This is a genomic window from Chlamydiales bacterium, from assembly GCA_031292375.1.
GTDB lineage: Bacteria > Chlamydiota > Chlamydiia > Chlamydiales > VFKH01 > JARLHF01.
In genome coordinates this window covers 1-57,671 of sequence record JARLHF010000021.1, presented here as the reverse complement: position 1 = coordinate 57,671, position 57,671 = coordinate 1, and the positions used below count along the sequence as shown (strand labels likewise).

General features: G+C 38.2%; 46 protein-coding genes (1 of these 46 running past the window's edge). 18 read left to right on the top strand and 28 right to left on the bottom strand.

Annotated features, from left to right (window positions below):
• On the top strand, positions 1 to 1,974 hold the 3' portion of the coding sequence (locus P4L16_03545) for a lantibiotic dehydratase (GenBank protein MDR3624199.1). It extends 1,038 nt beyond the left edge of the window; 1,974 of the gene's 3,012 nt are visible here — the last part of the coding sequence; its start codon lies off the left edge, out of view; the stop codon is at positions 1,972 to 1,974.
• A 9-nt stretch (positions 1,975 to 1,983) separates the two neighbouring features.
• Here P4L16_03545 and P4L16_03540 read toward each other — a convergent pair whose 3' ends face one another.
• The 9 genes from P4L16_03540 to rnc form a co-directional block, all read right to left on the bottom strand.
• Entirely contained in the window at positions 1,984 to 3,846 is a 1,863-nt protein-coding gene (locus P4L16_03540; protein MDR3624198.1) for an AAA family ATPase, read from the bottom strand.
• An 80-nt stretch (positions 3,847 to 3,926) separates the two neighbouring features.
• Positions 3,927 to 5,705, bottom strand: coding sequence for an ATP-binding cassette domain-containing protein (locus P4L16_03535; protein MDR3624197.1), 1,779 nt, complete (start codon positions 5,703 to 5,705; stop codon positions 3,927 to 3,929).
• A gap of 9 nt (positions 5,706 to 5,714) precedes the next feature.
• On the bottom strand, positions 5,715 to 6,800 hold the full coding sequence (locus P4L16_03530; protein MDR3624196.1) for a DUF3419 family protein: 1,086 nt from the start codon (positions 6,798 to 6,800) through the stop codon (positions 5,715 to 5,717).
• A 12-nt stretch (positions 6,801 to 6,812) separates the two neighbouring features.
• Positions 6,813 to 7,550 (bottom strand): hypothetical protein, encoded by a 738-nt coding sequence (locus P4L16_03525; GenBank protein ID MDR3624195.1) that lies wholly within the window; start codon positions 7,548 to 7,550, stop codon positions 6,813 to 6,815.
• 77 nt (positions 7,551 to 7,627) lie between these two features.
• Complete coding sequence (locus tag P4L16_03520) at positions 7,628 to 8,350, bottom strand: hypothetical protein (GenBank protein ID MDR3624194.1); 723 nt, start codon at positions 8,348 to 8,350, stop codon at positions 7,628 to 7,630.
• A gap of 126 nt (positions 8,351 to 8,476) precedes the next feature.
• Complete coding sequence (locus P4L16_03515; GenBank protein ID MDR3624193.1) at positions 8,477 to 9,142, bottom strand: uroporphyrinogen-III synthase; 666 nt, start codon at positions 9,140 to 9,142, stop codon at positions 8,477 to 8,479.
• Entirely contained in the window at positions 9,143 to 9,808 is a 666-nt protein-coding gene (gene hemC, locus P4L16_03510; protein ID MDR3624192.1) for a hydroxymethylbilane synthase, read from the bottom strand.
• A complete protein-coding gene (gene radA, locus P4L16_03505) occupies positions 9,789 to 11,162 on the bottom strand; it encodes a DNA repair protein RadA (GenBank protein MDR3624191.1) in 1,374 nt (457 codons plus the stop codon). The genes hemC and radA overlap by 20 nt, the downstream gene beginning before the upstream one ends.
• Entirely contained in the window at positions 11,159 to 11,884 is a 726-nt protein-coding gene (rnc, locus tag P4L16_03500; GenBank protein MDR3624190.1) for a ribonuclease III, read from the bottom strand. The genes radA and rnc overlap by 4 nt, the downstream gene beginning before the upstream one ends.
• Positions 11,885 to 11,962: 78 nt before the next feature.
• Here rnc and P4L16_03495 point away from each other — a divergent pair, with 78 nt between their 5' ends.
• Entirely contained in the window at positions 11,963 to 12,682 is a 720-nt protein-coding gene (locus P4L16_03495; GenBank protein ID MDR3624189.1) for a hypothetical protein, read from the top strand.
• On the opposite strand, the gene P4L16_03490 is transcribed toward P4L16_03495, so the two are convergent.
• The 4 genes from P4L16_03490 to hemE all read right to left on the bottom strand — a co-directional run bounded on the left by P4L16_03490 (position 12,679) and on the right by hemE (position 17,445).
• Positions 12,679 to 14,070, bottom strand: coding sequence for a Fic family protein (locus P4L16_03490; GenBank protein MDR3624188.1), 1,392 nt, complete (start codon positions 14,068 to 14,070; stop codon positions 12,679 to 12,681). The two genes, P4L16_03495 and P4L16_03490, sit on opposite strands and share 4 nt — an antisense overlap.
• Positions 14,071 to 14,196: 126 nt before the next feature.
• Entirely contained in the window at positions 14,197 to 15,105 is a 909-nt protein-coding gene (locus tag P4L16_03485) for an ABC transporter substrate-binding protein (protein MDR3624187.1), read from the bottom strand.
• A gap of 8 nt (positions 15,106 to 15,113) precedes the next feature.
• Positions 15,114 to 16,424, bottom strand: coding sequence for a protoporphyrinogen oxidase (gene hemG, locus P4L16_03480; GenBank protein MDR3624186.1), 1,311 nt, complete (start codon positions 16,422 to 16,424; stop codon positions 15,114 to 15,116).
• Positions 16,417 to 17,445 carry a uroporphyrinogen decarboxylase gene (gene hemE / locus P4L16_03475; protein MDR3624185.1) on the bottom strand — a complete coding sequence of 343 codons (1,029 nt, stop codon included), beginning with the start codon at positions 17,443 to 17,445 and terminating at the stop codon, positions 16,417 to 16,419. Before hemE ends, hemG begins: the two co-directional genes overlap by 8 nt.
• A gap of 109 nt (positions 17,446 to 17,554) precedes the next feature.
• Between hemE and P4L16_03470 the strand changes: the two genes are divergently transcribed.
• Genes P4L16_03470 through P4L16_03460 form a run of 3 tightly spaced genes read left to right on the top strand, consistent with a single transcriptional unit; the run spans position 17,555 to position 23,408 of the window.
• On the top strand, positions 17,555 to 18,799 hold the full coding sequence (locus tag P4L16_03470) for an efflux RND transporter periplasmic adaptor subunit (GenBank protein ID MDR3624184.1): 1,245 nt from the start codon (positions 17,555 to 17,557) through the stop codon (positions 18,797 to 18,799).
• The gene (locus P4L16_03465; protein ID MDR3624183.1) at positions 18,799 to 21,936 is read left to right on the top strand and encodes a multidrug efflux RND transporter permease subunit; all 3,138 of its coding nucleotides are present in this window, start codon (positions 18,799 to 18,801) and stop codon (positions 21,934 to 21,936) included. Before P4L16_03470 ends, P4L16_03465 begins: the two co-directional genes overlap by 1 nt.
• Positions 21,933 to 23,408 (top strand): efflux transporter outer membrane subunit, encoded by a 1,476-nt coding sequence (locus tag P4L16_03460; GenBank protein ID MDR3624182.1) that lies wholly within the window; start codon positions 21,933 to 21,935, stop codon positions 23,406 to 23,408. The genes P4L16_03465 and P4L16_03460 overlap by 4 nt, the downstream gene beginning before the upstream one ends.
• 133 nt (positions 23,409 to 23,541) lie before the next feature.
• Here the strand turns inward: P4L16_03460 and P4L16_03455 are convergent, their stop codons facing one another.
• The 5 genes from P4L16_03455 to kdpA all read right to left on the bottom strand — a co-directional run bounded on the left by P4L16_03455 (position 23,542) and on the right by kdpA (position 31,924).
• Positions 23,542 to 24,786, bottom strand: coding sequence for a condensation domain-containing protein (locus P4L16_03455; GenBank protein ID MDR3624181.1), 1,245 nt, complete (start codon positions 24,784 to 24,786; stop codon positions 23,542 to 23,544).
• Positions 24,787 to 24,953: 167 nt separating this feature from the next.
• The gene (locus P4L16_03450) at positions 24,954 to 27,560 is read right to left on the bottom strand and encodes an ATP-binding protein (protein MDR3624180.1); all 2,607 of its coding nucleotides are present in this window, start codon (positions 27,558 to 27,560) and stop codon (positions 24,954 to 24,956) included.
• Position 27,561: 1 nt separating this feature from the next.
• Positions 27,562 to 28,137 (bottom strand): potassium-transporting ATPase subunit KdpC, encoded by a 576-nt coding sequence (gene kdpC, locus P4L16_03445; protein MDR3624179.1) that lies wholly within the window; start codon positions 28,135 to 28,137, stop codon positions 27,562 to 27,564.
• Complete coding sequence (gene kdpB, locus P4L16_03440) at positions 28,134 to 30,251, bottom strand: potassium-transporting ATPase subunit KdpB (GenBank protein ID MDR3624178.1); 2,118 nt, start codon at positions 30,249 to 30,251, stop codon at positions 28,134 to 28,136. The genes kdpC and kdpB overlap by 4 nt, the downstream gene beginning before the upstream one ends.
• Entirely contained in the window at positions 30,248 to 31,924 is a 1,677-nt protein-coding gene (kdpA, locus tag P4L16_03435; GenBank protein MDR3624177.1) for a potassium-transporting ATPase subunit KdpA, read from the bottom strand. Before kdpA ends, kdpB begins: the two co-directional genes overlap by 4 nt.
• A gap of 132 nt (positions 31,925 to 32,056) precedes the next feature.
• Between kdpA and P4L16_03430 the strand changes: the two genes are divergently transcribed.
• On the top strand, positions 32,057 to 33,298 hold the full coding sequence (locus tag P4L16_03430; protein ID MDR3624176.1) for an AAA family ATPase: 1,242 nt from the start codon (positions 32,057 to 32,059) through the stop codon (positions 33,296 to 33,298).
• A gap of 178 nt (positions 33,299 to 33,476) precedes the next feature.
• On the opposite strand, the gene P4L16_03425 is transcribed toward P4L16_03430, so the two are convergent.
• Genes P4L16_03425 through P4L16_03400 form a run of 6 tightly spaced genes read right to left on the bottom strand, consistent with a single transcriptional unit; the run spans position 33,477 to position 37,540 of the window.
• Complete coding sequence (locus tag P4L16_03425; GenBank protein ID MDR3624175.1) at positions 33,477 to 34,472, bottom strand: hypothetical protein; 996 nt, start codon at positions 34,470 to 34,472, stop codon at positions 33,477 to 33,479.
• Positions 34,472 to 35,104 carry a DUF1494 domain-containing protein gene (locus P4L16_03420; GenBank protein ID MDR3624174.1) on the bottom strand — a complete coding sequence of 211 codons (633 nt, stop codon included), beginning with the start codon at positions 35,102 to 35,104 and terminating at the stop codon, positions 34,472 to 34,474. Before P4L16_03420 ends, P4L16_03425 begins: the two co-directional genes overlap by 1 nt.
• On the bottom strand, positions 35,091 to 35,513 hold the full coding sequence (locus tag P4L16_03415; GenBank protein MDR3624173.1) for a hypothetical protein: 423 nt from the start codon (positions 35,511 to 35,513) through the stop codon (positions 35,091 to 35,093). Before P4L16_03415 ends, P4L16_03420 begins: the two co-directional genes overlap by 14 nt.
• A 19-nt stretch (positions 35,514 to 35,532) precedes the next feature.
• Entirely contained in the window at positions 35,533 to 36,000 is a 468-nt protein-coding gene (locus P4L16_03410) for a hypothetical protein (protein MDR3624172.1), read from the bottom strand.
• Positions 36,000 to 36,353: a type II secretion system protein gene (locus tag P4L16_03405; protein ID MDR3624171.1), complete on the bottom strand. Its 354-nt coding sequence runs from the start codon at positions 36,351 to 36,353 to the stop codon at positions 36,000 to 36,002. Before P4L16_03405 ends, P4L16_03410 begins: the two co-directional genes overlap by 1 nt.
• A gap of 2 nt (positions 36,354 to 36,355) precedes the next feature.
• The gene (locus P4L16_03400) at positions 36,356 to 37,540 is read right to left on the bottom strand and encodes a type II secretion system F family protein (protein ID MDR3624170.1); all 1,185 of its coding nucleotides are present in this window, start codon (positions 37,538 to 37,540) and stop codon (positions 36,356 to 36,358) included.
• A gap of 562 nt (positions 37,541 to 38,102) precedes the next feature.
• Here P4L16_03400 and P4L16_03395 point away from each other — a divergent pair.
• The 3 genes from P4L16_03395 to mfd all read left to right on the top strand — a co-directional run bounded on the left by P4L16_03395 (position 38,103) and on the right by mfd (position 44,592).
• Positions 38,103 to 38,447: a hypothetical protein gene (locus P4L16_03395; GenBank protein ID MDR3624169.1), complete on the top strand. Its 345-nt coding sequence runs from the start codon at positions 38,103 to 38,105 to the stop codon at positions 38,445 to 38,447.
• 232 nt (positions 38,448 to 38,679) lie between these two features.
• Entirely contained in the window at positions 38,680 to 41,319 is a 2,640-nt protein-coding gene (alaS, locus tag P4L16_03390) for an alanine--tRNA ligase (GenBank protein ID MDR3624168.1), read from the top strand.
• 6 nt (positions 41,320 to 41,325) lie between these two features.
• On the top strand, positions 41,326 to 44,592 hold the full coding sequence (gene mfd, locus P4L16_03385) for a transcription-repair coupling factor (GenBank protein MDR3624167.1): 3,267 nt from the start codon (positions 41,326 to 41,328) through the stop codon (positions 44,590 to 44,592).
• Here mfd and P4L16_03380 read toward each other — a convergent pair.
• Entirely contained in the window at positions 44,589 to 44,972 is a 384-nt protein-coding gene (locus tag P4L16_03380) for a hypothetical protein (protein ID MDR3624166.1), read from the bottom strand. The two genes, mfd and P4L16_03380, sit on opposite strands and share 4 nt — an antisense overlap.
• Before the next feature lie 70 nt (positions 44,973 to 45,042).
• Positions 45,043 to 45,861, bottom strand: coding sequence for an AMP nucleosidase (locus P4L16_03375; protein ID MDR3624165.1), 819 nt, complete (start codon positions 45,859 to 45,861; stop codon positions 45,043 to 45,045).
• Positions 45,862 to 46,043: 182 nt separating this feature from the next.
• Here P4L16_03375 and efp point away from each other — a divergent pair, with 182 nt between their 5' ends.
• The 3 genes from efp to P4L16_03360 are packed head-to-tail and all read left to right on the top strand — an operon-like array spanning position 46,044 to position 48,250.
• Entirely contained in the window at positions 46,044 to 46,619 is a 576-nt protein-coding gene (gene efp, locus P4L16_03370; protein MDR3624164.1) for an elongation factor P, read from the top strand.
• A 1-nt stretch (position 46,620) separates the two neighbouring features.
• Complete coding sequence (gene epmA / locus P4L16_03365) at positions 46,621 to 47,565, top strand: EF-P lysine aminoacylase EpmA (GenBank protein MDR3624163.1); 945 nt, start codon at positions 46,621 to 46,623, stop codon at positions 47,563 to 47,565.
• A gap of 4 nt (positions 47,566 to 47,569) precedes the next feature.
• A complete protein-coding gene (locus tag P4L16_03360) occupies positions 47,570 to 48,250 on the top strand; it encodes an HAD family phosphatase (protein MDR3624162.1) in 681 nt (226 codons plus the stop codon).
• Positions 48,251 to 48,305: 55 nt separating this feature from the next.
• Here the strand turns inward: P4L16_03360 and P4L16_03355 are convergent, their stop codons facing one another.
• A complete protein-coding gene (locus tag P4L16_03355; GenBank protein MDR3624161.1) occupies positions 48,306 to 48,557 on the bottom strand; it encodes a hypothetical protein in 252 nt (83 codons plus the stop codon).
• Between the two features lie 295 nt (positions 48,558 to 48,852).
• Between P4L16_03355 and P4L16_03350 the strand changes: the two genes are divergently transcribed.
• The 6 genes from P4L16_03350 to P4L16_03325 all read left to right on the top strand — a co-directional run bounded on the left by P4L16_03350 (position 48,853) and on the right by P4L16_03325 (position 57,237).
• Positions 48,853 to 54,234, top strand: coding sequence for an RHS repeat-associated core domain-containing protein (locus P4L16_03350; GenBank protein ID MDR3624160.1), 5,382 nt, complete (start codon positions 48,853 to 48,855; stop codon positions 54,232 to 54,234).
• A gap of 7 nt (positions 54,235 to 54,241) precedes the next feature.
• Positions 54,242 to 54,715 (top strand): hypothetical protein, encoded by a 474-nt coding sequence (locus P4L16_03345; protein ID MDR3624159.1) that lies wholly within the window; start codon positions 54,242 to 54,244, stop codon positions 54,713 to 54,715.
• A gap of 152 nt (positions 54,716 to 54,867) precedes the next feature.
• Positions 54,868 to 55,059, top strand: a complete 192-nt coding sequence (locus tag P4L16_03340) for a hypothetical protein (GenBank protein MDR3624158.1) — start codon at positions 54,868 to 54,870, stop codon at positions 55,057 to 55,059.
• A gap of 43 nt (positions 55,060 to 55,102) precedes the next feature.
• Positions 55,103 to 55,381: a hypothetical protein gene (locus tag P4L16_03335; protein ID MDR3624157.1), complete on the top strand. Its 279-nt coding sequence runs from the start codon at positions 55,103 to 55,105 to the stop codon at positions 55,379 to 55,381.
• A 68-nt stretch (positions 55,382 to 55,449) separates the two neighbouring features.
• Entirely contained in the window at positions 55,450 to 55,665 is a 216-nt protein-coding gene (locus P4L16_03330; GenBank protein ID MDR3624156.1) for a hypothetical protein, read from the top strand.
• Between the two features lie 99 nt (positions 55,666 to 55,764).
• Positions 55,765 to 57,237, top strand: coding sequence for a hypothetical protein (locus P4L16_03325; GenBank protein MDR3624155.1), 1,473 nt, complete (start codon positions 55,765 to 55,767; stop codon positions 57,235 to 57,237).
• A gap of 97 nt (positions 57,238 to 57,334) precedes the next feature.
• Here P4L16_03325 and P4L16_03320 read toward each other — a convergent pair.
• On the bottom strand, positions 57,335 to 57,671 hold a 337-nt coding region (locus tag P4L16_03320; protein ID MDR3624154.1), incomplete at its 5' end, for a transposase.

Genomic DNA, 57,671 nt, shown 5'->3' with positions numbered 1-57,671 from the left:
TGGGGGATGTTTCGCATCATCCCTTTACTTGATTTAATAGATGAACATGCAGGCCTTGGCTTTCCAGAAAGTTATGAATCAAAGGAAATAGAGCAAGATAAACAATATATAAGCGAAGAGTGGCAACAATTTTTAGCATGGAAGTGGATGCTCTCTGTACAGGGCCACGAGAATGAAATTGTAATAACAGATAATGATATCGAAAAATTTGGAATCACTGTAACAAAAGAAAAGGCGCCCTCTTCTTTAGATGTCTATTGTGAAGTTATTGCTTCATCACCACAAGATATAGACCAAGGAAACTATTTAGTTGTTTTACAACCCACTGTAGCAGGTGGAGATGGGATGGCTACATTTGGCCGCTTTCTTCATCTCTTCAATGAAAATGACTTACAAGCCATACAAGATATATTGCATACTGAAGAAGCTCATGAACAAGATCAAATTTTTGTCGAAGGCTCTTACTTTCCAAGTAACGCACGCAGTGCAAACGTGGCTATTCACCCTAATCTTAGAAAGCTGAATATCAACCTTGGATACGGCAATACTCCTCAAACAATTTCTTTAGAAGATATTTATGTAGGTGCAACAGACCAGCATCTATTCCTTACTCTAAAAAATGGTCAAAGACTCAATGTTGTATCCATGAACGTTTTAAACCCTCAACTAGGTCCAAAACTCATTCGTTTCCTAAGAGAAATTTCAAAAGACCAATACCATCTGTTGCATCCTTTTCCTTGGGGAAATCTTCAAAATATGGCTTATTTACCCCGTGTAAGGTATCAAAAGACTGTTCTTCTACCTGCAAAATGGCACCTCACTTTATCATTACTTGAAGCTACCGAAAAAGACTCTATACAGACGCTTTGCAAAAAAATTGACCATTGGGCAGATAAGCAAAAAGTACCCGTAACTCTTTTCTTAATGTTTGCAGACCATCGTATTTTACTAAATCGAAAGCACGACTTTCATCTTCAAGAAGTTGCTCGCCATCTAAAAACAAGAAAAGAAATTATCTTGATGGAAAATGTTGGAGAAGTTGGATGGATAAGCAGTACGCTTGGAACATACCGATCTGAGCTTGTAATTCCTATCCTTAAAAATGCAAAATATTGCTCATCGAAACCATACAATATCCCTTTTCAAACAATCTCCCACTCTGAAAGGTGGAAAGCACCCGGATCAGAATGGACTTACACAAAATTGTATCTTAAAGAATCTGGAAAAGATGCTCTTTTAAAAAAACACTTCCCTCCTTTAATACAAGAATTAATGCCTTATCTGCACTGTTGGTTCTTTGTGCAATATAACGATAAGGAAGGTCCTCACCTTCGTCTTCGCCTTAGATATAAGGAAAATAACCACTCTACCTTCACCTTATCATCCTGGGCTGAAAAGCTCATGGAAAGCGGAGCCATTAAGGAATATTCTTTCCACCCTTATGAAAGGGAGATAGAACGGTATGGTGGGGTTTCTGCAATAAATGCAGCTGAAGAGCTATTTCATGCTGATTCTGAAGTTGCATTGTATATGCTGCATCATAAAACAACTCTTCCAAACTATGTTATAGCCTCTCTTAGTCTACTAGACTTACTTCAAAACTTTAAAATTTCTATTTCCGAACAAATCCAGCTATTTGAGAGCATGCAACTAAACAAAAAAGAACTCGAAGGATTTAGATCTTGGAAATCCACTTTGCTATCTTACGCAAAACAAATACTAGAAAAAAAGCCTGAAGTGGAAGAGGTGAATCTGCTCATGCACATATTTGCAAGAAGACATGCAGCGCAAAAAAAATATCTATCCTGTCTAAAAGAAATTCCCTCCTTAAACGCAGCGATTATAAGCATATTACACATGCATTGTAACCGCTTTTTAGGAATTAATAACAAGCTAGAACAAAAGAGCTATCTGTTCGCTTCCCATGTTCTGCAAATCTTACATAACTCATGTTCTGCAAAAACTTCAAAATAGGCTTCAAACTTATTCTTCAGGTTCTCCATCAGATTCTTCAGCCTCTTCAGGCTTTTTTGTTGCTTCTCTAATTTCCGCTACTATCTCAGTAAGCAAATTCTGATCAAGCAGAGGAATATTATGTTCCTCTGCAAGCCTCTGCTGCTCTGCTTGAAGATGGGGTAAGCGATAATTAAGAGAAAAAAGAAGCATTTTTTCTTTAGCTTCATCTGGGCCTGCAAAACATCCTCTACGTGCACGAGCTAGCTGAACAGCTGCTGCCAAAGAAACATTTTCTTGCTTAGCTTTATACAGCTCTTCTGAAACTCTTCGATATTCATCAAGTCCCCTATTTGCAGTTACAACTTCCCCTTGTATACGCCGGATCTCTACTTCTTTCTCCTCAATTGCTCGAATATTCTCTAACTTTTGATCATGCAAAAGCTTATATCTTAACTCTTCTAACTTCAAAAACATTGCAGGTAATTGCTCTCCTACAGGCCCTTCTTGCTGCTTAAGCTTAATTCTTGAAATAGCTGACGATAACACACGCTTTGCAACCTCTGGCTGTTTGTATTGGGAAAATTCTTCAACCAATGCTGCACTTTGCTCAAAAACATGATTTAAAAGTTCAGCTGTCACATGAACATCTGGATACTGACGACGTACCATCTCATTGAGAGTAAGTATCACCTGTTCTTTTGTCAGCGAATCTACACGAATTACATAAAAGCGTCGAGCACGCGCAGGATCACTCGCAATAAACTGCTGATATTCCGTATCTGTGGTCGCTCCCATAAAATAGGGAACACCCCCTGTTCCTATATTTGTATCTAAAACAGATTTTAATACCTCCGCAGATCGATCACCTCTCAATAAAGAATGAATTTCATCCAGAGCTAAAATAATATTTTTGCGATAAGGACGTATTTGCCTTAAAACACGCTCAAAGACATCAATAGTGCCTCCCATATTATCATTGGCAGACACCAAAAGAGCTGCAGAGCCTCCCAACACTTGCTTTCCTTTCATGAGAGGCTTAAAAGCATCTGGTATTTTTCCAAGTGCAATACGCCTTGCTACTTCTGTTAAAATAACTGTTTTACCAACTCCTGCAGGTCCTACCAAAAGAGGATGTTGTCTTACAGCACTACTTGTTGACTGCCAACACAAAAAAATCCTTTCAATAATATCGTCTCGTCCCAGTAAAGGCTCTATTCTTCCATCGAGAGCTTGTTGTGTATAATTTGTCAAAGGACGAATAACAGTAGGTAAAGGACGAAAGCGATCATAAACTTTCAAGGCAGTATATGAGAGTGTCATAAATCCAATTAAACTAAACAATACAACAGCTGGCAACCAATGAAAATTTGGAAAAGCATCTGCAATCACATCGCTTAAAAGCCCATCCGTAAACGTAGAAATAAACAATATCAAAATAATAAAACCTGCATAAACTTGCAGTGTTTGCATCGCTTCATAAGCACTATTGGGCAAATGATCAGCGGTAAACTGCTGAAGGGAATACCTTAGAGATTCAATTCTACCTACATCAGGAGGATCTAAAACAAGGTTTGGAGGAGGGTTAGATAAAAAAGACTGAATATGGGCAAGTTCTGCTATAAGATTGTTATGAAGGGCTTCAGTCCACCCCTCTCTATTGCGCTTAACAGCAGCTTTTATATCTTCTAAAGGAATTCTTTTTAACGCCCTTACAATTTCAATGGCATGCCCATCTACCAACCTAGTTAAGGTATCATGCACATTTTCAATAATCGCAATAGCATTTGCATCTTCAATATCAGCAGCAGGGGGAACACCTACTGCTGAATTAATTGAACCACCTCCAGAACTACTAGATCCTATACTCTGATAACTAGTCGAATATACCATAACAAAACCACCTTCTTATTGTTTTCCAGAAGGTTGTATACCTTTACGAGATTTTTTTCAATTCTTATTTAAATCTTTATTTAAAGCGCATGCTCGCTTTGCTGCTGCCTACTCCACATTCTACTGTAAAGCCCATTTTTTTGTAACAGCTGTATATGCCCTCCCTGTTCAATAATTTGACCATCTTCAAGCACAATGATTTTATCAGCATGAACAACGGAACAAAGACGATGTGCAATAATCAGCGTTGTTGAGTTCGCTGACATTTTACATATGTTTTGTTGAATTTCTCGCTCCGTACCAGAGTCAAGTGAAGATGTAGCTTCATCAAAAATATAAAGAGAGGGCTTTTTAAGTAGAAGTCTTGCTATAGCAATCCTCTGCTTTTCACCCCCTGATAATTTAATTCCTCGCTCTCCCACAACTGTATCATATTTTTTTGGCAATAACTGAATTAAAGGGTCCAACTGCGCCAGTGTAGCAGCATGATATATATCCTCTCTAGATGCCTCTAAGTTACCATACCTAATGTTGTGATATAGCGTATCATTAAGCAAAATAGTATCTTGGGGAACAATGCCAATTTGTTTGCGAAAAGAGCCTTGCAATTCACGAATATCAAAACCATCAAGTCGAACACAACCAGAAGTCACATCATACAATCGAAAGATAAGCTTAGCTATAGTAGATTTACCCGATCCACTTGATCCAACAATTGCAAGAGTGGTCCCTGAAGGCAGTACAAACGAAATATTTTTAAGGACCATGCGCTCTGAGGCATATCCAAATGATACTTGATCAAAAACCAGCTCTGGTTTTTTGAAAATTATCGTATGAGGTGCACTCCTATCTACTATTTCTGGCTTAGTATTCAGCAGAGTTGTAACAGAAACCATGTCTTGAATGCCTTTACGCACCTGATAAACAATATAATTGATATTACTAAGCGGCATAATGCATTGTAAGAGATAAGAATTAATTAAAAGAAATGATCCAAGGCTAATCGTACCCAAATGAACTTCATGACCAGTAAATAGCGTGGCACATAAAAGCCCCATACCTATCATAAACATTTGACCTAATTGAAGATAAGAATCTCGCATCCATCGTTTTACTGCCATCTGCTCTTGAGTATGTAAAAGCTGATTTATTTGAGAGCTCTCATACATTTCGTGTGCGAAATATTTCACTGTTTCAATATTTAATAAACTATCAACAATACGCGCTGTTGCTTGAGCACAAGTTTCATTATGCTGCATCTGCAGTTTTGTAACTTTAGCCAAAGAGAGATAATTCAACCATAAATACCCTAAGATACCACCACAAATTGCAAGACCATACAAAAAACCAAACAAAACGCTCACTATAACTAAAACAAGCATAAGTTCAAGAAGCACCGGTAATAAAAAAAGCAAAATACCCCAAAATATACTATCAAAGCCATTTTGGGCCTTTTCAATAGAACTTGTAAGCGCTCCTGTTTGCCTTTCAGCATGAAACCGTGCTGATAATGACAGCAAAGTTTCAACAATTGACATAGAAAGAGATCTCTTTCCACGCTCTAAAATTTTATACATAGCCAACATACGCAGTTGATTCATCATTTGACTCATCATCCAACCAGTCCCATAAGCACACAACAATATCCCAAGAATCAAAAAAGACTCTTGATGTGTATAAGAAAAATGATCGATAATCATCTTGAAGATATAGGGAATGGTAATAGATATTCCTACAGCAACAACCACAAGAAGTAATGCGCCTATTAATCGACGCCTCATCGTCCATACGTGTGGAAATATCCATGAAAGCACATGTAACACAGATGAGAGCTCCTGCGTGGTATCAGCTTTAGTCATAGATTGGACTTAGCTGTTGATGTGACCAATGGTGAATTGGTACACGCAACAATGATCTTCCCTCTCAAGCATCTTTTCAAGTTCTAGGTCCCTTTGAAAGACGTTCTCTAATGTTAGAGGGATCTTTTGAGAAGACATAAACTGCCGGATGGAAAATCTTGCTCCTTTTCTTGCTGTACGCTGAATTGCCTGTAATAATCTTCTAAAATCACTTTCATTGATGTAGGAGGCAACATCTGAAAGTGAATAACAGTCAAAACTATTGTCAGGGGCCTCTTCTAAAAAATCAATGATGTTATGCGTATGGATAGAGAGGCGATCAAGCCGCGTCTTTATAAGTAAGGCTGATTCTTTAAGCATGCAAGGAGGAAAAGCTTCTCTGCCTACCTCTCCTTTAAAAAGAAGGGATAACACAGAGCTATTTTTTGCTGGAAAATTCATTAGATATTGATACATTCTCTTATGAAGGTACGTGCCAATGGAATTTACAGAAGAATCTACATTAAAGAACAAAGCAGGATCTTTCAGAACAAAGCGTGTAAACCAAGGGTTCAACATAACCTCGTAAAACCGTCTCCAGGCCCTTGTATCCCAATGCCTTTGAACAAATTCTTTCTGCTCTTCCAAATTTTCCATCTCAAAGAGCTTACGGATTTTTTTGCCTCTAAACATCTGAATCAAGCGAGCCAAGCGCTTAAACCAAACCTCTAACTTCCCTTGATAAATGATCCCTTTCTCAAGCATCTTCTTGTTCTTTTCCCAAAAAGTGCGTACATCTGTTTCTAATGAGGCGAGCACTTTTTGTCTTAAAAGGTCCATTTCAGCACCTCTACCACCGAACAAAAATGTGATGTAATCCTCGTATTCTAGCTCTTGAAGACCTGCGCACTTAAGCTTTAATAAATAGTTCTGTATCTTATTTATATCAACAGACACAACTTGTGCGCATTCTGGAAAGAGTAGATTTAACGGTCTATCACCACTTGCAGTAATACAGACGACACGATCTGTCTTCTGTATTTTTAATGCCTTATACTCAGAATTCCAATCTTCATTACCAAAACTATAACTCAAACGTGAAAAAAAATCTTTCATTACCAACTCATACTAAATGTCATATCGTCTACCATCTTCAGAACGAGGAATATATTTGATGAGAATATCCACAAAATCGCTCCATCTACCATCTTGAATGGGTTGAAAAATAAGTGAAACATCAATACCTACTCTACTTGCAAAATCTTGAATATAATCTAAAGGCATATTACAAAGCCTGTTTTCATCAGAAAGGCTGTCTCTGATCCCTGCAAAAAAATCTTTCCAAACCCAGCCCCTTGTTTTAATCACATGCAAGCCCACCTTCAACCTCTCATCAGTAAATAGTGCCATAAGAAATTTAAGAGGGTGAATATGATCTATTCTATCACCAGCCCTTTCTAGAGCACTTTTACTACGCCATATTTTTGTTAAAGTCGCATTTGCAAGAGTAGTCACGATAAACGTAATATCATTTTTTTCTGCAACGGAGACTTCCTGATTATAATCTCGTTGAACATCCACAGGATGCTGCTGGACCATTACACTTTTACTATTTGCAACAAAATCCACTCCAACAATTCTCTCTCTGTTAGAGTCCCACCTGCCTACTAAAATAAAGGGCTCATCTACTTCTTTTGAAAGTTCTGCTAAACTCTCAATTTTTTCTAATACATCACCGATTGTCTCTTCAGCATTTACCTCAAACGATAATTCTTCTACAGTAATGTCAATTTCTGACACATTTTCTGCTACCAACGATGAAAAAACAAAGATTCCTAAAAAAAGCATAAGAGAATGAAATTTCATAATACCACCCAAATTATCAAGCTCCAGCTATTAAAAGGGCTTTCTAATAAAAAGTCGACAAAATTTAGAGGATTCTCTTAAAACCAGTAATTACAAAGCAAGCGCAAGCCATAAACTCTAAACTTTGTATCTATGAAATCAAATGGGTAATTCTCTCTGCCCCCATAATGACGAAACTGAAAAAATGGCACACAAGAGAGTGTAAACACCTTTTTATGTTGGGATAATTGATAGACGATAGGAAGTTCTAGTGCATATTGCATTTCATTTTCTATAATGAATAGACTATCATCTTCATCAGGATCACCCGTTACCTCGCAGCGCCCTTCTAACATCCATTTCATTAAGACGTTTAAACCAATAGAAAATCTCTTAGACATTTTAACTTCCGATAAGAAACCAAAAGAAAAATATGTAATCTTATCTTTAAATTGAAGAATAAGAACAGAGGGAGGCAAATAACTATTCACTTGCTCCAGGTATCCATAACCAATAAAAGGGGTAAACAGAGAAGAGTATCTACAATTATCCTTAATCGTAAATCCCAAACGAGCTTCTATTTCTTCATCTGTAAAATTTGAAGCCAAATCTTTTCCAAGAGCACTTTTTCCATTTATTCTTCCATTGGCATAAGTTCCTATTAGGCCCCAATAAAAAGAATTTGGCTTAATGCGCTCATATGTCCCATAAACTCCTATCAATGTGCCTGACTGCCAAGCACCGCCCTCCTTCATACGCTTTAAATAATAGCCTTCTGGACCAATACAAATTTTTTGAGTAGGGCACTGAAAAGCAAACATCCCTGTTTGCAGAGCACACAAAACCAACAAAAAAACTAGAACTTTACAGAACTTTAACAAAAAAAATTCCTAGCGCTTAATCAAATGAAAGGATCCGATATGGATAACATTTATACACAAACAAGTTCAAGAATTGTTTTTTGAACTTGTTTGTGTATATGCATCTTTTGCTGAAACCGCTTCTAGATAGAGCTTTGTAATTGGACCTATTGCAAGAAGTGAAATATTTTTTGGAAATACTTTGAAAATTTTTAAAAATGCATCTACCGTAGATGGACTTGTAAAAACAATCTCTTCAAATTCATCCAAAGAGGGGAGTTCTTTAGGGAACAACAATTCTGTATCATAAATAGGTTGTGAAAAATGCTGAATCCCTCTTTCCTTTAAAAATTCTCTTATAACCACTCTTGCGCAAGATGAATGCAAATAAAGAACATTGTCATTGCTTAAACATTCTTGCAAAAGCTCAATAACACCTTCTGCCGTTTCTTTTTTAGCTACAATCCCATTAAAACCATATTCAAAAAGCGCATTCTGTGTTGCCATACCAATACAAATAAGTTTTTTTTCATGTAAAAGTTCTAGTAGCTGTCTATCTGCTAAAGCATTACATAGTATTTTAACAACATTTTGACTCGTAAAAATAACCAAGCTAAATTGAGAAAAATGCTCCCACATCTGCTTATAACAGGTATCATTTAGGTTTTTTTCAACAACTTGAATGAGTGGCAGATGGTATACAGGCTTTCCATAGCGAGCAGGATCTAACCCAAGATACAAAACTCTCTTCATTTAGGAAGCCAGACTAGAAAACATAGCTCTCATTTCACTATCATCTTCTCTTACAACAACTGCAAGCCTGCCTTGTAAAGGCACTGTACTACCTAAAAGCTTTATACAATTTATGTTTGATAACAGCCCTAAACGGATCAATGCCGCTGTTGCAACAACAACACCGTCCACTTCTTTTGTGTTTAACTTTTGCAAACGCACATCAATTGCACCCCGAATATCCACAAAAGATAGGTCTTGTCTTAGTTTTCGAACCATTTCTTCTCTTCTTAAAGAAGATGTTGCAATAATTGCACCAGCTCGTAATGAAAAAAAATCCTCTCCCTCTCGCAGTACCAGGCTATCTGAAGAGTCTACACCCTTAGTAAGGCATGCAATAATAAGACCTTTTGGTAGAGGATCTGGAAGATCTTTTGCAGAATGTATACTAATTCTACATCCGCCTTGAAGCTGTAGCTGATCAATCTCTCTGGTAAAAAAATCTGTTTTTTCAAGTGTTCTCAGCGTTGTTGTTTGATCCATGTCACCCATTGTCTTCAACCAGATAGGTGTAAAAACAATAGAGGGGTAAAAAACTCTAATCTCTTCATACACTTCTCTAAATTGAGTCCTAGAAAGCTTTGAGTCTCTAGCACCTACAATAATATTAAGAGGGAAGCAACACATCGATAGCCTCTTCAACGAATTCAACACCCTTTAAAACCAATTTTTTATGAAATTCTTCAGAAATTCCAGCTAAGTTACGCTTTGGAATTAAACATCTGGTAAAACCCATGTGAATGGCTTCTTTTAAGCGCATCTCTATGCGAGAAACAGATCTTACTTCACCTCCAAGACCTACTTCACCTACAACTATCACTTCTGGATGAACTGCTTTGTTAATAAGAGAAGATGCAATAGCAAGAAGCACGCCTAAATCAAGTGCTGGTTCAATAATACGAATACCTCCTGCAATGGAGACAAACACATCTCTTTGATGAAGAGGGTAGCCAACTCGTTTTTCCAATACTGCCAAAAGTAGCGCCATTCGATTTTGATCAAGGCCTGCAGAGCGTCTAGAGGGTGATGTAAAGACTGTATGACTTACAAGTGCTTGCACTTCAATAAGGATGGGCCGCGATCCTTCAATAGTGGGGACAATAACAGAGCCAGAGCTGCCTCGTTTACGCTCTTCTAAAAAAATCTCCGAAGGATTGTGCACTTCTGTAAGCCCTTTTGTGCCCATTTGAAAAACTGCAATATCATCTGTTGGACCAAAGCGATTTTTAACAACACGCATCATGCGAAATTGATTTTGCTTATCACCCTCAAAATATAAAACTGTGTCCACAAGATGCTCAAGGATCCTGGGCCCTGCAATTTCTCCTGACTTTGTAACATGTCCAATCAAAAATGTAGAAATGCCTCTACCTTTAGCAAGGTGCATAAGCTCTGCAGTGCACTCTCGAACCTGTGATACAGAACCTGGTGCCGAGGGAATCTCTGGCTTATAGATAATTTGAATGGAGTCAATAATTAAAATGCTTGGATTTAAAGCATCCACCTGGGCCTGAATAAGGGAATAATTGGTCTCAGAAAGAAGTAATAAGTTATCACTGTCTATTCCTAAACGCCTAGCTCTCATTGAAGTTTGAGAGACCGATTCTTCTCCACAAACATAAAGAACTAAATGCCCCTGCTTTGCCAGCAACGAGGCCACTTGTAATAAAATAGTTGATTTCCCAATACCAGGCTCACCACCAACTAATGTTAAAGAGCCAACAACAATGCCGCCGCCAAGTAATCGATCAAATTCGATAAACTCTGTTTGAAAGCGCGGCTTTTCTACTAGACTAACTTCCTTTAAACGAACAGGACGAGAGGTTTCTTGCGCCTTGTCGCAAAAGCGCTTTGTCTTAAGAGAGACTTCAATTTCTTCCTGAAGAGTATTCCATTGGCTACACTGAGGACATTGCCCAGACCATTTATACTGATTGTGACCGCACTCAGCGCATGACCACACTATCTTTTGTTTTGTCATACAAACTCTTGAAAAGCCAAAATTTTATGAAGAGCATCGCTTGCAGCTTCTTGCTGCGCCTCTTTTTTCGAAGCCCCCGTTCCACTTCCCACTTCTTCTTCATTAATATGAACAGACACATGAAAAACTTTGCTATGATCAGGTCCCGTCTCACTTACAACTCTGTATACGGGAGTCTGCTGGAATTTTTTCTGGCTATAATCTTGCAATTCTGCCTTCCAGTTACGAAGAGGCATAGTCAAAATACGGTCCATCTCATTTTGAAAATGACCAAACAAAAATTTACTTGCAGCTCCAATACCACCATCTAAATAAATTGCACCAATTAGGGCTTCGAAAAGGTCGGCTAATATAGATTCTCGTCCTCTACCATCATTCATTCTTTCTCCCTTACCAAGGAGCAAAAAACTCTCAACATTTAATTGATTGATAAACAAAACACAACAAGCCCCCTCTACTAGGCGAGACCTAAGATACGATAAATCTCCTTCTGTATTCAGAGGAAGAGAGCTGTAAAGGTAATCTGCTACCAATAGTCCCAATACAGAGTCGCCCAAAAATTCCAAGCGCTCGTTATGCTCCCTAGTCATATCTTTATTTTCATTTACAAAGGAGCGATGAATAAAAGAAAGTGCCAGCAAATTTTTGTCTTTAAAGACATAGCCTAGCTTTTCTTCAATCTCAGGAGCCTTTTCAATAAGTTTTTCGACTGAATTTACCATGAAAGACAGTGTACAGAAGAGTTGCTTTTTGTGGCAAGCTTCTCTATAATCACTTTCCACTAAATGTGAGGAAAAAAAATGAAGTGGACTATCACAACTCAACACAAAGATTTTTTTGAATCGCATTCTTTCATTGCATTTGAAGAATTTCTCTCCAAAGAACAAGTAGAACTTGCAGCGGACCTCGTAAAAGAATTTCTATGTAACCATTTCCATATCCCAAAAGACACCTTCTTTACACTCACACCAGAAGATGTTTTCCTTGCAAGCAGAGATCTTTCTAGAAATATGCCCATTTTGCGCAAAATAATTTGTAATAAGCAACTAGGAAGCATTGCAGCAGAGCTCATGCTAAAAAAGCATGTACGACTAGGCTTTGATCAAATTATTTCTACCACACAACTTCCCTATCAAGGAAAAAATGAATTCTTCTCAAAGCTCTTGAATAAAGAGCATCGCCTACCCGAAATAAGTTCTATACAAGGCATACTTGGAGGAGCTCTCATTTTACTCTCAGAAAATACACCCTCTTTCTTTGAAGAAGAACAAGAACTCTTTTCTAGCAAAAGTCTGTTTCCTAAAAGACCAGGGGACATCGTCTTTTTTAACCAATACTTCCCCCTCTCTTTCAACCTTTTCTATGGACAAAAAGAAGCCCTTTACCTTTTAGTCACCTTTACTGAAACCAACGCTGTCTACATCCACAACGAAAAAGACCCACATACACATGCCCTAAAGTCAATTGGATATGTGTTTGGAGACCGCTTTCAAGAAAAATACCACCCCACACTTGCCTAACGCCATGTCTTTAACCATACATCATACTCTAATGGCTTCAACCGAAACCTTGCAATATTCCCTTTATGCAAACTCATCAGTTCAATTTCAATTATTTCAATAAATTTTGCCTGATCATTAGGTACAACGCATTCAGAAGCTTTTTTCCTAATAAATGTTATTGCTGCTAACTTATCCATGCATCCACAAATAATTTCTCTTACCGTTGTGATAATAAGATCACGGTAGCGCAAACGAAAAGGATCTGGCTCTCCAAGTTCTTGACGCGTTGCTGAATAAAGAGAACTGGAACGCTCATAAGCCCACACAAACACTTCACGCAACAATTCAATACGATTTAATTCATATACACCAAGAAGACCACTGACATACTCATCTTCAGGCACATCCACAAATGATAAGGGACATAAGTTTTCACGAATTAGAGGAATATTCGCAGCAAGCCTCGAAACCCTCTTATTAACATCCAAGAAAGGTTGTAAATAAGGTAATTGAACCATCACAAAAAATGATTGTTCAAATGGATCTGTAATAGCATTAGCAGTATCCAAAATCTGTTGAAAATACTCGCTAATCAATTGTGGAATCGCCAGAGGCTGGTACACCGATTTGGCTATGCCTACTGGTTGGGAGCGCAAAGCACCACAAGCTCGCTGATCACGTAGTAAATTATCTGACAAGAGCGCATGCAGGTTAAAAATAATAAAGCTATTAAACTTCATCTGATCAGCCAATTCCACTATAAACTCAATAGCGGCTTTATGATTCAAGATCATTTGAGCTTCCAGACTATCTTTACCCTCTGAAACCTCTCCTAGTTCCAGCAATCGCTCTGTTTCAAGAAGCGAATAAGTATTTCCTTCCAATCGACTTGAATTCCATGATAGATCTATCAATAGACGGTTTAAAATTTGCTTGGCATAAGTTCCTGCTGGACGTTTACCATTTGGTGATTTTCCTATTTTAAATAGATAATTTCGCATACTTTCAGAAAGATAATATGTTTCATTAGGACGATATTTATCGAGAAATTCTCGGTTATAACCAACTGGATGGCGCGCTTGAATAACCCTGCGAACGTTTGTTCGAATGGACAAAGCCGTTGATGATAGGGGTATCAATATTTCTGTTTGCCTATCAGCTAAACTTTCATCTTTTACTGATATAATAGCTTCTGCAACGGGCAAGTGATACCGTCTAGAACGAGCTTTTCCCGAGATATTTAAGCGTCCTTCCATTACCAAAAGGGTTAAATACCGCTGCAAAGAACGCTTGGCCATAGTAGGCATCAATACCTGCAAAATATCCCCTAAAGAAGCTCCTTGAGAAAACCGTTCTACTATTTGCAAAATAGCATCAAGGATTTTATTAGAAATTTGTTTTGCCAATCTTCCTCCGGTATAATGTCGCGATTCTACTAAATTGTGACATTATAGAGGTTTTAATGTCGCGATTCTTCTTATTTTAACTCATCTTTCGCAAGAGCCTATTTTAAAGTTTTTACGTAATATGAGTTATTTTAAGTGCCACTTAGCAAGAAGAGCATCATACTTACCATTTTCTTGTAACTTCTGAAGACCCTCATTGAATCTCTTGATCAATTTTGGTTCCTGATCGATCAAAGTAATTAAGCGAAGACCTATGTTATTCAAAGGTTTTCCGGCAACTTTCAACTGACCATAATAAATGTCCCTTACATATCCATAAGCAGGCAAAGCAGGCATTAAGACAGCATTGATATTTTGGGCTACTACCAAATCTTCTAAAGCCGCTGGAATACTATTATAAGTTCTTATGATAATGGCTGGATTTTGCTCTAAGAGCGTTATTGAGGAAGATCCTGCAAGAATACCTACTTCTTGACCAGACAAGTCTCCTATGGAAACAACATCTGCATCAATAGGAACTACTAATACAGGACCTAGCGACAAGTAAGGGGAGGAAAATGAATAAATTTGATTGTATCCAACAACGGGCGGAATAGAGCCTAAAATAGCATCCCAATTACCAGCAGATAAGCCATATTCCAAAGAACTTGAGCTAGTAAGATAAAGAGTAACAGACAATCCCTCCTCCTCAGCTATAGCACGAACAAGATCGTCTGAAAATCCGAGTACACCTGGCTCCTTACCCATTAAAGTCATAGGATACCAAGAGGGATCCCTTGCTATGCGGTATGTGCCCTCCTCTAAATCAGGAGATGTGCACGCACAAAAACCTAAAATACAGATAAGTAACAGACATCTTGCATAATTAGCTTTGCTTGGAAAAATTGAAATTTTTTGAGTAGATTTATTGATAAGTTTTGAGAGCATATGTGAATATATGGTTGAAAAATTTAACGATAAAGATGTCAAAAAAACAATTCTTGAACTTGTTTGTGTATAATTACGCAAGAAGTTTAATAGCAATACTTTCATCATACATTAATCTATAACTGATGAGCAATGTTTTCAGCTACCTTTTTAGCTCTAACAATGCAGTCATTTATAGAAACACCATAAAATGCATTACCAAGAATATGAATATTAGGGGAGAGTTTCAAAAGAGACTCTTCTATTTTTTTAACACGATCGAGGTGACCAAGTGTATATTGAGGGATGCGCGCTTTTCTTACAAAAGATGCAACAGAAGGCTCAAAAACATTAAGGTGTCTCTGCAAACTTATCAAAGCATGTCCTAAAGGATCGTCTAAACCACCTTTTAACATTACAGTGAGTCTTGTTTCATCTTTTAACATATTTTGCTCTGGAAAAACAGATGACTCAAAGATGACCCCCATTATCTTTTCTTTTTCCTTTGATGGCACAAGGTAACCAAAACCACTCCTTGTTAATACCTTTTTATTATAACAAAGACTAACAACGTCTATAGATTGATAAGGTATGTTTTTCAATTCAGAGCCAAGCTTCTGTGAATGAAAAGAAATATGATCAGCAAAAACATCAGCAGGTAGTGTACTACAAAGAATATCTGCAGAAAAAGAGCCCTCATTTGTAGAAACAGTAATTAATTCATCAAAAAATGTGAAACCATTACAAGAGCAATTTGTTTTTATATCCTCCCCAAGAAACTTTTCAAGTGCTTTTGGAAGCATTTGCATTCCGTTTTTAAAAGAATAAATATCACTTTTGACAGAAGATTTAAGCATGCCCTTCACAAGCGATCCATACTCTTGTTCAAATCTCACAAAATTTGGAAAGCACGCGTTCATAGAAAGCTCATGCATATCTCCTGCATAGACACCACTTACTAAGGCATCTACAAATATCTCTGTAACCTGGCGGCCAAAATGACGCGTAAAAAACGAGGCTATCGATTCCTCCTGAAACTCTTTTCTAACTTTATACATAACTTCTTTTACCAAAGAAGGAGCAAGGACCTTAAAAAATGAAGAGAAAAGAAATTCAAATAAAGAGCGCGGAACAGCTCTTAACTTACCACTTTCAAACAAAAAACGTACTTTAGCACATTTTGAAGCAGGTAATAATTGATCTACAAGAGAAAGCTCTTTGACAAGTGAGAAAACTTCCTGAACAGCAGATGCACGAAAACTTCTAGGCCCCTTCTCGATTAAAAAATCATGCTGCTCTGTCTGCATCCAACCACCAACAACAGCTTCTTTTTCAAGAAGAGTGACCTTTACACTATTACCTAAGAACTTTTTTAAAAAATAACCCAAAGAAAGCCCTGAAATACCAGCTCCAAGAATAACAATATGAGGAGGTGCTCTTTTAGGCATTGAGCTCTAACCCCTTCTCTTTCACATAGCGGACTAAAAATTTAACATTTTCAACTGGTGCATCAGGAGTAATTCCATGCCCCAAATTAAAAATAAAGCCAGGATCCTTTTTCATTGCATGGAGAATGCCATCCACTTCTCTCTGTATTGTTTTTTGAGAACCATATAAGCAAAACGGGTCTAAATTCCCCTGTAGAGCAATGTTTTTTATGCGCTTTCTTATATCACCTAAATGCGATCCGCAATCAATACTAATTGCAGCAGGCTTAAGATCCGCCATATCACTTGCCCAAAGAGAAGATCCCTTGCAAAATAAGATTAAAGGAATATTTTGACACACCCTTGAATCCACCACCTTTTTCATAAAAGCCAGCGAATACTTTTTAAATGCATCATAACTTAAAATGTAACTCCACGAATCAAACAGTTGCAGTGCTTGTACACCATGAGCGCACTGCATATCCAAAAATTGGATAATCGCATGACTTAATTTATCGAGTAAGCACAAGAAACTTTCAGGATCACTATACAACCATGTTTTTGTTTTTTTAAAATCCTTGCTAGTTCCTCCTTCAATCAAATAACTTGCGATTGTAAAGGGAGCGCCAGCAAAACCAATCAGAGGAACTTTTAGTTGTGGTATGATCTGTTTTATTGCTTGTGCTACATAAGAAAGAGAACTTGTAACATCTTTTTGCACAAAATTCTGCACATCTTCTCTGGTAATTGGGTTTTTAATCACAGGGCCCACATGCTCTACAAAGTCATATTCTATACCAAAAGCATCCAAAATCACTAAAATATCAGAAAAAAGTATCGCCGCATCCACGCCTATCAAATCAACGGGTTGCAATGTAATTTCAGTAATCCATTTTGGATCTCTGAATAACTCAAGCAATTTTCTGTCTTTCTTAAGGGAGCGGTATTCTGGTAGATAACGACCCGCTTGACGCATAAGCCAAATAGGTGGCCTGGACAAATTACGAGAATAAAGAGCATCTAGCAAAAGAGAATTCATCATACACACCTAAGAATACATTTATGAGAGATTACAATTTTCTATTGTTTTTTTAAAAGAAATGATTAATAACTCATCTTTTAGAAAAAATAATTGGTTTTAGGTAATCTGCATGAGACAACTGATGCGTCCTCTATTTATTGCTCTCTTATTCATTGGAAGCATCACCTCCTCTTGTAAAAGTGATACACACGAAGAAACAAGATCACCAACTTCCGTTACAGCCTTTGAAGTCCAGCCAGCAACGATTCCTGCCGTTTTTAATTATGTGGGCTTTGCAGAAAGTACACACCTTGTAGAAATACGTGCTCGTGTGGAGGGCTATCTTGACAAAATCGCTTATACAGAAGGCTCTTTTGTTGAAAATGGCCAGCTATTATTTCAATTAGATCCAAAACCCTTTATTGCAGCCCTTGACAATGCTAAAGGACTCCTTGCTAAGGCAAAAGCTATTTTGTGGAATGCCAATACGACTGTAAATCGTTTGAAGCCACTTTTTGCACAAGATGCTATTAGCAAACGAGACCTTGACAATGCTATTGCAAGCCAACTTGCAGCCCAAGCAGAAGTGGATTCTGCAAATGCTCAAGTCGTAGAAGCAGAATTGAAGCTTGGGTATACAACCATTGCAACACCTGTAACTGGCCTTTCTGGAAAATCACATTTTCGAGAAGGCGCCCTGATTACCTTAGGACCAGATTCTAGCATGCTGACTACAGTATCTGTCATTGACCCCATATGGATTTATTTTAGTGTTTCAGAAACAGATATTTTGACAACAAGAATGCAAGCATCCAAAGGTATCATCAAACTGCCCAAAGACAATAACTTTGATGTAAGACTTATTCTTGGTAATGACTTTGTCTATCCAGAACTTGGCAAAGTAGATTTTACCTCCCCAACGCTAAACCAAAGCACAGGCACGCTTGAAGCAAGAGCTGTCTTTGCTAACCCCCTAGCAATATTAAAACCAGGTCAATTTGTGAAAGTGCAGGTCCTTGGCACTGTAAGACCAGATGCCATTATCATCCCTCAACAAGCAGTTCAACAAGGGCAAAAAGGAATGTATGTCTATATCATTGACAAAGACAATAAAGCCGAGATGGTCGAAATTGATCCTGGAGAGTGGTTTGAAAACTACTGGATCATTAAATCTGGGCTTAAGCCAGGTGATCTAGTCGTCTCAGATGGCGTCAATAAGGTATATCCAGGATTACCTGTTACTATTACAAAACAAATAAAGTATATCCCTCAAGAAGAGCCAAAACTTATGCAAGGTATCGATCAAACTACAAATAAAGCTCTTGGACCAATCACGACTGGTACTACTACAGAAACTCAGCAAAAAGGATCTTGATGCTGTCTCATTTTTTTATTGACAGACCTATATTCGCATCCGTTCTATCCATTATCATTACATTCATGGGGATAGCTTCCCTCTATATGCTTCCAGTCGAGCAATACCCCAATATTACACCTCCTCAAATACAAGTAACTACAAGTTACACAGGAGCTGATGCTTTAAGTGTTGCCAATACAGTTGCATCTCCTATTGAACAGCAAGTTAACGGCGTCGAAAATATGATTTACATGAACTCACAAAGTTCATCTAACGGCGATATGGCCCTCAGCGTATTTTTTGAAATTGGTAGTGACCCCGATATGGCCCTTGTTAATACACAAAACAGAGTTAATCTAGCACTTCCTCAACTACCAGAAACAGTACAAAGATATGGTGTTACAGTACAAAAGCAATCTACCAGTATTCTCATGATCATCGCCATGCAATCACCCGACGGCAGGTACGATCCTATTTTTACAAGTAACTATGCAACTATCAACGTAATTACAGAACTTTTGAGAGTACCTGGCATTAGTAACGTCCAAAACATTGGCGCAAGAGACTACTCTATACGTGTGTGGATCAACCCAGATAAGCTTGCCCAACTTCACTTAACAATTTCTGATATTACCGACGCCATTCAGGAGCAAAACCATCAATACCCCATTGGCCAAATTGGTCAAGCTCCAACAAAAGATAATGTTGTTCTTACAATACCAGTAACGGCTCTTGGCCGTCTCAGTACTCCCGAAGAATACGATAACATTATTATTAGAGCCAATTCCGATGGTTCTATGGTTTTACTTAAAGACGTTGCCTACACAGTTCTTGGAGCGCAGCTTTACAATCAAGCTGGCGAATTAAACGGAAAGGCCGTTACAACCCTTGCCGTCTACCAACAAATTGGCGCCAATGCTCTTGATGTTGCAGAGGGTGTAAAAGCTTCTATGACAAAACTTTCTAAAAGCTTTCCTTCTGGCATTGAATACTCCATACCCTACGACTCAACTCTCTACATTAAAGCATCGATCAAAGACGTATTCAGAACGATTTTGGAAGCTGCAGTTCTTGTAGTTCTCATCGTATTTGTTTTCTTACAAAAATTAAGAGCCACACTCATTCCTGTTCTTGCCCTTATCATATCCATTATTGGTACGTTTTCTGGCATGCTTTTACTAGGATTTTCTGTAAATACGCTCACACTATTTGGAATGGTGCTAGCTATTGGTATAGTGGTAGATGATGCGATCGTCGTCGTCGAAAATATTGAACGCAATATGCGCGATTTAGGACTTGATGCAATCACTGCTGCAAAAAAAGCTATGGATGAAGTTACAGGACCTGTCATTGCCATCGTATTCGTATTATGCGCAGTATTTTTACCCGTAGCTTTTATGGGAGGCATTGCGGGGCAACTTTATAAGCAATTTGCTATCACAATTGCTATATCCGTCGTTATATCTGGGTTTGTAGCTCTTACACTAAGCCCTGCAATTGCAGCTATCGTCCTTAAAAGTCATGCAAAAGAGCCAAAATTTGGTATATGGTTTAATAAAGGTCTTGATTATGTAACAAACGGGTATGGCCACGTTGCCACATGGCTTATTCATAGAAGAGTCATAGGCCTTATTATCTTTGGAGCCATCTGTACAGCTTTAGTTGTTCTATTTAAAATAACACCCTCTAGTTTTGTTCCAGAAGAAGATCAAGGTTATATCATCGCTATGTCCGTGCTTCCAGATGCAGCTACCGTAGATCGTACAATAAAAATTGATGACCTCATGTATGACATGGCAAAGGATAATCCAGCCATCGAAAACTTTGTTTCTCTAAACGGCTTTAGCGTCCTTGATAACTTAAGTAGAACAAATATTGGAACAAACTACATTGTTTTAAAAGATTGGGATAAACGCACAAAATCCTCAGAACTTGCAAGTAATGTCCTAAAAGAACTTACAAAAAAATACTTTTCTATAGAAGGTGCTCAAATACTCCCCTTCAACCCCCCTTCCATACCAGGCCTTGGAACCGTAGGAGGCTTTCAATTTTGGATTGAAAATAGAGGAGATGGAGGCATAGAGCTACTACAAAAAGTTACTCAAGATTTTCTTGCAAAAGCAAAAATGCGAAAAGAACTTACAGGGCTTACCTCAAGTATGCAAATAGACAATATGCAACTCTACATCGACTTAGATAGATTCAAAGCAAGATCTCTTGGAGTCAGCATTGAACAAGTGTATGAAACACTGCAAGTATTGCTCGGTTCTTTATACGTCAATCAATTTAATAAATTTGGACGCGTATTTAAAGTTATGGCTCAAGCGGAACCTGCCTACAGAAGTGATATAAAAAATATTGGAGAAATGTATGTCAGGGGGAAAAATGGGGATATGATCCCATTAAAATCCATTGTCTCTGTAGTTTATAGCAAAGGTCCATCTTTAGTAAATCGTTTCAATAGCTATCTAGCATCAAAAATCAATGGAGGAGCAGCTCCTGGATATAGTTCTGGTGATGCTTTAAAGGCAATGGAAGAGATTGCTAAGGAAGTTTTACCAACCGGTATTGATTACGCTTGGGATGGACAAGCATTTCAAGAGGAACAATCTGGAGGTGCATCTTCTATCGTTCTTCTTGCAGGCCTTGCCATGGTGTTTTTAATCTTATCTGCTCTCTATGAAAGATGGTCTCTTCCTTTTGCCATCATCTTGGCAGTACCCTTTGGAATTTTTGGAGCATTTATTGCCATATGGATTAAAGGTATGTCCAACGATGTATACTTTCAGGTAGGCCTTGTTACACTTATTGCCCTGTCAGCAAAAAATGCTATCTTGATTGTGGAATTTGCTGTCCTCAAGCAAAAATCAGGCCTATCCATCATCGATGCGGCAATTGGTGCTGCAAAGCTTCGCTTTAGAGCCATTATGATGACTTCTTTGACCTTTGTTTTTGGTGTTGTGCCTCTAGTACTCAGCACAGGAGCTGGAGCTGCAAGCCGCCATTCTGTAGGTGTTGGCGTTATGGGAGGCATGTTGTCTGCAACATTCCTTGCTATATTTTTTGTGCCTCTCTTCTATAGATTAATTATTGAGTTTGTAACAAGAAAAGAAAAAACAGAGCCTGTAAAGACAAAAGAAGGGGTAAAGCCGTGAAAAGGTTACTCTACCTTCTAGCTTTTTTCTTTCTTTTACAATCTTGTTCTCTCAACCCCCCCTACAATAGACCAAGCCATACTTCGCCTCCTAATTGGCGCTTTGCAGCAGACAATACAAGCACAGCAAATAATTTTCGTTGGTGGAAACAGTTTCAAGACCCCATTCTTGACGCACTTATTTGTGAAGCACTTCGTTACAATTATGATATTAAAATAGCTGCTGCTACAGTATGTGCTTTTTATGCACGCCTTGGCATTGCCGCGTCTGCGCAATACCCTCAAGTTAATGGGAATATTGTTGTTGGAAGACAACAAACAGCAACAGCTCTTGTTCCTTCACTTCCTGGACAAGCAAGAATTTACAACGTATATGAAGGACTTTTAAACTTCTCCTTTGATCTTGACTTATGGGGGCAACTTCAAAGCTTGACAGAAAATGCTCTATACACATATTTAAGTACCATTGAAGCAAGAAGGTCCATTGTTTTAACTGTTGTTAGCGGTGTTGCTGCAGGATACCTTCTTTTGAGACAATTCGATGAGCAGCTAAAAATTTCAAATGACACATTAAAATCTAGAATAGAATCTCTAAGACTTGCAAAAGCTCGTTTCGAGGGAGGGCAAACCTCTCTTATGGAGGTAAGGCAAGCTGAATCAGAAGTTGACGATGCAAAAGTGCAAGTCATTCAATTTGAATTACAAATTTCTCTCCAGGAGGATTTAATTAGCGTGCTCATTGGAGCCAATCCAAGTCCCATCTTAAGAGGGCGCTCTCTTGAAACATTGCCCATCCCTCCACATATTCCAGCGGGCCTTCCCTCATTTCTATTATGTCAAAGACCAGATATTATTGGTGCAGAAGAACTAATCATTGCGGCCAATGCTAGAATTGGAGCTGCAAGAGCCCAGTTTCTTCCCAATATTAGTTTAACTGGCCTATATGGCACTGAGAGCACATCACTAAAGAGCTTGTTTACAAATCCTGCTGAGACTTGGAACTACAGTTTAAATGCCCTTCAGCCAATCTTTACGGGAGGCCTTCTCATATCGCAAGTAGAGCTTTCCAATGCTCAAAAATGTGAATCCATTAACAGCTATATCAAAACGATTATTACAGCATTCCAAGAGGTTTCTGATGCTCTTATCTCTCATCAAAAAGCCCTAGAACTTGCAGTAGTGCAAAAACATAATGTAGAAGTTTTAAAAGATTACCTAAGACTTGCAACAATTCAATATAACAATGGAGAAACAGATTACCTTACCTTCCTAGACGCAGAAAGGAAGCTCTTTAATGTAGAGCTAGATTATGCCACAGCCCAAGGAGACTGCTTAATTTCTGTTGTAGAGCTCTATAAGGCCCTTGGCGGTGGATGGGTTATCGATGCTGATAACATTTCCCAACTAACACCTCCTTGCAAGACAGAATGCCGCCCCTCACCCACACTCATATTTGAACACGTTATTTACTAGCATCAGCTCGATTTTCAACTATCTGTTAATCAATAGACTTCTTGCGTAATTACATTTGCTTGTTAAAATTGTCTCAAGCATATAGTTAAGTGGGAATTAATCTGGCAATAGAACGTATAAACAATTTTTTAACTTAATTGGGTATAGATAAAATTTCTTGCATGTGTGCTAATATTTGGTTTGCAGTTACCTCTTCAACCAATTCCTGCAAAAACCATAAGGTAAGCATTGTCTTCCCTTTAAAGGTATGGGCGCCTAAAACAAAATTATTTGCTTCCTCAAAAAAAGGTCTAACATCAGCAACAAAAAAAAGTTGATCTAAAACCAACCCTGTGTAATCTCCTGTAAAATTTAGAACTCCAAGATTAGTAACTGCAATCACGTTAGAAGGTTTTAGAGCTCTTTTCCACACCTCTTGTGCTGACATTTCCACAGAAGATCTTTCTGCCATTACTTTAAGTGGATATATTGCTTCTCCAGAATCTAACTTACTGTGAACATCGTCGTGAATGGCTCTAGCAATACTCGCAAGATCATCTTCTAGAGCAACTTCTACTTCCGTAATCATCCCTGCACGTAAAAGCTTCATGACTTCATTAGGTACAGGTGGTGTAAAAAAACGGCGATAATTAATCACAGTTAACGCTTGAAAATTTTCAAAATCGGGCTTTACAACTCTACGTACGGCCAATAACAAAGCTGCAAAAAGAGTCGCATGAACCTTAACTCCTTGTTCTTTTGACCAAACAAGAATCTTTTTTGTTATCGTCATGTCCAGCTCATATTTGACAAAATCCATCTGAAAATCACGCTCTATTCTTACAGGAACAGCTTTATCTATCTCCACTTCTTTTGTACATAAGGAAAATAGTGATTCTACAGGCGGTATAACATCATCAAATAAAGTATAAGCAGGAGAAGTCCCTTGCAATAAATTAGCAAAAATTCCAAACAAATGGTTCATAGCAGGCATTGCACATATACCATCAGCAATGACATGGTGAAAAGTCACATGCATTTCTCCCTCTTCATCTCCTTTTAATAGGCATGCACGCCATAATGGTTGGTCTTCTTGGGTAAATCGATCTCTTAGCTCAATTTGAACCTCTCTTTTCCATTGATTTTCTCCATCATACAAACCTTCTCGGAAAGGCAGTTCAAAAGTTTCTAAATGGATAAAATGATACACAGAATCAACCACTTTCAATGCAACTCGTAGTAGCGGATGCTGATATGACCAATGCTCCAATCCTGCTTTAACAATAGATGTCGTTAGTCTTCCTCTATAATGTGCAATGACAGAAAAATTAAGATTACTTCGAGATCCCAAATCCACCTTACATTCGGCAACTTCCAAAAAATTCAATGCTATAGCCACGCCATCTCCTAAAAACATGTGTTGAATGGCGAGCAGTATAAAACAATTAGACTTATTAAAGTACCGTAATAAATACGGTACTTTAATAGGTCTAGCTATGATCATCCTACAGCAAGTTCTCCCTTGAATAAGAGACCTTCTTTGGCTTTCATCAATGACTGATTTTGTTATAAAGGCAGAAAAAAAGTGATTTTAGCGCCTTTACTGGGACGATTTTCTGCTATAAGGTAGCCATCATGAATCTTAGCAATTGCCTTTGCAATAGACAAGCCAAGTCCTACGCCCTTAGAAGCTCTTCCTGGGATACGATAAAACTTCTCGAAGATCGTGTCTAGCTGGTCTTCTGGTATTCCAATCCCCTCATCAAGTACAGAAAGCGTAATAAAACTTCCTCTTTTTTTTGCATGCACCTCAATAATTGAATCGGAACACTCAATTGCATTGATGATCAAGTTGTAGAGCAATAGCCGTATAAATGAAAAGTCAAACTGCACCAGGGGTAAGTTTTCTTCTATCTCAAGCTTCATATATCGATCGCTATATACTTCCTGGATATTACCTATAGAGGCCTTTACAAGTTTTTCTATACTGTTTTTTTTCTTATTAAAAACAGCAATGCCCCTACTTAAATCGTTCATTACAGCCATATTGTCTAAAATCTTAGTAAGGTCTACAGAGAATCTTTCAATCTTGTGAATCTGTTGAATACCAATCTCTTTTTTATGTACTTTTAATTCTTTTACAGCACTCTGTATACCAAGTAAAGGCTCTTTAAAGCTTTGAGAAATCAATTTAAGAATTGTTTGGTGTATTTTTTCAATCTCATTCACATGCTCCATTTGACGGATCTGCTCCTCTGCACATTCTCGCTCCAGATAGATAGCAAACTGTTTACAAACAGTATATAAAAAGTTTTTCTCTTCTATATCGATCTTCTTTTTACTATTAGAATGAAAAGCAAGCACGCCCATAATATCACTAAACCCTATCAAAGGAAGATAAAGGTTCTTTGCAAGTGGTAATGTAGATGTAGAGACTCCAGCCTCCCTTTTACTCTTAAACACCCAATAAACTGATCCTTGTTCTTTTTTGTCTTTAGCTAAAGATGTTTCCTTAAATTCAAGTAAGTTTTTCTTTTTAGTTATAATTTCGATATGGCCATCTAAGATCCTTTCTAAATGCGTTTTTATGATCTCTTTAATATACTTTGAGCTAGGAGCACTTGCGATCTCTTTAAAAATCTGATAGAGAATAGATAACCTCTCTTCCCTCCTTGCAAGCATAATCCTCTGCATCCTAAATCGATCCATTACAATGCCAACAACCAATCCTGTTAGCACATATAAAAAAAACAAAACACGATCTTCTCGTGCACTAGTCATTAAGCTATCTGCTGAAGGGATAAAGAAAGTATCCCAAAGTAGCGCATAAAGAATGGATGCAAAAAGGATTGCCCACCATCTAAACCTTAACGAAAGGGCTACCACCCCAAGAAGAAATATAAATCCTGCAATTTTATATCCTATGTAGGGCAAGAAAAATAGATTAACTCCTGTGAGGGCCAACATAAAGCATAATACAAAAAGATAGGTGGTCCATGTCTTAAAAAATGAAAGAAAAGATATCTTTTTATTAGGCTCTATTTTTTGATGTTCATGATGAATCACGTGCACATCTATATCACCACATCTTTTGGTTAATTTATCTAACAGAAAAAACCTTTGAAAGGGATTAAAAATAGAGCGCTTAGTAGAGCGCCCAAGAATAATTTGTGTTATATTTTTTTGTCTTGCAATGCGCTCTATGCCCGCTGCAATATCAGAATCATATGTTGTAATGACTTCTGCACCAAGTTCTCTTGCAAGAGACAAATTTTTCTCTAATGTTGTAGTTTCATTTTCATCCAAACTTTTACCATCATCCACGTGAATAGCAATCCACAAGGCATCTAAGCTAAAGGCCAGGCGCTTTGCTGTCCTAATAAGCCTTTGTGAAAATACACTTGCACTAACAGCTACCATCAAATATTCTCGCACCTTCCACGTTTTTCTAGTTGTTATGTTATCCTTCATTTCATGCAAATCATGATCTACCTTACCAGCAGAAAAGCGTAAAACTACTTCTCTTAAGGCTGTTAGCCGATCTTCTTGAAAAAAATGAGCTGTTGCAAGCTCTTGCTGCTCACCCAAATAAACTTTACCCTCTCTCAAGCGTTGAAGCAGATCTTTTGGAGTGATATCAATTACCTCAATAGATGAAGCTGTCTCTATAATGGAATCTGGAACTGTTTCTCTGACAGGAATACCAGATACCCTCTCAACAATTTCTTTCAGGCTTTCAATATGCTGCACATTCAATGTTGTATAGACATCAATCCCATTTTCCAAAATTTCTAAAACATCTTGCCACCTTTTAGGATGCCTAGAAAGGGGTGTATTGCTATGTGCAAGCTCATCGATGATGACAAGTGATGGCTTTAATAGTAAAATCTGATCTATATCTAATTCCCCCACCTGCAAATTCTTATACGTTATTTGCTTTCTTGAAAGGACTTTTAAGCCTTCTAATAATGCGGCCGTCTCGCACCTTCCATGTGTTTCAACAATACCTACTACAAGATCTACGCCCCCTTTCTTTTGCTTTTGAGCAGACTCTAGCATCGAATATGTTTTACCCACTCCTGCAGCCATGCCTAAAAATATCTTTAAATTACCTTTAGAAGCCTTAAAAGATTCTAAAAATTCATTAGGATTTGGTCTGTCATCATCTTCCATCTCATTTATCTCCACTTAAGGCATCTAAAACCAGGTTCAACTGTAAAACATTGACTATAGGCTCTCCAATAAATCCAAATCTTGGCTCTATTTTAAGTTGATTAATCTGATTTACAAGTATATCTCGATTTTTTATACCCCTTGCTTTTGCTATATGATCTACCTGAAAAAAAGCTGTTTCTAACGAAATATGGGGGTCTAATCCACTTCCAGAAGTAAAGAGAAGCTCAACTGGAATTATGCTTTCATCTGTTATGGCATATTTTTTAAAAATAGCCTTCTTACGTGTATCTACAGATTCTTTTAATACCTTACTTGTAGGCCCCAAGTTACTAGCTCCAGATGGTATTGGATTATAATCCACAAAAGAGGGTCTTGCACAAAAATAACGATCACTTTCAAATTTTTGAGCAATCAAAAAAGATCCTATAATACGCTCATGAATATAGGCTAAAGAACCATTAGCTTTCTCTTTCATGCTCAATTGTGCAACTCCTGTAATGAATAAAGGATAGAATAAACCAGTAATCACCGATAATAATATAAACATTTTTAAAGCTTGCAAGACTTCTCTCATACAACAATTCCTAAAAATGTAATGATTAGATCAATCAATTTAATACCAATAAAAGGCGCTATAATGCCTCCAAGGCCATAAATTAAAATGTTTTTTCTAAGTATAACATTTGCTGGTTGAGCTTTATACTTTACCCCCCTCAAAGCAAGCGGAATGAGTATAATGATAATTAAAGCATTAAAAATAAGAGCACTTAAAATAGCGCTTTGATAGGTATGTAGAAACATAATATTTAAAGCTGAAAGAGGCCCTTGATTCTCTTTTACAATATATAGCGTTCCAAAAATTGCAGGAATGATCGCAAAGTATTTAGCTACATCATTTGCTATACTAAAAGTTGTTAAAGCACCCCTAGTCATCAAAAGCTGTTTTCCAATCTCTACAATATCTAAGAGCTTGGTTGGATTACTATCCAAATCAACCATGTTGCCAGCGTCTCTAGAAGCTTGTGTTCCTGTATTCATAGCAACTGCCACATCTGCTTGGGCAAGTGCTGGTGCATCATTAGTTCCATCCCCTGTCATGGCAACAAGGCGCCCTCCTTCTTGCTCTTTTTTTATTAAATCCAACTTTATTTCTGGTGTTGCTTCTGCAATAAAATCATCAACACCCGCCTCTGCTGCTATTGCTGCAGCTGTAAGAGGATTATCGCCCGTTACCATCACCGTGCGAATACCCATTTTGCGCATCGCTATAAAGCGCTCTTTAATACCACCTTTCACCATATCTTTAAGGTGAACTACGCCAATAATTTTATGTTCATCAGAAACAAGAAGGGGGGTTCCCCCATGACTTGCCACAGCTTCCACCATAGAATCTATTTGTTTAGAATAAGTTCCCCCCAAATCTTCTACATATTTTTTAATCGCATGAACAGAGCCCTTCCTTATTCTTCTTACAACTAGGCCTTTTTCATCAAGAAAATCGACACCGCTCATACATGTCTTGGCACTGAATGGAATAAATATAGATTTTTTATGAGACAATACCCCCTCTTGATCCCAATCTCTCAAACCAAATTGATTTTTTGCTAAAACAACGATCGAGCGGCCCTCTGGGGTTTCATCTGCAAGAGATGCTGCTTGCGCATACTTAGCACACTCTAATTCGCTCACACCAGGAAGGGGCATAAATTGCAGCGCCATGCGACTTCCTATTGTGATTGTGCCTGTTTTATCTAATATCAATAAATCCACATCTCCTGCAGCCTCTACAGAGCGCCCACTTTTTGCAATTACATTTTTACAAACCAACCTATTCATACCAGCAATACCCACAGCACTCAAAAGTGCACTAATTGTCGTTGGAATTAAACATACAAATAACGCAACAAGAATAGGCAGTGAAATCCTAGAAACAAGCTCTTGACCAGCTATAACTTCGCTATAATCAGCAAAAGCTTTAAGAGAACTTGTGGTAAGAAAAAAAATGAGCATCAAAGCAAAAAGCACAATGTTAAGTGCAATCTCATTAGGGGTCTTTTGCCTTTTTGCCCCTTCAATTAAATTGATCATCCTATCCAAAAAACTATTTCCTACATCTGATGTCACCTTGATAAGTAAGCGATCGCTCAATACTTTAGTTCCTGCAGTAACAGCACTTCTATCTCCACCGCTCTCTCTGATGACAGGTGCAGATTCACCCGTAATTGCAGATTCATCCACCATAGCAGCGCCCTCAATAACATCGCCATCTGCAGGTATAATCTCTGAACTTTCACAAAGAACTATATCCCCGCACTTAAGCTGCGATGCAAGCACACTCTTTGTTTTTCCATCGCTCACAACTTTTGTTAAGGTATCTGTTTTAGTTTTTCTAAGGGCTGCAGCTTGTGCTTTACCACGGCTCTCAGCAATTGCCTGAGAGAAATTTGCAAAAAGAACCGTAAACCATAACCACAATGCGATTTGCAAATCAAACAACAAAGAATATTTATTCATCACATCTTGAACAACGCAAATTGTTGTAATAATAGCTCCCAAATAAGTTACAAACATTACTGGATTTTTTATTTGCACGCGAGGTGTCAGCATACAAAAAGCATCTTTTATAGAGGTCGTGATCATGCCTCTATCCATCACTGTAATTTGAGCATGCTTCTTTAATTTTCTCAAAATGAGCGCCCCTCAACCATTAATAAGTGCTCTACAATGGGTCCAAGCGAAAGAGCAGGAAAAAATGTTAATGCACCCACTATTATGATCACAGAAAATAATAGTATTGCAAAAAGAAAGCTGCTTGTAGAAAAAGTGCCAACTGAAAAAGGCGTAATTTTTTTTCTGACTAAAAGACCAGAAACAACAAGCGTAGGTATTAAAATACCAAGTCTTCCAAGCAACATAACAACTGCTAAAACACTATTATAATAGCTTGTATTTACATTAAGGCCAGCAAATGCACTCCCATTATTACCAGCGCTAGAAACAAAAGCATACAATACCTCTGAAAATCCATGAGGGCCTTGATTTTTAATAGAACTTATTGCTGCAGGCACAAGAAAAGAAATTCCCGATCCTATCAAAATAAGAGCTCCTGGTATCAATATTGCAATCATAACCCAGATCATCTCACGCTTTTCTACTTTCTTTCCTAAATACTCAGGCGTCCTTCCAACCATTAAACCAGACAAAAATACTGTCAATAATACAAACATAATCATACTACAAAGGCCTACTCCAACACCTCCAAAAATAAGTTCTCCTAGCATGATATTGAAAAGCGCAATGCCACCCACAAAAGGAGAGGCTGATGATATCATTGTATTGACAGATCCATTTGCAGTAGCAGTTGTTGCATTGATCCAAAGCGTGCTATTAGCGATGCCAAAACGCGTTTCAACACCTTCCATAATAGGATATATATCTATTACAGGATTGTAGATGTGGCTTGAAATCATTGAAATGCTATTTCCAAGAACAAAAAATAAAAGCATAACAGCAAACAATAGGTATCCATGCCTTTTAGACTGCGTTAAGCTGCCATAAGTAAAAACAAGACTTGCTGGTATCAGAATAATTGCAAAGACTTCCAAAAAATTGGAAAATGCGGAAGGATTTTCAAAGGGATGCGCACTATTCACATTAAAAAAACCGCCTCCATTAGTCCCTAGCTGTTTAATTGCCACTTGTGATGCAACAGGACCTTGTGGGATTACCTGATTTTTTCCCTCCAGTGTCGAAACCTCTACATAAGAGGATAACGATTGAATTGTTCCCTCACTTATCAAAACAAGTGCCAAAATAATGGAAAGAGGTAAAAAAACGTATAATACGCTTCTTACCAAATCAGACCAGAAATTCCCTAAAGTTTCACAGGATTTGCGTGTAAGTCCACGTATGAGAGCAAATAATACACTCATTCCGCTTGCAGCACTTAGAAAATTCTGTACGGTAAGGCCTAGCATTTGCGTTAAATAACTAAGTGTAGTCTCTCCTGCATATGCCTGCCAATTAGTATTTGTAACAAAGCTTGCAGCAGTATTAAAAGCAAGTAACCAAGAAACGCCCTTCAGATGCTGTGGATTTAAAGGCAATACGTGTTGAAACAACTGAAGTAAAAATAGGGCAATAAAGCCAAAAACAGTAAATATCACAAGACTCTTGGCATAGCAAACCCAGTTCATCTCTTCTTTAACATCAATTCTACAAACACGAAAACAAAGAGATTCAATAGGGCCGACTATTTTCCTTGCAAAACAGACCTTTCCTTCAAACACATCTGCGATGTATTTTCCCAAAAGTGGCGCTAAACCACAGAGCAAAACAAAGAAAAGTAAGATAACAATCACTTCAAACACGATGTGTATATATTTAATGCCTACTACTTAAGGCGTCAATAAAAAAAACTCCACCTATCTAATGAATTTAACATTATTTTTTACTTGATATTTTAAGATGCAATGTGAGAATATCAAGATATTATGGAAAAATATATTCCAAGAGATATCACAGATCGCATAAAACGTATGCTTCACTATTTCCCGAGTGTAGTCCTTGTTGGAGCTCGGCAAGTAGGTAAAAGCACTTTGCTAAAAACTTTATTTCCAAATTACTCTTATGTACTGTTTGATCCCTATGAAGACATTGAAAATGCTAGGAAAGATCCCGATCTCTTTTTAAACAATCATTCAACACCGCTCATTCTTGATGAAGTACAATATGCCCCTGAGTTGATTTCGAGTATCAAACAGCGCATTGATGAAAACAGAACTCCTGGACAATATATCCTCACAGGTTCTCAACAATGGGGTATCATGAAACAGACAGCTGAAAGCTTAACTGGCCGTACTGTCATTATTCAACTAGAATCCTTTGCTCTAAATGAAATTGCAGCGAATAGAACAAAAAACGCATGGCTAAATCAATGGCTTGAATCTCCTGAAGACTTTGTAAAAAATCCCATCCGTTTTTTGCAACTACCCATCTCAACATATGAGCAATTATGGAGAGGGTTTCTTCCCGAAACCCAAGTTCTGCCCCTAGATCTTATTCAAGCTTTTCATGCTACATACCAAAAAACTTATATTGAAAAAGATGTTCGATTATTAGCAAATATACCCGACCTGCATCAATTCACACGATTTGTCCGTCTAGCTGCAGCTCTTACTGCTCAAGAAATAAACTACCAAGAAATGGGGCGCGATTTAGGTATTTCTAATGAAACAGCACGCAGATGGCTCACTCTATTAAAAGAAATTTTCGAGTGGCATGAAATTCCTGCCTTTTCCATGAACGCACTCAAAAGGGTCAGTACAAAGCCCAAAGGATATTTTGCTGACACAGGCCAAGTATGCTTTTCCCAAGCTATCAGCACACCCAATGCTATTGGTTCACATCCTTTGTGGGGCTCTCTTTTTGAAACGGCTGTTATCAACGAAATCCGCAAACAATTATTATCTAATGGAGACCCTTCTATTCTCTATCATTTTAGAACCCATGGAGGTGCTGAATGTGACCTCATTATTGAAAAAAATGGTGTGTACTATCCTATAGAAATAAAATCTAAGTCTCATCCTTCTAAAAGCGATACAAGTGGTCTATCAGCATTTAGAAAAACATATCCCCATCTTAAAATAGAGAAAGGATTGGTTATTTGCCTCTCCAAATCTTTTTATCCACTTTCCGAAAATGATTACGCTCTTCCTTGGGACATTAGTCTTTAAAATACCACCTTCAAATAGATTAGAAGCGCTAAAAGGAGGATTACAGAGGCTATTGCTTTAGATTTTGCTGATGCGTTCGGAACATCCCCAGAATTTTGGCTTAATCTACAAAATAAATATGATCTTTGGGTTGCAAGACAAAACCACCACCCTATTTCTCGAATACCAGAACTAAGAGCTATAGGTTTTTAGGAAGCTTAGGGATCTTCTGTTTTGCAAGGAATGTACCTTTTTTACCCTCTCCTGTAGCTAAAAAGCCAGAAGATAGTGTATCCTTATCGGGCCTTCTTACACCTAAATCAAGCCATGACTTATAGTGCTCCCAATGCAAATGATGCTCCTCTAAAATAGCTCTTACATCCTCTTCTTTTAAAAAGTCCTCTGTAACAAGAAAGGCTTTTTTACTTTTAGTATGCCGCTCACCCTGTTTGTGCAAATATTCTCTTCTTGCAATAATTTCCAAAGCAGCTTTTTCGCACTTAAAAAGCGCAGTAAGCAGTTCAACAGAGGCAAAATGGATATTGATTATACCTTTTTTGTGATGCTCTTCTATAGTTACAAACTCTAATAAAGAAGGGTAAGCGCCCTTACTTCTATCATCTTTTCTGCTTTCTGTGCCTTTTAAAACCTCATACCAAACTTCTTGTAATTCCACATCTTTCAAGTCAACACTTGCAAGGTCTAAAGTAGACTTTAATTCTATTTTATGAGGATCTGGCTTGAATGTTATTTTTTCCATCAGGGCTTCTGCTAGCCTATGAGATGTGTTTTTATTCTGATTAAAAAATAAATGATCACCATACAGTCCATCAAGAAGGCGGATAAATACTTGATAATACCCATCCTTTTCCATTTGCTGTATTCCCTGAGAATATTCGTTAAAAACTTTTTTAAGATTTAGCTTAGCGTTAAATTCAGGAAATTCTAAATAGAGTAATTTCTTATTTGGAGTAGATCTCGGCCTTTTTTCTCCCTCAGATTTATTTTCTCCTCTTGTTTCTTTATGAACCTCTACAGCCATACGTTGAGCCATAAGATTTGCATCTCTTATCGCATCTTTCTTTCCCAAATAGACTTTAAAACGCGCATCTGTCATTTGAAAATTTTCTATGCGGAAGTAGGTCGCTGTTGAAAAGAGCATCAAAAAACCAAGTGTCCAAACAATCACTACCACTAACTTTTCCTCACACAAATTACAGGCGCAGATAAAAGAACAGGAAATGACAATTTAATTAAGCATCCATTTACATTTTGAACGACAATAATTTTTACACTTTGAGGAATAGTTTTAAAGTCTTTAAGCCACTCATAAGAATAACCTAAGGGGGGTAGAATATCTTTATTGATAGTCTCTGTATTCACCGGTAAAAATGTTTGTGCAGGGGGCGTGTAAAACTCGAACTCACATGATTCAACAGATTCAAGAAGTACTTCTGTTCTCCCTCCACTTCTCTGTGAAAGCGGTCTTGTATTCAAATAGAGAGCTTTATCTTTAAAAGAGAGCGTACCCTTTACTTTTCCTGAATAACTTGGATTTTTATCGATACCATTATCAAAAGAAAATACAAGTGCCCCCTTTTTATCTGTAAAAAATAATATATCTTTCTCATCGATTTCTAAAGCACCAAGCGTCGTAGAAATCCTGTGATATGCCCACATCTGTTCTGTAGTAATCTTCTTAGAACGCTCACTTTCTTGAGTAAAAAATACAGACTGCAGATAATTTGAGAACAGCATTGTAGAGAGCAAAGCAAATAAACTCAAAGTGATGAGCACTTCAATTAAAGTTATGCTATTTTTTTTCATAATCTACAATAAACCTGTAAGGATAGGCGTAAACTCTTTCCTTTGACTTTTTAAGGGAAAATAAAATATCCAAATCAATAATATTCAACCCACTCTCTGTTTGAAGATTCTCTTCTGCTTTTGGCGCATCTTTAATGACGTAGGAACGCTCAAATAATAGCATTTTTCCATGACCTAAATACACCTCTGCAGGGCTCTGCAAAAACTGTACAACACCTTTCTTTCTTACAAGCTCTGGGCTTTCTTGAACGATTTCAGAGACTTCCAAATAAGAAAGATCGGCCCACCTCTCTAACTGAACCTGTTCAAACCATTTTGCTTCTTCTTGATAAAGACGTACATGCGAGACTAAAAGCGGAACAATGCACAAAAGAGCGATCGTTATCGCAACAAGCATCTCTAAAAGCAAAAAAGAACTCTTTCTTTTTTTATGATAATTTTGATACACGCTTTGGCTTCTGTGAAAGAACAATATCGACACTTTTATCCTTCATATTCAACTGTAATATGCCTCGTTTCTCAATTCGTCCCCCATTCGTAATCTGAATTTTAAGGCGCTCTCTATTTTCACCATTCAATGAAAAAGAGGAAATTGTATCAAAAAACTTATCTTGAGCAAGTAACCACTTTTCTTGGTTCATTAAGGGGCTACTTGATGTCATAACACACGATAAACCCTCTTTTTTCTGTGATAACAGCAAGGTAATATCAGTTCCAAAATTTGCAGAACACTCTTTAGCAAAAAGGATCTTTTCTAAAATAAGAGATGCGCTCTTTTCAAAACGATCTTGCTTTAATATTTTATGAATTTGAAAACCAACGCCCCCAAGAGATACACTCAACAAAGACACACTTAAAAGTATTTCTAGAAGGGATAAACTTTTTTTTCTACGCATTAGCTACTTACTACTACTGTCTTGGAATTATTGACTTTGATGTCATCTCCCTCCACTGTAACCGTGTAGGGTTTTCCCCAACCATCCTTTATTAGATCCTCTGGCCTACCAGCAAGAGGGGATTTCCTAACAAAAGCCTCCCAATCTTTTTTAACTTCTTCAATATCTGTACCCTCTGCAACAGCAAGCATCAATATGTTATGTATCCGATCTGCACCCTCTTTGCTTTTAAACTCTTTTCCCTTATCTAAACTTCCTTTAAAGTTATAAGCTAAAACACCACCAATGATTCCAATCAAAAATATCACAATCATGATCTCTATCATTGTTACAGCACTTTTTCTTTTTTTCATCTCTATTCTCCCATTAAGATGCTCGTATCTGTCAGTGGCAAAAGGACTGCCAGCATAACAATTCCAACAACAGCTCCCATAAAAATTAAAATAATCGGCTGAGCTATCGCTGTATAACGAGCAATATTTTTTTCTACTTCTTCTTCATACATTTCAGCCATTTTCTGATACGTAACAACACTACTGCCACACTCCTCTCCAACAGCAAGCATCCTGTATACAAGTGGAGGGATAAGAGAGGATTTTTTAAGCTCTATACTTAACTTACTGCCCTCTACAATCTTTTCTTGCGCATCTGCAACAACTTTTTCAAGAGGAGGAAAATTCATGACTTCTCGACTCATAAAAAGCGCTTCTAAAAGGCTCACGCCACCTTTTTGAAGAGTTGCAAGCGTTCTAAAAAACCTTGCAAGGGCAACTCTTACAAATATCATCTTCAACATAGGGATTCTTAAGATAAGCTCATACGTGATTCTTGATTGCTTAATTGCTCTTTTCTTCCAGAAAATAAATGAAATAACTAATGCCAAAAACAATAAACTCACATCCCCATAATTTCTTGCAAAAAGACTTGCCTGTAAAACAACATAGGTGAGTCCCTCAAGTTCTTTAGATTCAAAAAGCGCTTCTATCGAGGGGATAACAAAAAAGAGCAATAGCATAATCACAATAGAGGCAAACCCCAAAAGAATCATGGGATAAATAAGAGAATTTATAATTTGTTTTTGCAACTTCAATTGTTTTTCTAAATAAGCACAAATTTCTACAAATATAGAAGACAGCGAACCGCTTAACTCGCCAGCTCTTACCATAGCAATATAGGTTCTATCAAATAAATGTGTATATTGTTCTAGGGCATTTGAAAAAGATGATCCTCTTTGAATATGTTCACAAAGGCCCAAAAGAAGACGATGCCATTTTTTATCCTTAAACTGCCCTTCTAAAGTAACAAGGCTATCGTACAGAGGAAGTCCCGCCTCAAGCAGTTGCCTTAGTTGTTGTGTAAACGTTAAAAGCTCTAACTTAGTAAAGCGCACAAAAGCTTCTCTTTTCACTTGCTTAAGCTTAGTTAACACAAGGCCTTGCAAGCGAAGCACGCTTCTTACATCTCTCTCTGTATGCGCATCTATCGCACCAGAACACTCTTTACCTTCTGCATCTACTGCAAAATAGTTAAATACCGGCATTTGCTTATACGATCTACATTTACTAACTAAAACTCAGACAGAATTAACTAATTCTTATTAAAATTCAAGAAAAAAGTGCTATGAGGAATTCCCTCAGCGGGAATTCTTGGAAAAATCTTAAAATAATTATCCAAGGAGGAGGATTAACTATAACTGTGAGGAGCGCAATCGCTTGCGCTGCGAATCCTCTTTGTTCTAGGCGAATGCCTTAGAACACTATAACGCAGGCCTTCAGCCTGCAAATCATGTTTTGAAACAACCTAGGGCGTGTGCCCTAGGCTTTTATAATACAGGGCGATGCCCTGAAAATTACGTTTGCAACCATTTCAGACTGAAAGCCTGATCTATAAAAGCCTAGGGCAGCCTCCTAGGAAAGCTCAAAAAACAATAGCATTGAAAAAGGGATTACAGTATTTCAAATGCTGCCGCCAAATTGTAATGATTTTTTAAATTTTTTCCAGGAATTCCCGAAGCAAGAGCCTCTCTTTCAATAAAAAAAATTGACAAACAACAAAAAACACGCTATAATAACTTTTATTTTACTTAAATAATGGATATTAAGATGATTACACAAATATTAGAATGCACATACAGAGCTATCAGACGACAAAATTATGAGTCTGCATATTTACCACAAGCAATACCTATATTAGGTCCTATTGTTTCTATACCAACAGCTCTTATTTCAGGAACTATGATGATTGTAAATGTGGCTCAGCTCATCTTTCAAAAATTTCAAAGGAACCCTTCTTTTCAATCACAAAATGAAAAGAAATATGAAGTACACCGAAATGATGCACTTGATCTTAGTATAATATTTACAAATAATGTGATTAATATATGTACTTTAGGTATTTTAAATAATTGTTTTGTCAATTATGTTTTATCTAATATTAACTGCGGCTAGATCTAAAGCACTTAATCGAGTAGGGATCTTCACCCTGTAAATTATACATACAACCATTTCAAGCAAGAATCCAGTATATGAGAAAGTATACACAAACAAATTCAAGAATTGGTTTGTGTATATACTACCTGCTTCTTCTTAAAATTTACCAGGAGGCAATGAACCCTAATGCACTAAAAGTGTTTATCTGCTAGAGTTGTACAATTTACAATAAATTCTTTTGGACAAATAGATGAATCATAAGCTTCATGAAACAGATCGAATCAGGCAAGATTTTTTAAATTATTTTAAAAAGAACGGCCATGCCATTATCCCTTCTTCGCCTGTTATCCCTCATGATGATCCAACTCTTCTCTTTATCAATGCAGGGATGAACCAATTTAAAGATGTCTTCCTTGGAAAAACCGTAAGGGACTACAAGCGCGCTGCAACAAGCCAAAAGTGCATCCGAGCAGGTGGCAAACATAATGATTTAGATAACGTAGGCCATACAACAAGGCATCTAACTTTTTTTGAAATGCTTGGAAATTTTTCCTTTGGCGACTACTTTAAAGAGCAAGCAATCCAATTTGCATTCGAGGTCTCAACAGAAGTATTTCAGTTTGATGCCTCCAATATCTACGCCACCGTCTTCAGAGAGGATAATGAAGCGTTCGAGCTCTGGAAAAGATTTTTACCGGAAAATAGAATCTTTCGCATGAATGAGGATACAAACTTTTGGGCAATGGGAGATACAGGCCCTTGTGGTCCTTGCTCAGAACTGCTCTACGACAGAGGATCATCCTTTGGTTCTGCTAAAAACCCCATTGAAGACACAAGCGGAGAGCGTTTTTTAGAATTTTGGAATCTTGTTTTCATGCAAAACAACAAAACAAATTCTGGACAATTAGAAGTTCTTCCAAAACAATCTATCGACACAGGTGCTGGCCTTGAGCGCGTTGTTGGCCTTAAAATGGGTGTAAACTCCATTTTTGCAACAGATATTTTACGCACCATCATTGCATCTGTCGAAAATCTATCCGGCATTCGCTATGAAAATGAACATGCACCACTTGCTCCTGCTTTCCATGTCATTGCAGACCACTTGCGATCAATCTCTTTTGCTATCGCTGATGGCGCTCAACCAAGCAATGTAGAGCGAGGTTATGTTCTTCGAAAAATATTGAGAAGAGCTGTTCGTTATGGACGTATCTTAAAATTTGAAGAGCCTTTCCTTGCAAAAGTACTGCCTACTCTCATTGACACTATGGCAGATACATATAAAGAGCTCAAACAAGCAGAAAATCGCATTGCAGAAATTCTTTCACAAGAAGAAGAAGCTTTTTTCCGCACCCTAAAGCGAGGAGGCAATCTTTTAAATCAGGTCATTGTACAGGCAACAGAAAAGGATCATATGATCAGTGGTGATGATGCTTTTAAATTAAAAGACACCTATGGACTTCCTGTAGAAGAAATTTTACTTATCGCAAAAGACAACCACCTTGATGTCGATTTGAGTCGCTATCAACACCTAGAAAAAGAAGCTAAATTACGCTCCAAAGCAACTCAAAAAACAAATGAAGTCACACTCTCTGAAAACTTCTTTGAAGAACTTGCAAACAAGGGCACATCTTCCTCTTTTGAGGGATTTACAAATGTATCTCTTGAAGCCACAGTCATGGCCATACTTTCTGACAAACAACTTGTATCTCTTGCAAATGAGGGTGACAAGGTTTCTCTCATTTTAGACAAAACACCTTTTTATGCAGAAAAAGGTGGGCAAGTAGGAGATACAGGAAGCATAAAAGGCTCATCTTTCTCTTTTTCTGTAGAGGATTGTAAATCGCCCTATCCACAAATTATCCTCCACAAAGGCCTTGTTATAAGTGGATCTGTGAAAGTTGGCGACAAAATCTCTGCTCACGTGGATCCTTTACGCCGTGAAAAAATTCAAAATAATCATACAGCAACACACCTCTTACATTGGGCTCTACACAAAGTTTGTGGTGAGCATATCAAGCAAGCTGGTTCTTTAGTGGACGATGCACGCCTTCGCTTCGATTTTAACCACCATAAAGCACTGACTCTCCAAGAACTGCAATCCATTGAAGATCTTGTCAACGAAAAAATCCGCAGCAATACCCGCATTGAAACTTATGAAATAGGTTATGATGAAGCGCAAAAAAAACAAGAAATCAAGCAATTTTTTGGAGATAAATATGGCCAACTAGTACGTGTTGTAGACATTGATTATTCTAAAGAACTTTGTGGAGGCACCCACACAAACTTTTCTGGAAATATTGGTTATTTTCGCATTATCAAAGAAAGTAGTATTGCAGCAGGAGTTCGACGCATTGAAGCTGTCACTGGTAAAGAGGCTGAAAACTATGCAAAAGAACAGGAATGTTCTCTTATAAATGTAGCTAACCTCTTAAAAGTTCCCTCTACACAAGTTGTAGAAAAGATGGAAAAAATTGTAGAAGAAAACAGAGAACTTCATCAAAGCATAAAAGCTATGAAACAAGTGCTTTTACAAAGAGCAGCAAATGCACTTCTTGCACAACAAGAACTTATCGATACAATTTCTTTTGTAGGAGCCTCCATTACAGTTGCTCAAAATGAACTCAAAGACCTTGCTGAGATCATTTTAAAAGAATTAAAAAGAGGTGTTGTACTTCTTGCTGTTCCAGAAGAGAATAAATGCTTACTTGTCATGCGTATTTCTTCCGATCTTGTTAAGGAAGGTCTTGATGCAAACAAGCTTGTAAAAGAACTTGGAGGCATTATCGACGGTATTGGCGGAGGAAGACCCGATAGTGCTCAATGTGGTGGTAGGTTACCAGAGAAACTACCAGAAGTTTTTGCCTTTGTCAAAAAACGTCTAAAAAAATAGTTACCCATGAAAGGTATTAACTTTCTAAAAAGCAAAAAGCTTCAAGAGTTTGCAGCGATTCTAAAAGAAGGCAATGACATTGTCATTGAAGGCTTATGGGATACTCCAAAAGCTCTTCTTGCAACCATTGCCCGCGAATCTACGCAAAAAAATATCCTTATATTAACAACTGGCACAACAGAATCTCACCTGATACAAGACTTTGCCTACCTGATAGAAGAAGGGGGTTTGTTGGAAATTCCCTCCTGGGAGACTCTTCCAACAGAAGAGATTGCACCAAGCCCCGATGTTGTAGGAGAGCGCACACTTGCCCTTAAAAACCTTCTTCATCAAAAAAATGCCTCTATTGTTGTCTGTCCATTGCAATCGGCTCTACAAAAGGTATTAGAAAAAAAAGCATTATCTCATCTACTCATTCATCTAAAAGTAGGCTCTGAGCAATCTTTTAAAGGATTTCCTACAAAGCTTCTTGAAATGGGCTACGAACAATTCCCTGTTGCTAACGACAAGGGGCAATTTGCCATTCGAGGAGGCATATTAGATATCTTTCCCGTCTCATCACCAGATCCCTTTCGTATCGAATTCTTTGAAGATGTGATCGAATCCATTCGAATCTATGATCCTATCGGCCAAAAGTCGATACAAAAGATTAGTCATGTCGAAATTACCCCTGCAAATGAAAAGTTACTTTTGCAAAAAAACAAGACAGTATCTCTTCTAGACTACCTTGGAAAGGGCACTCTCATTTTAATGGATGATTTACACGCTCTGGAAGATAAAGCCATTCAAATAGCACCAAGCACAACATCTCATACTTTTGCGTCCTTTAAAAACTTTTTAACAGAGAGCAAATCCCTTCAGAAAATCTTTATCACAAAAAGCACCCTAGAAGAATTAACTGAAGTGTCTCTCTTAGAAAAGCAGGCAAAAGCCTACTCTGATAATGCTTCTGCTACAAAAATTGCTTTTTCTATGTTTGGAGAGGATTATACAGCCCTTCGTTGGAGACACCCCTTTGTAACATTTACAGACCTTCTTTTTACAGAAGATGAAGACATTTCGCAAGAGGCTCTCTTCTTCAAGCTTAATGAATTTAAAAGTAAAGATATCGAACTTACTGTTCTTTCGGACACAGAAAATGACGAAGCTACTTTTAGAAAAAAGATAGATGCAGACAAGATTTTACTTCCAAGCAAGACACATTTTCAAAGAGGGTACCTATCTTCTGGATTTTATATTAAAGATGCAAATCTTGCCATCTTCCCTCTGACAGAACTTTTTCATCGCTATAAAATAAGAAGGCAAAAAAATAGAAGTACATTCCATACACCTCCATCAGAGCTTTTAGAATTGGAGCCAGGAGACCTTGTTGTCCACTTTCACAATGGAATTGGAAAATATCTTGGAATTGAAAAAAAACCCAACCACAATGGCATTGAAACAGAATTTCTTGTCATCGAATACGCTGAAAAAACAAAACTCTATGTTCCTATACATAACGCTTATCTTATCAATAAATACATTGGAACAAGTGATGCTCTTCCAACACTTCACTCCATCAATAACACTAAGTGGAAAGCTCTCAAAGCAAAAACGGAGGGATTGATTCTTGGGTATGCTCAAAAGCTTCTTGTCTTGTATGCAGAAAGATCTCAAAACAAAGGATTTGCCTTCAAGGAAGATAGCCTTGATATGCATCTTTTTGAGCAAGATTTTCCCTACATTGAAACAGAAGACCAAAAAACTGCCATCGCAAAGTTAAAGCAAGAAATGACCTCTACAAAGTGCATGGATCTACTTATTTGCGGAGATGTTGGCTATGGGAAAACAGAAGTTGCCATGAGAGGTGCTTTTAAAGCAGTAATTGATGGCTCAAAACAAGTTGCTGTACTTGTTCCAACCACTTTGCTTGCCATGCAACACTTTGAAAGTTTTACAGAACGTTTTCGCAATTTTCCAGTACGCATTGGCGTATTATCTCGCTTTCGCACGCAAAAACAGATCAAAGAAACCCTCAAGGAGCTACAGAAAGGCACTCTTGATATTGTAATTGGTACACACAGACTGATTAGTAAAGATGTGCACTTTAAAGATTTAGGTCTCATCATCATCGATGAAGAGCAGCGCTTTGGGGTAAAAGCAAAAGAGCATCTAAAAACCATTAAAACTGGTGTTGACTGCTTAACGCTCTCTGCAACACCCATTCCACGCACGCTTTATATGTCTTTGGTAGGAGCACGTGATATGGCTGTAATCAGCACACCTCCTCAAGACCGCTTGCCTATCAAAACCATACTCGCCAAAAATGAAGATAGCATCATTCAAACAGCCCTTATGAGGGAGCTTGCAAGGGATGGACAAGCATATATCATCCACAACCGTGTAGAATCCATCTTTGATGTAAAGGCGCGCATTTCCAAACTGCTCCCAGAAGCGCGCATACTAGTTGCTCACGGGCAAATGTCTGCTGACGAAATTGATATTACTTTCCATACATTCAAAATGGGTAATGCAGACATCTTAATTGCTACAACTATTATAGAAAGTGGTATTGATATTCCTAATGCCAATACAATTTTAATTGATAGAGCAGACAAATTTGGTTTGAGTGACTTATACCAACTACGAGGAAGGGTTGGCAGATGGAATAGGCGTGCTTATTGCTATTTTTTAACACAACAAAAACACGCTCTTTCAGAAATTGCAAACAAGCGCCTAATTGCCCTATCTCAGATCAGTGGCTATGGAGGAGGCATGCGCCTTGCAATGAGGGACTTAGAAATTAGGGGCTCTGGCGACCTTATTGGCACTGAACAATCGGGACATGTGTCTAGCATCGGCTTTCATCTCTACTGCAAACTTTTAAGGCGTACAATGAACTCTTTACAAGGAAAAGGGAATACTCAAGTTGATGTTAAGTTAGAATTTCCACAAGATGCGCGATTTACAGATGAATATATCAGCGAAACACATCTTCGTATGGAGCTTTATCAGCGCTTAGGAGAACTCTCCTCCCTAGAAGAAGTTGATGAATTATTCAACGAAATTCAAGATAGGTTTGGCAAACTACCCATTCAAGCTGTGTGGCTTTACCACTTTAGTAGAATCCGCATGATTGCATCTAAAAACAACATAGCCTCACTGAAGCTTCAGTCGATGACACTTACAATAGAAAAACAGATAAAAAACAAAACCGAAACACGAACAGTGATCTTTTCAGCCCCTAAAACGGCAGAAGCCTTTGAAAAAAAGATTATTGAAATAATCTCTTAAAATTCAAAAGCAGGTGATTGATTGTAAAGCTCATAGCCCAAAGGCGGTAAAAACGCAAGCGCATGCGCTGCTATATAACATAAAATCTTAGTCGCACTTGTGGCACGGATTTCTGCTTCCGTACTCAATGAAGGATAAATATCGAATGTAAAACATGCTGCCAAAGCAAACAACGTAGCAATAACAGCATCTGTTACAAAATAAGCAACCCCAACAACAACCGCTGAAAGCAAATGCGCAGGGACTACTACAATAGATCTGCCCACCATTTCTAAAACACCTCGAGTGCCCTCAGAACAAGGTCTATTATAATGATTTTTAAGGTCTTCAAAAGAGTTTCTTAAAACATCTGATCCCAGCGGAATAGAAACTATTGACATCTTCTACCTCTAATATTTAGTAATATCGAGCGATTGTAATAAAATAATATTAAGAAACAATAAAGCTCGATTAATGCGCACTGTTTCTCCAGCGATGCGCTCCTTTTACGTGCTGCTGCTGCATTTTTTTCATCATCTGTGTGATAAGCACACCTTTTTCAACGTGATCTTGTGTATAATTGTCAAAAACATGCTGTGAGCTTTTCTTTGTTTTTATACCACTATGATCAAGGGGAAGATCAGAAATTAATAAAAGAGCACCCAAGGGAAGCTTTCTTTTATAGCTTGCAGAAAACAAAGTGGCACACTCCATCTCAATTGCTTGTGCACGACTTGCCTTTAGGCGGTCTTTAAACTCTTCATTAAATTCCCAAAAACGAATGTTTGTTGTATGCGTAATTCCAATATGATAATTGACCTTTAAGTCATCAAGCACTTGAGTTACAGAGCGTTGCATTAAAAAGTTTGCAAGAGCTGGAACTTCTGGCGGATAATAAAAGTCCGATGTGCCCTCCCCCCTAATTCCTGCTACTGGGACAAAATATTCTCCAACTTGATAACGCCTCCTAAGACCTCCACACATACCAAGCATAAGACATGCCTTTACTGGTAAAAAAGAACACAAATCAACAACGAGCGCAGCTACTGGCGACCCCATTTTAAAATCTAAAATACTAACATCTTCTTTAGGACTGTGAGCTACCTTAAACATGGAGCCCTCAATCATAGGAACGCCTCTACTTTCTGCAAAATACTTAACATAACGAGGAAAGTTTGTAAGCAAAAGGTAAGAGCCAAATTCATTAATACTGCATCCACAATAGCGCTCCAACGAGTCTCTTGCGATCTGTGCCTCTAAACCATGCGCATCTATAACTTCACCACTCATCACTCTCATGCTCCTTATTTTTTATGTAAGATCTTATCAAAACAAAAGCACAAAGTATACACAAACAATTGAGTTGAAGAGCGTACCTTTTTTTGATAGACTGCCTCTAAATTTAAAATAGACTTCTTACATAAATTACTCATGTTACGCAAGAGGTCTAATACAAAAAGGGGAAAATTATTATGGCGCAACAAGTTAATGCGACCGATTTAAGAGCGGGTTTTAAAATAGAGCTGGAAGGTCAACCCTACACTGTTGTTACAACAGAATTTGTAAAACCAGGAAAAGCGCAACCCTTTAGTCGCATCAAACTCAAGCATCTTCTAACGGGAAGAGTGATTGAGCGTACCTTTAAGACAGGTGAAAAAGCAGAAGTTGCTGACGTACAAGAGTCTTCTATGCGCATGCTCTATAAAGAGCCAAATGGCGTTGTGTTCATGGACGATACAAGCTTTGAACAAGTAACCATTCCACTAAGTGCCCTTACAAGCGTTGAAGACTGGCTCATGGAAGACCAGATCTACTCTATTGTCACTTATAAAGGCGCTCCTATAACTGTAGAAGCCCCTACATTCATGGAGTTAACCATAACAGAAACATCCCCAGGCGTACGCGGGGATACTGCTTCTGGAAGAGTCATGAAACCTGCAACACTTAGCACGGGCGCCAAAGTACAAATCCCTATCTTTGTAGAGGAGGGTGAGCTTGTAAAGTTTGATACGCGTACTGGTGAATACGTCTCTCGCGTTAGCAAATAAAATGCAAAATATCGCCTATCTTAAAGATCGTGCTCTTATGCTAGAAAACGTAAGAGCTTTTTTTAAAGAGAGGTCTGTGTTAGAAGTAGACTGTCCCCTTGCAGGAAGTGCTGCATGCATTGACTTACACATCGATTTATTCAAAGTATGTTCTCGTCATTATCCTGATTACTATTTACACTCTTCTCCAGAATATTTCATGAAAAGACTTCTTTCTATGGGAATGGGTGATATTTATCAACTTGCCCACGTCTTTAGAGATGAGGAGTGTAGCCCTATACATAATTCAGAATTTATGATGGCAGAATGGTATAGAAAGAACTTTTCCTTAAATGACATGATTGAAGAATCGCTCTCTTTCATCGAACTATTTCTTGGTAAAAAATCTATTTCTACAATCAGTTATAGAGAGGCTTTTTTAAAGTATTTAAATCTCGACTACACTACAGCATCAAAAGACAACCTATTCTCTTGTCTTAAAAATCAAGGTGTCGAGCCCTATAAAGGCCTTGAAAATGAAGATAAAGATGCTCACCTTAGCTTAATACTTGGAGCACTCATTGAGCCCCACTTTAAAAACCAAGAAATCATTGTCTTTAAACACTATCCGGCATCGCAAGCAGCTCTTGCAAAGACAATTGTCCTCAATGATGGCGAAAAAGTAGGAGAGCGCTTTGAAATCTACTACAAAGGCATAGAACTTGCCAATGGCTATTTGGAATTAACACACGCAAAAGAGCAGCTAGAGCGCCTACAAAAAGCAAATTTAGAGAGAAAAAATCATGGAAAAGAAGAGCTGCCCATTGATTATGCCTTTTTAAAGGCACTTGAAATGGGTCTTCCAGAATGCAGCGGCGTTGCAATTGGTTTTGACAGACTCATGATGTTAAGACACAACCTCTCCTCGTTATCTAAAATTCTACCCTTTACTTTTTTAGAGGCTTAAACTAATGAATAAGACTGAAATTATACCCGGCTTTTTGTTTGATATGGATGGCGTTCTTGTAGACTCCTCTGCCATCCACTTTGAAGCGTGGCAAATGCTCGTGCAAGAATACCCTCAATTTGCTATCTCTTATGAAGAATTTCGCCGAACCTTTGGAATGACAAACAAAGAAATCCTTGAAATTTGCCACCCAAAAGGGGATGACAATGCATACGCTTTTCTTGGGACAAGAAAAGAAGAGCTATTCAGAGAGCTTTGCAAGACAAAATTAGAGCTCTTACCTGGCATTGAGCCTTTTTTACAAGAATTGAAAACTAGAAACTTTTCAAGAATTATAGGGTCTAATGCTCCCATTGCAAATCTTCATTTTTTTCTAGAATATACAAAGCTTGGCAATTATTTTGATGCCTTTGTATCTGGAGAGGAAGTTATAAGAGGAAAACCATCTCCTCATGTATATTTAGAGGCAGCAAAACGTATTGGAAAAGAATCTAGCGATTGCATCGTTATTGAAGACTCACCCCATGGCCTCGTTGCTGGCACGCTTGCAAATTGCTTTGTCATAGCCCTTGGCACAACAACACCTGTTGAGCTTTTAAACCCCAAAAACTTATTCGTAAAAACGCCTCTCGATCTAAACCTCAACTTTGTTTTAGAACAGTGGCAACGCTACAAAAACTCATGAAACTATACACAAACCAATTCTTGAACTTGTTTGTGTATAAGCTCAAAGAGCTATCTTAAAGATTCTCGAAATCTAAAATCACATTTTCCAAATCATTACCTGGCTGATTCAGATTCGTACCCAACGTAACACTGCGAGAGGCTGTACTTCCACTGATATAGCCAGAAACACCTGCAATTGATTCAGGAACACGAAATGATATATCTCCACCGCTCGCTTTTTTTAAGCGCTTGTTAGAAAGTGCTGTTTTCTTAGATTTTCCAGCTGTTTTTTTGTTCTTTGGAACTTTTGTGACTCTCTTCATCATCTACTCTATTTTTACAAGCGCATTAAATATTAAAATATTTAATGCGCTATTTTACGTAAAGTAATTCTTAAACTTATTTATGCACACCTTGTTTTTGTCTTGCATTCTTTCAAAATTTTCTTCTTTCAGAAATGCCCTTTCTGTATCATGCTTTCCTTTAAATTGTAGAAGTTCCGCTGAGATTTTAGGAGAATGGGAATCGCCAATGAAACATTGTTTAACGAGCTTAGTGTTAAGTTTCTGTTGCTTTCTACAGAGCGCAATCGCAAAAGAAAGTCCTGTTAGCAGTACATACTTGGGGTCAAGAGAAGGAGATCCTGCAAGCTTAGTCGAAAATGTAAGCACGATTCATGGCGATTATACGGAGGTTGAAGTTGATCTTACGGTCTCTTCTCCAGACTCGCTCATCCTATCTAGATTCTATAGCAGTAAAGATTCTCTCCAAACAGCTAATTTTGGAGGATGGCGGTTCAACCCACACTGTTCTCTCTCTACTCAAAAAGATCCAAAAGGCAAGTCCTATACGACCGCCGAGGGGAAATTTGAACGTACCTATGTTTATGTCGGCAATTCTGATGGAACAATTCTGACGTACGTCGGCTGGCAAAATACTACAAACCCATCTAAGAAATCCTTATTTAAAATTGATCCGGAAGGGGAGGTAGCGGGAATAGCGAATACAGCTAAGGGGACTATCAGTTGCTGGACAAACCTCAAAAATAATGAACTCTATTTTGACCCCCAAACGAATGGCTTTGAGCTGCTACTCTGTTCTGAAGGAAAGCGTTTCTATAGCAAGCACCCTTCCCTCAATGTCTATTTTATCACGCAAGAAGTTCTTCCAAGCGAAAATAAAGTGTTCTATGAGTTCGATGAAAAGGGACAGCTCTCTTTCATCAAAGAAACCAACGCTTCAGAAAAGAAGGTGCTAGCCTGGATCAAAATCGAATATAAAAATGGAATTCACATCGAGACAAGCGATGGAAAGTCCGCTGATTACCATTTTAGCCAAGACTCCTCTGGAGCAATGCTATTGAGTAAGGTCATTAGGTCTCACAAGCCCAGCTTATCCTACCAATACCAAGTTGTAGGAAACCAAGCTCTTTTGACTAGGAAAACTCTGCCTGAGGGACGGTTTGTCCAGATCGACTATCACAATGATAAAGGACAGAAAAACAAGGTCAGATCCGTGACTACTCCAGCCGGATCAGGAAGAATGGCAAGCGTTCTATTCTCCTATGGAGACGATTATACAGAAGTCGATGGTCCTGGAGAACGCAAGGCAGTATATCGATTTGACGATGATTATCAGCTCGTTGCCGTAGAACAATACCTAGATGGATCTCCTTATCGGATTCACAAGAAATCATGGGGGACGAAAAGCGATGCTGGGAACCTCATCTCTACTTCCGTCGAGGATGCAAGTGGTAACATTTTCTATTACAAGTACTTCACTTACGATAGCAAAGACAAAGGGAATATTGTTGAGGAAAGAGAATATGGGGATGTCATAGGTCTAGGAGCTACCTCTTTGAATGTTGATGACAGTGGCCTTGTCACAAATCAAGATGGGCACATCAAGAACTATGCCTATTTCTCTGGCAAAAACACTCATGGATTTTTTCAAACAGATGCCAAGGGGACCGGTGTCAAATATTGGTATAAAAAAGGGACCAATATTCTTCTTAAGAAGTTCATTCTGACGAAAGGATCTTCTGACTTGGAAGAGGAAGACTATAAGTCAGGCATAAAAGAGAGGCATTTTTATGCTTACAATGATGACGCTGCTCTTATTCAGGTCATCGTCGATGATGGCAAGGAAGGAACGCTTAAAGACGATTATGGGGTTACAGAAAGGACTGTCACTCGCATTCTACCAAAACAAGAACTTCCGAATGTTGGAGCACCTGAAGTAGTTGAACAGAAATACAGCTCTACAGATAGGAAATCAGAATTCCTCCTAAAAAAAACTATCAATCAATTCGATGGGCAGGGAAACATCGCTTCTCAGGCCATCTATGATGCAGATGAAAATCATTGCTATACGCTTACCAAGAGATATAGCCAAGGATTGCTTGTTTTCGGGACGGATCCTCTCGGTAATGAGACGCACTATTCTTATGATGGAAACCAAAATCTAATCCTCGAAACCCACTCTGACACAGGAGTTTCGATTGAATATGGCTATGACTTAAAAAACTTACCTATTTATGCCCGGGAGAAAGACCGAACGGGTAATCGATTTGAAACGCAAGTCACTTATGACCCTGCAGGTCACAAACTCTCTGAACTCGATCGATACGGGAATGAGACGATCTATACCAATGATTCTCTCGGACGGCCCGTTCAAATTACTTATCCGGAAACCGGCGATGGTGCTCATTCTTCCGTAAGACCCACATACACTTATGCTTATGACTTATTCGACAATCCTATCTCTGTAACAGATCCAAAGGGAAGAACACTCGCAAGATCCTATAACGTCCATGGAAAGCCCATCGAGATCAACCACCTCAATGGAACCAAGGAGATATTTAGATATGATAGCGGTGGCAATCTGCACCACTATTATGGGGCAGACGGCCTTCTACAAGTGTTTGCTTATGATTATAAAGGAAGGTTAAATAAGCTCGAGCACTTTAAGAGGGGGAATAAGAGTTCTAATTACGGCTTCAAAGAAACAACCTGTAGCTATGGAGCTTTCCATAAAACGTCGGAGACAGATGCTAGAGGAAAGCAAACGACCTATACCTATGGCTATTCAGGACGTTTAGCAAGCTTAAATAAAGACAAACAGAAAGTTGAATTCATCCATGACAGCCTTGGCAGAACTCATGGAGTCAAAAAATGGAAATCTGCCAAAACCTTCACCTTGGATATCAAAGAATACGATCTTCTAGACAGGGTTGTTGAAGAGCGTACTGAAGATCAAACAGGCAAAGTTCTGCTCAAAAAAAGATACGTCTACAATGATGCGAGGCAGCTAGCTCAAGTTATCGGTTATCCACAGAACAAAGAAAGCATCCTACTCAAATATGAATATGATGGATTCGGTCGCCTCTACAAGGCAACCAATGCTGCAGGGCATACATTAACTATCGAGTATGATGACACTTTTGTTAATGAATGGGGTCAAAGAACATGTAAACGTACCTTGATTGACCCAATAGGCAATCAGACCGAAGAGATCTTTGATGTAGACGGTCGATTGATCAAATTGACTAAAACAGATAAATCAGGTCAGACCCTGGCTGATTCTGAGTCTTATTATGACAGTTTAGGAAACCAAATTGCTCAGAAAGCTCTTGTTCTTTCTGCCAATGCACCCACTGGTATCTATGAAACAGAGTGGACCTTAAACCAAGCCGATCAGGTTGAATCATTCTCCTTAGGAAAGGGAACTCCAGAAGAGCGTACCCTACGATATGAGTACAATTCTTATGGAGATATCGCGGCAAAATATAATCATGGCGCTAAAGAGCCGATCACCTATCGATATAACAATGAAGGCAATCTAGATGTCATCTCTTATAAAGAAGGGAAAAATGAGATCGACTACAAGCTTTCTTACGACCACCATAAAAATATCACAGAGGTCTACTTAGATTCCTCCTTTACAATTAGCTATTCTTTCGATGCTCACGACATGCCTCTCACTGAAAAGATTAAAGATGAATTTGGATCTTATCAGGTGGGCCGCACTTATGATGGAGAAGGAAAAATTCAAATGCTCCAATTTCCGGATGGCTCATTTGTTGAATACTTCTATGAGGGACCTTTTGTAAAAGAGGCTAAACGTTTTAGCAAGGACAAAAAGGAGCTCTATAGCTATCAGGTGGTTTCAAGAGACCTGATGGGTGATATTCTCGAGGAAATCTTGCCAGGCCATCTGGGAGGAAGAAAACAGACCTGGGATGAAGCCGGACGCAGAATAGAGATATCGACAGACTTCTTGCAAGATCGAGTCTTAGAAGGCGGATACGATCCTCTCGAAAATATTAAAAAACGAGAGACTGTCCTAGACGATGAAACCGATACCATCGACTATGATTACAATACCTTAGCCCAACTTATCCTCGAGAAAGGGGAGATCGAACACAAGTATTCCTATGATTCGATCGGAAATCGCCTTCAAAGGGACGGATCAGCTTATAAAGTTGATGGCGTCAATCAACTCATAGAGGCTGAAGGAGCTACCTATACCTTTGACCCAAATGGCAATCTTGCCACCAAGACGATGGGCACCAGAACATGGACCTACCGAAGCAATCATCTAAATCAGATCATCTCTATCACAGACCCTGACCAGAATACCGTCAAATTCACTTATGACCCTAGTGGCAAGCGTCTGACCAAACGAATCGAATCTAAGGGCAAAAAAGCGAAGATACTTCGTTTCTTCTACTTAGGAGATACAGAGATTGGCTCGGTAGATGAAAAGGGCGTCATCATAGAACTAAAAGTCCCTGGCAATCCCAACAACCCCGAAGCCCCAAGCATTGCCATCGAAATCAAGAAAGAGACCTACGTTCCTCTTTATGACCTGCAAGGAAATATTACCTGTCTTCTCGACCCTCAGAGGCGAAAGATTGTAGAAACTTACCGTTATTCTGTTTTTGGAGAAGAAGAGATCCTCAATGAAAGAGGGCGTGCTATTTCTGATTCCTCTGCTGGTAATCCCTGGAGATACCGTGGCAAACGGGTGGACAAAGAGGTCGGTCTTATGTATTTCGGCTACCGATACTATAACCCCGAAGTAGGAAGATGGATTAGTCCCGATCCATTAGGCACTATCGATGGACCTAATCTCTATGCTTATTCTCGCAACAACCCCATGAAATATGTCGACTATTTTGGCTTGAGCTCCGCACTCGATGAAAATTGTTGGTGTACCCAACATGGACATCCCGGGTGGCATAATGCTCCTGAAGGGTGTGTTTGTATTTGCGGCAAGAACGGAAGCGCATACTCTACAGGGAGCTATCGAAGCAAAATAGGCAGCGATATTAAGAGCGCTATCTGCGGCGTCAGTCACGGAGTAGTGGACTTTGTGGTCGGCTCTCTCCATGACCTGCAAACCACCGCCACTTACATGGGGGCAACAGAATTGGAAATCAGCCTTCAGGATCGTATTCAAATCATAGAAGCCATTGAACAGTCGCAAGCCGATCAAATTGCTAAAGTCGGGAACTGGATGATGGATATGCTCTCTATCGATGAATCTGATGCCGTTTACCATTCTTTTCGTTCTAACACCACACTGGGTCTAGAAGTTGGATCTATGATTGCTGGAGGATATGGCGCTGTTAAAGGAGTGATTGGTTTTAGCAAGTTAGCCAAAATACCTGTACAAATAGCTAAGCTAGGGGCTAAAGGAGCTCGTAGCGTTGAAGGTGTCCTAAAAGTAGGGAAATTTACATATACTGATACGGCTGCAAAACATTTTACCGAATTTGTTAAGAAGGGACCTAATGCTGGTAGATTATCGCGACCATATATGAAATCACAATTAACGATAGAAGAAATTATGGCTGCTGGAAAACCCATACATGATCCAGGGGGAATTCCTGGTGGTTTACGTTGGGATGTTCCTGGAGCTTTGAGAGGAAGTGAAGGAACATGGGAGCTAGTCATACATCCAGAAACAAACGTGATTTATCATTTTAATTTTAAGTAGGTAAAAGATGAAATTTCTTATTCAAAAACCTCAAAAAGACCAAAATTTTTCTCTCATTTATCGGCCTGAAGATTACTCATTTGATGTAGAGCCTCTTAATGGAACTGGAGACACATCAATTATGATTAATGACCTACAGCTAGAAATTGATCATGAAGGAAAAATTATGTATGTATGGGGGTTATGTCCGTTGATTAAATACGAAAAAACGGATGAATTTCCCTTTAAATATAAAACTGGCAGTCTAGTTGCCTTACTAGATAAACCTCCTGTTCTAGGCATTTCTTATAGATTGAATGAAGATCAAAGATGGCCGATTTATATTAATAGGAAAAAAGGATGGGTTTGTCTTGGAAACCCAAAGACAAAAGATAAACAACTGATTGAATTTGCTCCTAATTGCGTTGCTACGATGGATGGACAAGAGCTTATTGCGGTCTGGTTACACCCAGAAAAACTTCCTGTATGCAATGGCGTGTGAATGCTAAACATCTTAACTTTCAACTCTATGAAATTAAGCATGCCCCATCTGTTGGTTTTTACCTTTAATAGAGTATGAAATGAGGAAAAACAAGAAATTCGAAATTATGAATGAAAGAATTTATCCAATAGATGTCAAACCGGAGTAGAGTAATGGATGAAGAAATATTCAGTTTAGTCCAAGAATGCACAAACAAATATTATGTCGAAGATCTCAATGAAACAGAAGTAGAAATTCGCATTAGAATACCAAAAAAATTCAGATCACTTTGGCTTAGTAAACTTTCAGATTTACGAACCACTGAAAAAGAAATAGATGAATATAAAGATGGCGAGGAAAAATAAAACATAAATATAGCAGAATTAGAGATCAGCCTTAGGAAAATAAATGAAGATGAATGAACACCAACATCGATTATGGAAAAACATGATTGATTTAATAGAAGGTTATCTTAATAACGAAACCCAAGATTTTTACGGTATAGTTGGCAAGCTTGAAGGAGCACTAGATGCTTCTGAAATCAAAGATAATGATCTGATTAATCAATGGTATAACTTTTGGGCACCTCTTGAAACTCGTCGAGCTGTAGAGGGTAAAGAAGTCAACAGGGCTAAAGCCGTACAAGAACTGATAGCAATGAAAGAGTTTCTGGTAAAGCATCTATGAAAATATCTATGCACAAAATGGATTGATGCAGGGCCCGAACATCGCTATTATTTTACAGAGAAATAATTATGAAATGGCACGCCAAACTCGATTCTCTTACGTCTAGGCATTATGAGATTAAACATGACCCCCTAGTTGGTTTCTATCTCTACGTGTTTGAAGACGATAAATGTATAAGAGACTATCTTCAGGACACATTAGAACTAGCGATGGAATGTGCATGGGAAGATTTCGGAGTACCGAAAGATGCATGGAAAAAGGTTGAGATTGAAACAAGAAATTAAAAATGACAAAAGTTATCCATGTCCCTGTTATAGCTTCTTGCCTTTATCAGAAGGTTGGTCATTAGAAGAACAGATGAAGAATACCTCCAAGGAGTACCTGTGAAAAGAAATACGAAATGCGGTTTTCCGTGGCTTTGCCTACCTTTGATTCTCTTTGTCACTACAGGAGCTCTAGCCTCTAACCAAGCCGCGCACTCCGAAAGCCTTACTGAAAAATTTGCGGATGAAACGGCACATATTGTCAAAGACTATATAAGCTTTTTAAATGGTCAGGAATCACCTCTAACAAAACAAATTTCATCGTATACGACCGAAGAATATGGCGCTTTTGCTGCACCCTTGAATAAGCTTAAGCAGATAATGGATTCCTTCAAACAAGAAACAAAAACCTCCGATCAAGCTATCAGAGAAGTCGGTGATATCTTCAATGACGGTGTATTTTTTGATTTTTTGAAACTCATCGATAAGAAGAAAAAGCTCGAAAAACTTTCTGCTTTTATTGAAGAAAGCGAGAAGAGGGCAGCACAAACACAATCCGACTATAAGACATGGTTATCCTCCTCTCCAGACATTGATGATATTTCCCGTAAATATTTATTGGAAACACACTACAAAAATGCTAAGAGAAACGAATTCTTCAGAAAAGAAACTTACAAAGTTAAGAAAAATCTGACTCAAGAATTAATAAGTCTGCTTGATTTTCTGTCTAAAATTTACGGGACATATGAGAAAGGAGAGTCTCAAATCATTTGCGCTGATGATCGCAATGTCTCGATTTTAAATGCCCATTTTGAAACGGTTGCAAAATTGGTGAAAGAAGAGGAAAAGTTAACTCTTCAATATAAACAATACCTCACGGAGTTAGCGGGTCCTTTATCTATAAACGATCAAGACATGAAGAGAATGCAGCAACAGACTGCAAATACTGAAAAAGAGCTGAAAAGTATATTTAATTGTTTTTCGGACAATGAATCTTCAAAAACAATTTCCACTTCTCCTCATACCACTGAGAAATATGGTCCAGCAGCAGCTATATTAGATCGATCTCAACAATTTATGAATCTTTGCAAGAAAGAAGCCATCCTATTGGACAAAGAGATCGGTGATGCAGCTTTTGAGCTTATTTGTTCGGAGGAGGTATTTTTCGATCTCACTAAAATCGCCACAACCAAGAACAAACTGGAATATCTTTGTGTCGTAATAGATGGGAGTTTGAAGAGATTGGAGAAATACAGATCAGATCTTATGCAATGGATATCCTCTTTACCACATCTTGATGGAGAACAGCGTAAAAATTTCGCAGAAGACTTCACTAAAAATGAACCTGTCCTTGGGAGGCGGTCTTTTGCTATCAAAAAAGAGATGGCTGCTGAATACATCCATCTTCTCAATTTCCTATCAATGAGATATGGGACTTATAAGCTCATTAATGACAAAAAAACATTAGTATTCTCTTCTGACCTCGAAGACAAACTCTATCAATCTTATATTAAAAAGATCAATAAGCTTGTTAAGGAAGAAGATGAAATAACATTCCTGATTGAACAGCGACAAAAAGAAATTTTTAAATAAAAAATAGTGAAATTAAATTAATTACAATATCGTATAAATTATTTGTACTTTGTGTCAAAGAGCAGCGAGAACGACCGTTAGCGTCAAATAAGGCCATCTAGCAATTTAATGAGCTTTTACTAGCCATCCATTGATCAGGCAAAAGCTCATATAGCTTTTGAGAATTATGGGACATAAGACAACGCATGACGTCCTCAAGATATTCACGTGGATTAACTCCGAGAGTGCGGCAGGTTTGAACGAGAGAGAATATAATGGCAGCAGCTTCTCCACCATCCTCGTTGCCTACAAACAGCCAATTTTTTCGACCAATTGCCAGTGGTCTTACAGCACGCTCTGCTACGTTATTATCCATTCTTGCAAAAGCGTGATTGGTGTAGTTTTTGAGATGAGGAATAAGGCTACAAAAATAACCTAGAGCCTCTTTAAGCTTG

What these genes read in the sequence shown, in the direction of transcription:
- P4L16_03540 (MDR3624198.1), bottom strand. Translation starts at nt 3,846, where the DNA reads ATGGTATATTCGACTAGTTATCAGAGTATAGGATCTAGTAGTTCTGGA.
- P4L16_03535 (MDR3624197.1), bottom strand. Translation starts at nt 5,705, where the DNA reads ATGACTAAAGCTGATACCACGCAGGAGCTCTCATCTGTGTTACATGTG.
- P4L16_03530 (MDR3624196.1), bottom strand. Translation starts at nt 6,800, where the DNA reads ATGAAAGATTTTTTTTCACGTTTGAGTTATAGTTTTGGTAATGAAGAT.
- P4L16_03525 (MDR3624195.1), bottom strand. Translation starts at nt 7,550, where the DNA reads ATGAAATTTCATTCTCTTATGCTTTTTTTAGGAATCTTTGTTTTTTCA.
- P4L16_03520 (MDR3624194.1), bottom strand. Translation starts at nt 8,350, where the DNA reads ATGTTTGCTTTTCAGTGCCCTACTCAAAAAATTTGTATTGGTCCAGAA.
- P4L16_03515 (MDR3624193.1), bottom strand. Translation starts at nt 9,142, where the DNA reads ATGAAGAGAGTTTTGTATCTTGGGTTAGATCCTGCTCGCTATGGAAAG.
- hemC (MDR3624192.1), bottom strand. Translation starts at nt 9,808, where the DNA reads ATGTGTTGCTTCCCTCTTAATATTATTGTAGGTGCTAGAGACTCAAAG.
- radA (MDR3624191.1), bottom strand. Translation starts at nt 11,162, where the DNA reads ATGACAAAACAAAAGATAGTGTGGTCATGCGCTGAGTGCGGTCACAAT.
- rnc (MDR3624190.1), bottom strand. Translation starts at nt 11,884, where the DNA reads ATGGTAAATTCAGTCGAAAAACTTATTGAAAAGGCTCCTGAGATTGAA.
- P4L16_03495 (MDR3624189.1), top strand. Translation starts at nt 11,963, where the DNA reads ATGAAGTGGACTATCACAACTCAACACAAAGATTTTTTTGAATCGCAT.
- P4L16_03485 (MDR3624187.1), bottom strand. Translation starts at nt 15,105, where the DNA reads ATGATGAAAGTATTGCTATTAAACTTCTTGCGTAATTATACACAAACA.
- hemG (MDR3624186.1), bottom strand. Translation starts at nt 16,424, where the DNA reads ATGCCTAAAAGAGCACCTCCTCATATTGTTATTCTTGGAGCTGGTATT.
- hemE (MDR3624185.1), bottom strand. Translation starts at nt 17,445, where the DNA reads ATGATGAATTCTCTTTTGCTAGATGCTCTTTATTCTCGTAATTTGTCC.
- P4L16_03470 (MDR3624184.1), top strand. Translation starts at nt 17,555, where the DNA reads ATGAGACAACTGATGCGTCCTCTATTTATTGCTCTCTTATTCATTGGA.
- P4L16_03465 (MDR3624183.1), top strand. Translation starts at nt 18,799, where the DNA reads ATGCTGTCTCATTTTTTTATTGACAGACCTATATTCGCATCCGTTCTA.
- P4L16_03450 (MDR3624180.1), bottom strand. Translation starts at nt 27,560, where the DNA reads ATGGAAGATGATGACAGACCAAATCCTAATGAATTTTTAGAATCTTTT.
- kdpC (MDR3624179.1), bottom strand. Translation starts at nt 28,137, where the DNA reads ATGAGAGAAGTCTTGCAAGCTTTAAAAATGTTTATATTATTATCGGTG.
- P4L16_03430 (MDR3624176.1), top strand. Translation starts at nt 32,057, where the DNA reads ATGGAAAAATATATTCCAAGAGATATCACAGATCGCATAAAACGTATG.
- P4L16_03420 (MDR3624174.1), bottom strand. Translation starts at nt 35,104, where the DNA reads ATGAAAAAAAATAGCATAACTTTAATTGAAGTGCTCATCACTTTGAGT.
- P4L16_03410 (MDR3624172.1), bottom strand. Translation starts at nt 36,000, where the DNA reads ATGCGTAGAAAAAAAAGTTTATCCCTTCTAGAAATACTTTTAAGTGTG.
- P4L16_03405 (MDR3624171.1), bottom strand. Translation starts at nt 36,353, where the DNA reads ATGAAAAAAAGAAAAAGTGCTGTAACAATGATAGAGATCATGATTGTG.
- P4L16_03400 (MDR3624170.1), bottom strand. Translation starts at nt 37,540, where the DNA reads ATGCCGGTATTTAACTATTTTGCAGTAGATGCAGAAGGTAAAGAGTGT.
- P4L16_03395 (MDR3624169.1), top strand. Translation starts at nt 38,103, where the DNA reads ATGATTACACAAATATTAGAATGCACATACAGAGCTATCAGACGACAA.
- alaS (MDR3624168.1), top strand. Translation starts at nt 38,680, where the DNA reads ATGAATCATAAGCTTCATGAAACAGATCGAATCAGGCAAGATTTTTTA.
- mfd (MDR3624167.1), top strand. Translation starts at nt 41,326, where the DNA reads ATGAAAGGTATTAACTTTCTAAAAAGCAAAAAGCTTCAAGAGTTTGCA.
- P4L16_03380 (MDR3624166.1), bottom strand. Translation starts at nt 44,972, where the DNA reads ATGTCAATAGTTTCTATTCCGCTGGGATCAGATGTTTTAAGAAACTCT.
- P4L16_03375 (MDR3624165.1), bottom strand. Translation starts at nt 45,861, where the DNA reads ATGAGTGGTGAAGTTATAGATGCGCATGGTTTAGAGGCACAGATCGCA.
- efp (MDR3624164.1), top strand. Translation starts at nt 46,044, where the DNA reads ATGGCGCAACAAGTTAATGCGACCGATTTAAGAGCGGGTTTTAAAATA.
- epmA (MDR3624163.1), top strand. Translation starts at nt 46,621, where the DNA reads ATGCAAAATATCGCCTATCTTAAAGATCGTGCTCTTATGCTAGAAAAC.
- P4L16_03360 (MDR3624162.1), top strand. Translation starts at nt 47,570, where the DNA reads ATGAATAAGACTGAAATTATACCCGGCTTTTTGTTTGATATGGATGGC.
- P4L16_03355 (MDR3624161.1), bottom strand. Translation starts at nt 48,557, where the DNA reads ATGATGAAGAGAGTCACAAAAGTTCCAAAGAACAAAAAAACAGCTGGA.
- P4L16_03345 (MDR3624159.1), top strand. Translation starts at nt 54,242, where the DNA reads ATGAAATTTCTTATTCAAAAACCTCAAAAAGACCAAAATTTTTCTCTC.
- P4L16_03340 (MDR3624158.1), top strand. Translation starts at nt 54,868, where the DNA reads ATGGATGAAGAAATATTCAGTTTAGTCCAAGAATGCACAAACAAATAT.
- P4L16_03335 (MDR3624157.1), top strand. Translation starts at nt 55,103, where the DNA reads ATGAAGATGAATGAACACCAACATCGATTATGGAAAAACATGATTGAT.
- P4L16_03330 (MDR3624156.1), top strand. Translation starts at nt 55,450, where the DNA reads ATGAAATGGCACGCCAAACTCGATTCTCTTACGTCTAGGCATTATGAG.